At 61.8% G+C, this 51,878-nt stretch carries 47 protein-coding genes and 2 pseudogenes (1 of these 49 cut by a window edge); 36 read left to right on the forward strand and 13 right to left on the reverse strand.

The genetic code is table 11. The features are described from left to right. From ACZ9H4_RS31850 to ACZ9H4_RS31865, 4 genes and pseudogenes are all read left to right on the forward strand, one after another. Positions 1-678, forward strand: partial view of an oxidoreductase gene (locus ACZ9H4_RS31850; protein WP_408156408.1) — the 3' portion only. It extends 291 nt beyond the left edge of the window; 678 of the gene's 969 nt are visible here — the last part of the coding sequence; its start codon lies off the left edge, out of view; the stop codon is at positions 676-678. Between the two features lie 362 nt (positions 679-1,040). Next, a complete protein-coding gene (locus ACZ9H4_RS31855) occupies positions 1,041-2,972 on the forward strand; it encodes an SMP-30/gluconolactonase/LRE family protein (protein WP_408328605.1) in 1,932 nt (643 codons plus the stop codon). A 231-nt stretch (positions 2,973-3,203) separates the two neighbouring features. Beyond that, positions 3,204-3,365 (forward strand): annotated as a pseudogene (locus ACZ9H4_RS31860) (aldehyde reductase); the annotation flags it as partial. Positions 3,366-3,492: 127 nt separating this feature from the next. After that, positions 3,493-4,563: an AraC family transcriptional regulator gene (locus ACZ9H4_RS31865; RefSeq protein ID WP_408148891.1), complete on the forward strand. Its 1,071-nt coding sequence runs from the start codon at positions 3,493-3,495 to the stop codon at positions 4,561-4,563. Positions 4,564-4,567: 4 nt separating this feature from the next. Here the strand turns inward: ACZ9H4_RS31865 and ACZ9H4_RS31870 are convergent, their stop codons facing one another. Beyond that, the gene (locus ACZ9H4_RS31870) at positions 4,568-5,902 is read right to left on the reverse strand and encodes a type II toxin-antitoxin system HipA family toxin (RefSeq protein WP_408148893.1); all 1,335 of its coding nucleotides are present in this window, start codon (positions 5,900-5,902) and stop codon (positions 4,568-4,570) included. A 2-nt stretch (positions 5,903-5,904) separates the two neighbouring features. Then, on the reverse strand, positions 5,905-6,429 hold the full coding sequence (locus tag ACZ9H4_RS31875; protein WP_408148895.1) for a helix-turn-helix transcriptional regulator: 525 nt from the start codon (positions 6,427-6,429) through the stop codon (positions 5,905-5,907). A gap of 483 nt (positions 6,430-6,912) precedes the next feature. Here ACZ9H4_RS31875 and ACZ9H4_RS31880 point away from each other — a divergent pair, with 483 nt between their 5' ends. Together ACZ9H4_RS31880 and ACZ9H4_RS31885 are read left to right on the forward strand one after the other, a co-directional pair. Further along, positions 6,913-7,125, forward strand: coding sequence for a hypothetical protein (locus tag ACZ9H4_RS31880; protein ID WP_408148897.1), 213 nt, complete (start codon positions 6,913-6,915; stop codon positions 7,123-7,125). Between the two features lie 283 nt (positions 7,126-7,408). Next, positions 7,409-7,711, forward strand: a complete 303-nt coding sequence (locus ACZ9H4_RS31885) for a hypothetical protein (RefSeq protein WP_408148899.1) — start codon at positions 7,409-7,411, stop codon at positions 7,709-7,711. A 2-nt stretch (positions 7,712-7,713) separates the two neighbouring features. On the opposite strand, the gene ACZ9H4_RS31890 is transcribed toward ACZ9H4_RS31885, so the two are convergent. Next, positions 7,714-8,136, reverse strand: coding sequence for a hypothetical protein (locus tag ACZ9H4_RS31890; protein ID WP_476122455.1), 423 nt, complete (start codon positions 8,134-8,136; stop codon positions 7,714-7,716). Positions 8,137-8,146: 10 nt separating this feature from the next. Here ACZ9H4_RS31890 and ACZ9H4_RS31895 point away from each other — a divergent pair, with 10 nt between their 5' ends. From ACZ9H4_RS31895 to ACZ9H4_RS31905, 3 genes are all read left to right on the forward strand, one after another. Further along, entirely contained in the window at positions 8,147-8,527 is a 381-nt protein-coding gene (locus ACZ9H4_RS31895; RefSeq protein ID WP_408148967.1) for a hypothetical protein, read from the forward strand. A gap of 11 nt (positions 8,528-8,538) precedes the next feature. Next, positions 8,539-8,760 (forward strand): hypothetical protein, encoded by a 222-nt coding sequence (locus ACZ9H4_RS31900; RefSeq protein ID WP_408148901.1) that lies wholly within the window; start codon positions 8,539-8,541, stop codon positions 8,758-8,760. A 714-nt stretch (positions 8,761-9,474) separates the two neighbouring features. After that, entirely contained in the window at positions 9,475-11,040 is a 1,566-nt protein-coding gene (locus ACZ9H4_RS31905; protein ID WP_408148903.1) for an alpha/beta hydrolase, read from the forward strand. Between the two features lie 76 nt (positions 11,041-11,116). On the opposite strand, the gene ACZ9H4_RS31910 is transcribed toward ACZ9H4_RS31905, so the two are convergent. Continuing rightward, entirely contained in the window at positions 11,117-12,301 is a 1,185-nt protein-coding gene (locus tag ACZ9H4_RS31910; RefSeq protein ID WP_408148905.1) for an endo-1,4-beta-xylanase, read from the reverse strand. A gap of 272 nt (positions 12,302-12,573) precedes the next feature. Here ACZ9H4_RS31910 and ACZ9H4_RS31915 point away from each other — a divergent pair, with 272 nt between their 5' ends. Beyond that, positions 12,574-13,203, forward strand: a complete 630-nt coding sequence (locus ACZ9H4_RS31915; RefSeq protein WP_408148907.1) for a LacI family DNA-binding transcriptional regulator — start codon at positions 12,574-12,576, stop codon at positions 13,201-13,203. A gap of 6 nt (positions 13,204-13,209) precedes the next feature. After that, complete coding sequence (locus tag ACZ9H4_RS31920) at positions 13,210-13,581, forward strand: substrate-binding domain-containing protein (RefSeq protein ID WP_408148909.1); 372 nt, start codon at positions 13,210-13,212, stop codon at positions 13,579-13,581. A 298-nt stretch (positions 13,582-13,879) separates the two neighbouring features. On the opposite strand, the gene ACZ9H4_RS31925 is transcribed toward ACZ9H4_RS31920, so the two are convergent. The 3 genes from ACZ9H4_RS31925 to ACZ9H4_RS31935 all read right to left on the reverse strand — a co-directional run bounded on the left by ACZ9H4_RS31925 (position 13,880) and on the right by ACZ9H4_RS31935 (position 17,214). Beyond that, a complete protein-coding gene (locus ACZ9H4_RS31925; RefSeq protein WP_408148911.1) occupies positions 13,880-14,590 on the reverse strand; it encodes a lysophospholipid acyltransferase family protein in 711 nt (236 codons plus the stop codon). A gap of 408 nt (positions 14,591-14,998) precedes the next feature. Further along, positions 14,999-16,462, reverse strand: coding sequence for a mechanosensitive ion channel domain-containing protein (locus tag ACZ9H4_RS31930; RefSeq protein WP_408148913.1), 1,464 nt, complete (start codon positions 16,460-16,462; stop codon positions 14,999-15,001). Between the two features lie 119 nt (positions 16,463-16,581). Further along, complete coding sequence (locus ACZ9H4_RS31935) at positions 16,582-17,214, reverse strand: NUDIX hydrolase (RefSeq protein WP_408148915.1); 633 nt, start codon at positions 17,212-17,214, stop codon at positions 16,582-16,584. A gap of 89 nt (positions 17,215-17,303) precedes the next feature. Here ACZ9H4_RS31935 and ACZ9H4_RS31940 point away from each other — a divergent pair. Both ACZ9H4_RS31940 and ACZ9H4_RS31945 read left to right on the forward strand, forming a co-directional pair. Beyond that, positions 17,304-17,603: pseudogene (locus ACZ9H4_RS31940) on the forward strand (TIM-barrel domain-containing protein); the annotation flags it as partial. Positions 17,604-17,637: 34 nt separating this feature from the next. After that, positions 17,638-18,252: a hypothetical protein gene (locus ACZ9H4_RS31945; protein WP_476122456.1), complete on the forward strand. Its 615-nt coding sequence runs from the start codon at positions 17,638-17,640 to the stop codon at positions 18,250-18,252. 256 nt (positions 18,253-18,508) lie between these two features. Here ACZ9H4_RS31945 and ACZ9H4_RS31950 read toward each other — a convergent pair whose 3' ends face one another. Next, entirely contained in the window at positions 18,509-18,814 is a 306-nt protein-coding gene (locus ACZ9H4_RS31950) for a BON domain-containing protein (RefSeq protein ID WP_408148917.1), read from the reverse strand. 907 nt (positions 18,815-19,721) lie between these two features. Between ACZ9H4_RS31950 and ACZ9H4_RS31955 the strand changes: the two genes are divergently transcribed. The 10 genes from ACZ9H4_RS31955 to ACZ9H4_RS32000 all read left to right on the forward strand — a co-directional run bounded on the left by ACZ9H4_RS31955 (position 19,722) and on the right by ACZ9H4_RS32000 (position 29,564). Continuing rightward, the gene (locus ACZ9H4_RS31955; protein WP_408148919.1) at positions 19,722-20,873 is read left to right on the forward strand and encodes a porin; all 1,152 of its coding nucleotides are present in this window, start codon (positions 19,722-19,724) and stop codon (positions 20,871-20,873) included. Positions 20,874-21,095: 222 nt separating this feature from the next. Next, on the forward strand, positions 21,096-22,148 hold the full coding sequence (locus ACZ9H4_RS31960; protein ID WP_408148921.1) for a LacI family DNA-binding transcriptional regulator: 1,053 nt from the start codon (positions 21,096-21,098) through the stop codon (positions 22,146-22,148). A 208-nt stretch (positions 22,149-22,356) separates the two neighbouring features. Beyond that, positions 22,357-23,604, forward strand: a complete 1,248-nt coding sequence (locus ACZ9H4_RS31965; protein WP_408148923.1) for an ABC transporter substrate-binding protein — start codon at positions 22,357-22,359, stop codon at positions 23,602-23,604. A gap of 97 nt (positions 23,605-23,701) precedes the next feature. Then, positions 23,702-24,727: a carbohydrate ABC transporter permease gene (locus ACZ9H4_RS31970; protein WP_408148925.1), complete on the forward strand. Its 1,026-nt coding sequence runs from the start codon at positions 23,702-23,704 to the stop codon at positions 24,725-24,727. Next, entirely contained in the window at positions 24,724-25,563 is an 840-nt protein-coding gene (locus tag ACZ9H4_RS31975) for a carbohydrate ABC transporter permease (protein WP_408148927.1), read from the forward strand. The genes ACZ9H4_RS31970 and ACZ9H4_RS31975 overlap by 4 nt, the downstream gene beginning before the upstream one ends. Before the next feature lie 63 nt (positions 25,564-25,626). Further along, a complete protein-coding gene (locus ACZ9H4_RS31980) occupies positions 25,627-26,964 on the forward strand; it encodes a GH1 family beta-glucosidase (protein WP_408148928.1) in 1,338 nt (445 codons plus the stop codon). 92 nt (positions 26,965-27,056) lie between these two features. Further along, positions 27,057-28,187, forward strand: coding sequence for an ABC transporter ATP-binding protein (locus ACZ9H4_RS31985; RefSeq protein ID WP_408148930.1), 1,131 nt, complete (start codon positions 27,057-27,059; stop codon positions 28,185-28,187). 39 nt (positions 28,188-28,226) lie between these two features. Beyond that, positions 28,227-28,457: a type II toxin-antitoxin system Phd/YefM family antitoxin gene (locus ACZ9H4_RS31990; RefSeq protein ID WP_408148932.1), complete on the forward strand. Its 231-nt coding sequence runs from the start codon at positions 28,227-28,229 to the stop codon at positions 28,455-28,457. A 487-nt stretch (positions 28,458-28,944) separates the two neighbouring features. Next, complete coding sequence (locus ACZ9H4_RS31995; RefSeq protein ID WP_408148933.1) at positions 28,945-29,178, forward strand: type II toxin-antitoxin system Phd/YefM family antitoxin; 234 nt, start codon at positions 28,945-28,947, stop codon at positions 29,176-29,178. Next, complete coding sequence (locus ACZ9H4_RS32000; RefSeq protein ID WP_408148935.1) at positions 29,175-29,564, forward strand: type II toxin-antitoxin system VapC family toxin; 390 nt, start codon at positions 29,175-29,177, stop codon at positions 29,562-29,564. The genes ACZ9H4_RS31995 and ACZ9H4_RS32000 overlap by 4 nt, the downstream gene beginning before the upstream one ends. Here the strand turns inward: ACZ9H4_RS32000 and ACZ9H4_RS32005 are convergent. After that, positions 29,543-30,595 carry a LacI family DNA-binding transcriptional regulator gene (locus tag ACZ9H4_RS32005; protein WP_121324568.1) on the reverse strand — a complete coding sequence of 351 codons (1,053 nt, stop codon included), beginning with the start codon at positions 30,593-30,595 and terminating at the stop codon, positions 29,543-29,545. The two genes, ACZ9H4_RS32000 and ACZ9H4_RS32005, sit on opposite strands and share 22 nt — an antisense overlap. A 268-nt stretch (positions 30,596-30,863) precedes the next feature. Here ACZ9H4_RS32005 and ACZ9H4_RS32010 point away from each other — a divergent pair, with 268 nt between their 5' ends. From ACZ9H4_RS32010 to ACZ9H4_RS32065, 12 genes are all read left to right on the forward strand, one after another. Continuing rightward, positions 30,864-32,162: an extracellular solute-binding protein gene (locus ACZ9H4_RS32010; protein WP_408148938.1), complete on the forward strand. Its 1,299-nt coding sequence runs from the start codon at positions 30,864-30,866 to the stop codon at positions 32,160-32,162. A 59-nt stretch (positions 32,163-32,221) separates the two neighbouring features. Then, complete coding sequence (locus ACZ9H4_RS32015; RefSeq protein WP_408148940.1) at positions 32,222-33,139, forward strand: carbohydrate ABC transporter permease; 918 nt, start codon at positions 32,222-32,224, stop codon at positions 33,137-33,139. A 3-nt stretch (positions 33,140-33,142) separates the two neighbouring features. Beyond that, positions 33,143-33,988, forward strand: a complete 846-nt coding sequence (locus tag ACZ9H4_RS32020) for a carbohydrate ABC transporter permease (RefSeq protein ID WP_408148942.1) — start codon at positions 33,143-33,145, stop codon at positions 33,986-33,988. Between the two features lie 100 nt (positions 33,989-34,088). Further along, positions 34,089-35,219 (forward strand): ABC transporter ATP-binding protein, encoded by a 1,131-nt coding sequence (locus ACZ9H4_RS32025; protein ID WP_408148944.1) that lies wholly within the window; start codon positions 34,089-34,091, stop codon positions 35,217-35,219. Between the two features lie 264 nt (positions 35,220-35,483). Then, the gene (locus tag ACZ9H4_RS32030; protein ID WP_408148946.1) at positions 35,484-37,889 is read left to right on the forward strand and encodes a glycoside hydrolase family 3 N-terminal domain-containing protein; all 2,406 of its coding nucleotides are present in this window, start codon (positions 35,484-35,486) and stop codon (positions 37,887-37,889) included. An 85-nt stretch (positions 37,890-37,974) separates the two neighbouring features. Continuing rightward, on the forward strand, positions 37,975-38,742 hold the full coding sequence (gene xylB / locus ACZ9H4_RS32035; protein WP_408148948.1) for a D-xylose 1-dehydrogenase: 768 nt from the start codon (positions 37,975-37,977) through the stop codon (positions 38,740-38,742). Further along, on the forward strand, positions 38,739-39,623 hold the full coding sequence (locus tag ACZ9H4_RS32040) for an SMP-30/gluconolactonase/LRE family protein (RefSeq protein WP_408148950.1): 885 nt from the start codon (positions 38,739-38,741) through the stop codon (positions 39,621-39,623). The genes xylB and ACZ9H4_RS32040 overlap by 4 nt, the downstream gene beginning before the upstream one ends. 164 nt (positions 39,624-39,787) lie before the next feature. Beyond that, positions 39,788-40,783 (forward strand): LacI family DNA-binding transcriptional regulator, encoded by a 996-nt coding sequence (locus tag ACZ9H4_RS32045; RefSeq protein WP_408148952.1) that lies wholly within the window; start codon positions 39,788-39,790, stop codon positions 40,781-40,783. 217 nt (positions 40,784-41,000) lie between these two features. Beyond that, positions 41,001-42,404, forward strand: coding sequence for an MFS transporter (locus ACZ9H4_RS32050; RefSeq protein WP_408148954.1), 1,404 nt, complete (start codon positions 41,001-41,003; stop codon positions 42,402-42,404). 27 nt (positions 42,405-42,431) lie between these two features. Beyond that, the gene (locus ACZ9H4_RS32055; RefSeq protein WP_408148956.1) at positions 42,432-44,216 is read left to right on the forward strand and encodes an IlvD/Edd family dehydratase; all 1,785 of its coding nucleotides are present in this window, start codon (positions 42,432-42,434) and stop codon (positions 44,214-44,216) included. A 78-nt stretch (positions 44,217-44,294) separates the two neighbouring features. Continuing rightward, the gene (locus ACZ9H4_RS32060) at positions 44,295-45,482 is read left to right on the forward strand and encodes a fumarylacetoacetate hydrolase family protein (protein WP_408148957.1); all 1,188 of its coding nucleotides are present in this window, start codon (positions 44,295-44,297) and stop codon (positions 45,480-45,482) included. 133 nt (positions 45,483-45,615) lie between these two features. Beyond that, positions 45,616-47,058 carry an aldehyde dehydrogenase family protein gene (locus ACZ9H4_RS32065; protein ID WP_408148959.1) on the forward strand — a complete coding sequence of 481 codons (1,443 nt, stop codon included), beginning with the start codon at positions 45,616-45,618 and terminating at the stop codon, positions 47,056-47,058. 308 nt (positions 47,059-47,366) lie between these two features. Here the strand turns inward: ACZ9H4_RS32065 and ACZ9H4_RS32070 are convergent, their stop codons facing one another. Then, a complete protein-coding gene (locus ACZ9H4_RS32070; protein WP_121324558.1) occupies positions 47,367-47,636 on the reverse strand; it encodes a DUF4148 domain-containing protein in 270 nt (89 codons plus the stop codon). Between the two features lie 219 nt (positions 47,637-47,855). After that, positions 47,856-48,767, reverse strand: coding sequence for a LysR family transcriptional regulator (locus ACZ9H4_RS32075; RefSeq protein ID WP_408148961.1), 912 nt, complete (start codon positions 48,765-48,767; stop codon positions 47,856-47,858). Between the two features lie 173 nt (positions 48,768-48,940). Between ACZ9H4_RS32075 and ACZ9H4_RS32080 the strand changes: the two genes are divergently transcribed. Further along, entirely contained in the window at positions 48,941-50,041 is a 1,101-nt protein-coding gene (locus ACZ9H4_RS32080; RefSeq protein WP_408148970.1) for an NAD(P)H-dependent flavin oxidoreductase, read from the forward strand. Between the two features lie 143 nt (positions 50,042-50,184). Here the strand turns inward: ACZ9H4_RS32080 and ACZ9H4_RS32085 are convergent, their stop codons facing one another. Continuing rightward, positions 50,185-50,421 carry a tautomerase family protein gene (locus ACZ9H4_RS32085; RefSeq protein WP_408148963.1) on the reverse strand — a complete coding sequence of 79 codons (237 nt, stop codon included), beginning with the start codon at positions 50,419-50,421 and terminating at the stop codon, positions 50,185-50,187. Between the two features lie 61 nt (positions 50,422-50,482). Then, positions 50,483-51,193 carry an SDR family NAD(P)-dependent oxidoreductase gene (locus ACZ9H4_RS32090; RefSeq protein WP_408148965.1) on the reverse strand — a complete coding sequence of 237 codons (711 nt, stop codon included), beginning with the start codon at positions 51,191-51,193 and terminating at the stop codon, positions 50,483-50,485. Positions 51,194-51,878 lie beyond the last annotated feature (685 nt).

Genomic DNA, 51,878 nt, shown 5'->3' on the forward strand with positions numbered 1-51,878 from the left:
GCCAGCGGACGTTCGCTCGATCTGCTCGTCAATAACGCCGGCATCATGGCCGTGCCGCTCGCACGCGACGCCCGCGGTTACGAGTCCCAGTTCTCCGCCAATCATCTGGGGCATTTTCAGCTTACGGCAAGGCTCTGGCCTGCGCTCACGCGCACCTGCCATGCGCGTGTCGTGACGTTGTCGTCCGGCGCACACCGGCGTGCCGCGTTCGACTTCGACGATCCGAACTTCGAACGCCGCGACTACGACAAGTGGCGTGCGTACGCGCAGTCCAAAACCGCCAGCGTGCTGTTTACCATCGCACTCGACCGCCGCGGTGAGCCGCACGGTGTACGGGCGTTCGCGGTACACCCGGGCCGGATCGAGACAAACTTGCAGCGATTCATCACGATGAAAGAACTCCAGGCGCTCGGTTACCGGAACAAGGATGGCGAGATACCCGAAGCGCAGCGCGGGTTGTACAAGACCGTGCAGCAGGGCGCGGCGACGACCGTATGGTGTGCGACGAATTCTGCGCTTGATGGAATCGGCGGAGTCTATTGCGAGAACGCGGATATTGCGGCTAGTGTGCCTGCGGATCATGCGACGCCTGACGGCGTGCTGCCCTGGGCAATCGATCTAACCATGGCAGAGCAGTTGTGGGCTCTGAGCGAAGCGATGACAGGTGTCCGATTGTGACCGATCGACATGCGTCCTTGCGCCACCTGATCATTGTTGCCGAGCGCCGAAACGTCTGCAATTCACCGGAACTCAGCTGATCCCCTCTGTCGCAGGACTGCTGCCATGAGGTCGCTTGCTGCCGATCGCCGCATTACGCGCAATAAGAAAGAATGCCCTGTGCATGAGACAGCAGGCGGCCGACAGAAAGGAGGTCGAGATTCGTTCGAGATAGCAATTCGTGTCCGTATGCAAAGTCGCGGTGCGGCTTGCAAAGGCGCAAAGAGTTGCATATGTTCATACGTAAGCCACCGATCACGAATCTGGAATCTCGCTGGCCGATCATTCACGTGAATGATCACTACCCTTGGAGAGCATCGGTCATGGTCGAGCAAAAGCGCATTCATGCTGCGATTCTCGCTGCAGTGATCGCCTCGATTGCGCCAGCCAGTCAGTCGGAAAACACCACGGACTGGCTGGCGAACACCTATGGCACCCTCGCCGCCCACGTCGGTAACACCGCGCGTTCCATGTGGGTCGCGCCCGAAGGCGTTATCTACACGGCCTCGATGTGGGACGAGTACGAGGGTGGCGTCGCTGTCTACCAGGCCGGCAAGAGCCTCGGCTCGATCGGGGCGCACGGAGAGTTTCAGGGCGGCGCGATCACGGGCAGCGCGACGTCGATCTTCGTGGCACTGCAGCCTGGCGGGACATACGGAAGTGGTGCGGTGGGCCGATACAACCGCACCACCAGGACTCGCGATCTTTTGATACAGGTCAGTGCATTTAACAACCTGCCCCGGGTCGACGTCGTCACTGGACTGGCCACGGCGGCCTCGCTCCTCTATGCGAGCGACTTCTATGGCAACCGCGTCCGGATATTCACCGCCGACGGTGTCTGGAAGCGCGACATCGACGTCACGGGCCCGGGTGCCCTCGCAGTGGATGGCGCGGGCGACGTCTGGGTCGCCCAGAAGGGTGAGGGCTCGGTCGTCGAGTTCAGTCCAAGCGGCGCGTTGTTGAACACCATCCAGATGCCGAGTGGGGCGCGGCCATCGGCGCTTTATTTCGATGCGTCATCGGGGCAGCTCATGGTCGGGGACGAAGGCCCCGACATGAACATCAAGCGCTACAAGCTCTCGGGCACGCCGGCGCTGGTCGGTACGTTCGGTATTCAGGGCGGTTATCTCGATACCACGACGGGCATCAAAGGGCAGGTTGGCGACAAGCGCTTTACCCGCGTCACTGGCATCGGCAAGGACACCGCAGGCAACCTCTATGTGCTCAACAATCCATGGGGCGGAAGCTGGGATCTCGGCCGCGACGGCGGCACCGACATTCACGCTTACAACAATTCTGGTCGCCTGCAATGGAAGCTTCAGTCTCTCAACTTTGAGGGGATCGCCGCTGCGGACCCTGGCACTGACGGTGTCGACTTCTATGGAGGCACCAACATCTATAGCGGCACAGCAGGGGGAGCCTTCGTAGCGAACACTGTCGATCCGTTCGACTATCCATCCGATCCACGCATCAACATCAACGATCGCTCACGGGACGAGCATTTCGGTCAGCTTGCCACCGTCGGCGCAAACCGCATCCTCGTGGCATCGGGCCAGAATCCCGATATCTACTACTTCTTTCACTTCAATGCGGCGAATGGCTACATCGCAATACCGGACGCCACGCTTCCCGGTCCGGCGTTCAAAACGACCGCCGCGGTCAGGGATGGATTCTGCATCGACAGCAAGGGGGGCGTATGGGCCGGCCTGGACAAGACCGGGTACATCTACCACTATCCGCTGATCGGCTTCGATGCCAGCGGCAAGCCGACATGGGGGCCCGGTGTCCCCATTCGCATTCCCGAGAGCATCAAGCCGTTGACGCGCATCGTCTACCTCGCGGACAGCGACACCATGATTCTCGCGCAGGGGATCGTTGGGAGTACGGACTGGACGTCGATAGGTACGCGGATTGAGGTGTATCACGGCTGGAGCGCGGGCAACACCACGACACCCAATCCGGTGATCAACCTCACCCACGCTGGCGCCAAGTCGATTGACGCGGCGGGCAGCTATCTATTTGTCGGCTACTGGTTCGGCAGCGGGCAAGCTTTGCCGAACATCGACGCCATCAATCTCGCTACAGGCAATCTCGACACCACACTCGTCAACACCAGTACCGGTACCGTTGACGCCAGCAGCGCCATCGATTCGATGTACGGCGTCAGGGCATTTCGTCGGTCGACGGGCGAGTACGTGGTCACGAAGAACAACGTCAAAGGTTCCAGCATTACCGTTTATCGCTGGACGCCCTGATCCTGCGTTTCGTCAGGGAGAGACCGGTTTGTCATGACCGTTTCTGCTCCGCAGAGCATCCTCACGGGTGAACGGCTACGTTGGGGAAAATCAAACGGCCGCTGGGGGGCGACCTGCGGCGCTCATCATCTGGCTGAGTGTGGCGAGGATCGGCCAGTCGATGCCTCAGCAGGAATGATCGGAATTGGCAGCCATGCAATCGGTCGAGCGGGGTATCGCTGCTATTCAGCAGCGATGAAGGCATCTGCTCCATTGCTGGACATCAACATGAACGCTTCGAGCGCAAAGGCCATCCGGCTGCTTGGCTGGAGGCCGCGATCAAGCGATGAGGCAATCGTCGCCAGTGCTGAAAGCCTCGTGCGACTCGGGCTGCCTGGCGATCACCAATCGTAAGAATCCCGCAACGGCTGCCGGCACGCGAGAACGATGATTGAACTTCCTGCCGGGAGCGGCCTGGCGAAGGTGCGGCGTCAGTGCATGACGCCGTCGGCGGATGAGTGCTGCTATCCTGCAATCTGATATGGTTCTTGTCTCAATACGTTTGCAGATTTCATCTTTATTGCGAAGGATCACGAAGTTGCCATTGCAGAACGAGCGCATCTACGCGCCCTATAAGATCGCCGCGCTGGTCGAGGTGCTCAGCGAGCAGGGCATTGCGCCGGAAGACAGCCTCAAGGGCAGCGGTGTCGACGTCGACAGGATCTACGACGCGGCGGCATTGACCTCGGTCCGGCAATACGCCGCCGTCTGCAGAAACGCGATCCTGCTGTCGTGCTCTCCCGCCACGCCGTTCATTGTCGGCTCGCGCTTGCATCTGTCCGCGTACGGGATGTATGGCTATGCGCTGATGTCGTGTCTCTCGCTGCGGGACTATTTCCGGCTCGGCGTGAAGTATCACCAGCTCGCGACGCCCACGCTGACGATCGAGTGGACCGAGTATCCCAACGAGGGCATCTGGACGTTTCCGGATGCGTTCATCTCCAGTCCTTCGAGCGAGCTGCGCGAGTTTTTGATCGAGCAGCAGTTCACCCAGCACGTGACCCATCTTCAGGACGTCGCTGGGCGAACCTGCCCGCCAACCAAGGCGTGCTTTTCGTATCCGGCGCCCGCGCATGCCGCGATTTATTCCGAGTACCTGGGGTGTCCGTGTTACTTCGATCAGCCGCAATGCGAGCTTCACTACGACAGCGCGATTCTCGAGCAGAAGCCGCAACTCGCGCACCGCTTGACGGCCACGTTATTGCAGGAAACGTGTGACAGGCTCATCGGCGAGGCGAAGACGTCGGTAGGCGTATCCGGCGAGGTGTATCAGATTTTGATGCGTCAACCCGGCGAGTTTCCGGGCATGGAAGTGGTCGCGAAAGCGTTGCGGATGACGAGCCGAACGCTGCGGCGTCGGCTGGAAAGCGAGGGCACGTCGTTCGTGGCGATTGTCGACGACGTACGTTGTTCGCTCGCGACCGAGTACCTGAAGACCACCAGGATGAGCACCGACGACATCGCGATGCTGCTGGGATTCAGCGACCCGGCGAACTTCCGGCGCGCGCTGAAGCGTTGGACGGGTAAGGGGCCGAGGGAGTTGCGTCGCTAGACGGCTACCTCGATTGCGCAAGCTTCCTGTTCAACCGGCGCATACCGTCGAAGACCGCATCGGCCACGTCCATCGGGAAGTCCGCAGGCAAGCGCGACGACACTTCGTCGATCACCGCGTCGGTGCGTGCCGTCAGCTCGCCGATCATCGCCTCTACGGTCGCCGCGGAAAATCCGACGCGTTGCCCCTCGGCAATCCAATGCCGCCGCTGGATCTGATTGAGCAGATAGTGAACGTTCTTGCCATGTACGGCCATCGCCAGCTTGACCTTCTGCGCGGGCAATCTGCCGGCGCCCGCACCGATGATCGGATGAGCGGACAGCACGTCGTAGAGCGGCGTGGATTCGTACCGGTTGCCGGGCAGGTGCGCGATGCTGAAGTTCTTTGCGTGGCCGTCGGTCGCGGCGAGTAGCCAGAAGACCATCTGCGTGATGAAGAAGTTGCGCCGGTCGAGCGCCGCGCGCGCGGAGCCGGAGAGCACTTCCATGATGGCCTCGATCCCTGGGCCGCCATCGGACTCGTACTTGTGGAGCGCCGAGGTGGCCGTCGCCTGGCACATGTCTTCTTGCGGGAGCCGCACGATCCATGTCGCGTCGCTGGACGGACGGCGGTCGAATCGCTCGACGATCAACACCTTCTGATCCTCGAATCCGGCGATGTCGCAACGGGCGACGGGCAATCCATAAGCCGCGACTATTTGCGAGCAGAGCCACTCGTTCTCGACGGAGGTGCGCATGTCCGCTCGCATATTGCCGACCAGTCCGAGCGGCAACTTGAAGATATGCGTGGTCGGCGTGCTGCCTTCAGGCAGCAGCCAGCGGTCGCGATGCCGGAGCAGGGCGGTCTTTTCCTGCGCGCCCGCGATCGACAGACGCAGATCTTCCAGGGGATCGTGTTGTCCCAGCGGTGACGTCGAGGTCGTGCCGCGCAGCAGCTGGGCGATCTCGCTGTCGCTGAGTTCGCGTCCGTGGATGCTTGTGAGGTCGGTGGGGGATTCGTCCGGCGGCAGCATCTGCAGCGCGCCAACGCAGTCGCGGCCGAGCGTGGCGAGCAGCGCGAAAGGCGCGGTGCTGCCGGTCCGGTAGCGTGTGGCGATCCGGCGGCGGATCGGTTCGCTGTCGGGAAGCAGGTTGTCGAAGTAGTCCGCGACGACCTGGCCGCGATACGGCTGGTTGCCCGGCGTGAATGGCAGCGACAGCGACAGCGGGCGTCCTTGCGGATCGTCGAGCCAGTCGTCCCGGTATGCAAGACGTTCGCCGTGACGCGTCGTTTCCCAATAGCCGACCTGCAGGCCGTTCATCCAGAGGTTTAGCCGGCTGGGTTGCGTGCTTCGCGCCATGCTTACCAGTTCTCCCGTTTCTTGCTGACGCGCCTCGCCTTCGCGGCGGCGCGTTGGGCTTCAGACGCGGCATGGCCGACGACTTCCCGCGTGCTTGTCCGCGCGCGGGGTTTCGCCGGGCTTTTGATGCGCGCCGGCGTTTCGGCGGACGTTGTCTGCTTGCGCGTCGATTGGGCTTTGCGTTTTACGTCGCCCGTTGCTACGGCCGATGCTTTCTGTACGAGGCGTGCGGACGTGGTGCGAGTTGCTACAGGCGCGGCGGCGGGAGCGGATGCTGGATTTTCCGCAGCGGCGTTTTCGGCTGAGTCGCCAGCGGATTGAGTGAGTTTCAGATCGACCTGGAGCACCCGCAGGACCTTGAAGAGCCGCTCCACGCTGACCGCCGCCGGATTGGCTTCGAGTTGTGCGTAAGTCTGCTGCGTCACGCCGAGATGACTCGCCATCGCGGCTTGGGTGAGACCGGCGGTCTTTCTGTAGCCCTGCAGGATTGGCCGCAACTGGCTCAGTGTTTTGATGGGATAGTCCACGGCGATTCTCCGGCAGGTGCGTTGGCACCATGACAGGCTAAAGCCTGTAAATTGTTTATACAGTCTATACGCTGTATTTCAAAAATACAAGCTAAAGACTGTTAATAGTAGATGCGCGGCAAGACAGGCACGGCGCCGATGCCGTGTGTGGCTGCCGATCCGAATTTATAACGCAACTAACGGCCAAGCCGGTTTGCCGACCGCCAAGCTGCTCCACTGCTCCATCCCGCCATCACGAGGAACCGGCGCGATCAATGATGGCGCCTGACCGGAACGATACATCTTCTGATTCCGCATCTTATTTCGGGATTTTCCCAATGCTTATTGGATAGGCTGGGAATTGTTCTGACGCTGGCAGATATGGGTACGAGAGTCGATGAATAAAAGGCTGAATCCGTTGCACCAGATGGTTAATGAGAAATAGTTGTTTGCGAGACGCAGAATGTCGGTGTCCTGAAGAATCTCATAGGTCTCACAAATGCTATGTCCTATTTCCTGACTTGCCAAACCTTCGAGGCCGCCCAGAACTTCACGCAACGTGCTGTTGAGACCTATCCCGCGAGCCAATATAAAGAATTTCTCGAAGTAGGAATTGCTAAATGGCGCTTCAAATTGCAAGGCGAGGTACATGACGCACGACTAGATCATGTTCGTCATGTTTATTCGGGAGGAACAGCTATGCCTGCCATCCAGTGAATGTCGCGCTTGTTGCTGTACGGAGATGGGTCGGTCGGGCAGGGGCGCAACGCGCTATTTGCCGAACAGCAGGCAACGGCGTCGGCCGGCTGGACGCTCTCGCAGAATCAGACACACGACGGCACATGGCGCGTGAGTGCGCTGCTGGGCGCAAGCTACACGCTGCTGTCCCGATGGACCCAGACGCTGGAACTGCTCTATAACGGCGACGGCTACACGAGCCGCGAGCGGCGAGAGGCGTGCGTATCAGAACGCGATCCGCTCCGGCAACACCGCACTTGCTATGGGCGATGCGGCGGCCGCCGGTTTGTTGGGGCAGGCGCAGCAGAGTTTGCTCGGACAACGTTACGTATTGGTACAGCGGGGCCGCACGGAGCTGTTCAATAGACTCGATGTGACACTGAGCTATATCCAGGCATTCGATACGCCATATGGAGGAAATCTGGCATTGTCACTGACCTACAAATTGAGTCCATCCGCCGAGTTGTTTGCATTCGGCCAATGGAATGTCGGCAACCCGCAATCGGAGTTCTTGCAGCTTTACAGATTTTCTGTCATCAGCGGCTTGCACTACTACTGGAACTGAATTCAACGCGCTATGGCCGAATGACAGTTTCTTTTCCCCCGGTGACCGGCGCCGCTTTCTTTCGGGTCCATTGTATTGCATTGCGACGCGCGGCAATCATCGTTCCCTGTGGTTTCGACCGCGTGGAAATGAGCTTGGAAATTATAGAAAACGGCCCTAGACTCTATATCGAGCCGGTTGTTCAGGTTGGCTGACTGTGCCGGCCGACCGGTCGTATCCGCAATCAATTCCAGTGATCCGGGTAGACATCTGTCATTCTGCGCATCGTTGGAATAGCTCTCCGGTAACGCCGGAGCGGATGCCTTCACTGCGTAAGTCGAGTCTGAAAAGGAGACCCAAACAGCCCCCAGACCATTTCTCGACACAATTCGATCGACGCCGCCGGAGACGGTCGGCAGCAAGCTGCTGGAGAACATAACTTCCATGGAGTACGTGATGGCAACTAAACCACAATGGCGAACGCTGTTATCTCTGGGTTGTCTGTCGTTCGTCCTGATGGGCAATGCCGCCCGCGCAGAAAGCATTCCGATTGTGACGGGCGAGCAATGGGTCGCGTCGTCGCCGGAGGCCAAGAAGGCGTATCTCGTCGGCGTCGCCAATGTGCTTGAAATCGAGCGCGCCTACGCCGGCAATACGGCCGCCCATAGCAACGATATCGCGCCGCGCTTCGCCAAAGGCATGCAAGGTCAAACTCTCGATAGCGTGCGCCAGGGGCTCGACAACTGGTACGCCGCGAATCCGACGAGAATCCAGCACCCGGTGATTGAGACCCTGTGGTTTGAAATGGTCATGCCCGGCCTGAAGAAAAACCAATGAGGAAGACGATCATGAAACGACTTGGATGGATCATGAGCATTGGCGTTTTCGCGGCCGTGGTCGGATGTACGGACATGAGCGCGCAACAACAGGGAACGATGAGCGGCGCGGCGATCGGCGCGGCCGGCGGCGCGGGCATTGCGGCGATCTCGGGCGGCGACGCATGGACCGGCGCGCTCATTGGCGGTGCGGCGGGTGGGGTGGCTGGCAATATCAGGGGCGGGCGACAGTAAGACGCCAGGACGGACGGGACGCGGAGTGGTCAGTGCGCCCCGCCCCGTCAGCGTTCGTAGTGCGCGTCGACGCGCTTTGCATCACGCCGGGCGGTTCGGCTGTCGAGTCGTCCGGCCATCTAACGGCATGGGCCTGAGTGCCTACTGCCGCATTACAAACAGCAATCCGATTCTGCGCGTCGCCGGCGAGTTGCCGCAAGCCGAAGCAATGTGAAAGCCTTCCATTGTGTTCACGTCGCGTTTCGCATTCAAGGTGCGGCGCCACCGATCACCCCATTCATCTTTCGAGCACCGCCCATTGCGGCGCCTGCGCCCTTCGTAGCCCAGTCCATCGCACTTCATGGCCTCCTGGGCAAATGTCAAATGGTCATGGCGAGCGCCGAAGCGATTCACCGATCGACACAAGAGTTTGAACGGATGGATAAAAAACCTTAGGATATCCAGGCGGGAACAGGCAACGAACGCGCGCCGTGATCGCAGCCAAACTGGGAAAACCATGACGGCGCTCTTTAATAGCCTCGCTCCGTCGGCTCGATGAACGGCCTTCGCCTTGCAGGCCGTTGCAAGGCCCGGCCAGCGCGTATGATCGGACGATGGACAACCGCGAGCCGAGGCCCCGCGCCCGAGCCCCTGAACGCCGTCGAGGTGGCGGCATGAGCACACGGCGCAGACGCCTGTCTGCGAGAGTGTGCAATCCTCACTAAGAGAGCACGAATGCTACGCACGTCGCTGAAGGTAATAAAGATAAGTGCATTGATTCTGGTTCTGCTGATCATCGCCGCGCTAGGGATGCGCGCATGGTACGCACAGCGTGCTCCGGACCTGTCGGTCTGGCATACCTATGTGCCGCGCGAAATGACGATCGAGGAAATGGACGCCGGCGACTGGAATGCCTACATGAAGGCGGAGGCGCGGATTTTTAACGACGTGCGCGTCAATGTCGTCGAGAAACTGAAGCCAGCCGAGCGCGTGCCGTCGAACCGCTATTACAAAGGCTCGCCGATCTATCCAGAGCAGTTCGCGGAGAACTGGAACCGCTCGTACATCCTCGAACCGTCTGGGCCGCCCGTGGGGGCCGTGGTGATGCTGCATGGCCTGACGGATTCGCCTTTCAGCTTGCGCCATATCGCGCGCCGCTACCGGGACCGGGGCTTTGTCGCAATCGGCATCCGTCTGCCGGGACATGGTACGGTGCCGGCCGGGCTGACGCGCGTCGAATGGCGTGAATGGGCCGCCGCGACGCGGCTCGCGGTGCGTGAAGCGCGCCGGCGTATCGGTCCGGACAAGCCGCTGGAATTGGTCGGCTTCTCGAACGGCGGCGCGCTGGCGCTGCAATATGCGCTCGACTCCATCGAGAATCCTGCGCTCTCGCGTCCGACGCGTGTCGTGCTGATCTCGCCGATGATCGGTGTGACCCGCTATGCCCGCTTTGCCGGCCTGGCCGGCTTGCCTGCGGTATTCCCGGCATTCGCGCGGGCCGCCTGGCTCGGCATCGTGCCGGAATTCAATCCATTCAAATACAATTCATTCCCGGTCAACGGCGCGCGCCAATCCTATCTGCTCACGAGTACGATTCAGGATCAGATCAACCGGCTGCATCGTGAGAACAGGCTGGTTGCCTTGCCGCCGGTGTTGACCTTCCAGTCCGTGACCGATTTCACCGTCAGCACGCCTGCGGTCATGTCGTCGCTTTACGATCAGCTTCCCGAGAACGGCAGTGAAGTCGTGCTGTTCGACGTGAACCGCAGCGTGAGATTCAGAACCTTTCTGCGCGTGGCGTCCTATACCGCGCTCTCACGATTGCTGCGCACCGGCCCGCAAAACTATCGCACCACGGTCATCGCGAACGCATCGCCGGACTCGAGCCACACCGTCGCGCGCAGTGTCGATGCGGGCCAGGTGGAGACCCATGTCACGCCTTTGGACATCGAGTATCCGCAGGATATTTTTTCGTTGTCGCACGTCGCGATTCCGTTCCCGGTGACGGACGCGCTCTATGGCATCGCGCCGAACGACGAGGAAAATTTCAACGAAAATCTGGGCACGCTCGCCCCACGCGGCGAACGCGGTACGTTGATTCTGACGCTCGACTCCATGTTCCGGATCGCATCGAATCCGTTCTTCCCGTATCTGCTGGAGCGCATCGACGAGGGCATCGGCAAGCTGCCGAATCCCGTGGTCAAGTCGCCCGAGCGCTCTCACGAAACCGCCGCGGGGCAGCCGGACGCAACGGCTGACGAGCTGCCGGAACTCAACGAGGTCGGGTCTTATGAGCCGTGACAAGCCGATGCCGCTGTAGTCGACGATCGACGAGAGACTGCGCCCGCTCATCGCAGTCTCTTGAATCACGCGAAAGTTACGGCTGATAGGACGGATCGACGATCGTCCAGAACGCCGCTTTCGGCTGCAGGTTGGCCGCGAACAGCAGCGGCAGATTGTTGCGCGGCACTGGCGTCGACGTCAGCCACGTGTGCTTGTCGGTATAACCCCACAGCGTCACCGCCTTGATGCTCGACTCCTGTTCGAACAGGTCGAACACGGCACGATAGCGCTGAGCCTGGGCGCGCATCACGTCGTTCGGCACCGGACGGCCGAGGTCGGGCAGGCACGCATGCGGGTTGCTCCAGCATTCGCCAGAGTCGGTATAGAGGCTCACGTCGAGCTCCGTCACCTGGTTCTCGAGTCCGAGCGCGGCGACGTCGTCGATAGCCTGCTTGATGTTCGGCAGTGGCGGCCAGTTGACGCTGATGTGCATCTGATGCCCGACGCCGTCGATCGGCACGCCCTCGGCGCGTAACTCGCGAATCACGGAGAGCAGTTTCGCGCGCTTGCCTGCATCGTCGGTGTTGTAGTCGTTGATATAGAGCTTGACGTTCGGATCGGCCGCCCGCGCCGCACGGAACGCGATCGCAATGTAATCCTTGCCGAGCGCGCGATACCACGGACTGTCTTCGCGATAGACCTGATGCGGGTCGTCGCTGATGACTTCATTGACCACGTCCCACGCATAGACCTTGCCGCGGAAATGTGTGACCACGTCGGTTACATAGCGGCGCAGCCGTGCCGCGACGATGTCGTGATAGTGCGGGTCGTTGGGGTCGCCGGCAAAGAACCAGTCCGGCGCTTCTTTCCAGTCGCCGCTCCTGAAGTGCCAAACGAGCGTGTGCCCGCGCACCGCGATGCCGTGGGCTTGGGCGAATGCGATGATCTCGTCGGCCGGCGCGAAGTTGTACTTGCCCTCGCCGACACCGATCGTGCCCGGCTTCATCTTGTTCTCGGCGGTCAAGCTCGAAAACTGCGTGGCGAGGAGCGCGGCGTCAGCCGGGTTGTCGATCGAGTCCGGTTCGATCGCGGCGCCTACCTTGAAATGCGCAGCCATTACGTTTCGCAGTTGCGGCGGTGCTTCTGCCGGCGCCGCGGCGAGGGGCGGGCCGTCGTGAGCGGCGCTCGCCTGGCTGTTCGCGCAGCCGGCGCTCCAGACAACGGAGCACAGGGCGGCGGCCATGCAGAGCAGGCGTAGCGGGGGACGTCGAGTGCGCATTCTTTTTGTCTCCTTGTGGTGTGTTTTCGATTTGAGCGGTCTTTAACTACTTGTAACGTTAACGGTAACATAGGGATGTTAGGTAGCGGCACGGACCTTCGCTATGCGGGGTTAACCTGACTGATCCGGCGCAGCCGATACGGCGTGCAGCAACCGCGCGACGCTTCATCGTCATCGGCACGCCGAACCTTCGCGGTGCCCACAAACTCGTAGGGCAGCGCGGCGTCAGTTTAATAAGCTTCGCCGGATTACAACCTTGGCCAGACCAGCGCATGGGCATTCGACAGCTCGCCAGCGAGCTCAATCTTTCTGTTTCCACGATCTCGCGCGCATTGAACGACAGCGACGAAGTCAGCGCCGAGACCCGCGAGCGCGTGCGCGCCGCGGCGCTTGCCCACGGTTATGCGCCGAGCAAGTCGGCGGAGAGTTTGTGCAAGGGCCGCCTGGACATCATCGGACTGATGCTGCCGATGCGGCGCGAAGAAGAGAAATACACGCTCGGCGTCTTCATGACGCTGGCCGATGGACTGCAATCGGTGCTGGCCCAGCATGGCATGGACCTCGTCATGTATGCGAGCGAGTCATGGGACGACGAGTTCGCCCGCTTGCGGCGCATTGTCGAGCGGCGCCACGTCGACGGCGTGATCCTCGCCGGCACGCGGCAGCACGACGAGCGGCTCGATTACGTGATGAGCCGCAATTTCCCGTTCGTTGCGTTGGGCCGCAGCGAATCGGGCGGCGAGCACGCGTGGGTCGACCTCGATTTCGAAGCGGCGGCTGACGCGGGTGTCGCGCGGCTCGAGGCGCTCGGGCATCGGCGCATCGGTGCATCGCGCTGGGTGTCCCCGATAACGACGCAATGCAGGCGCATGTCTATCGCCGCGCACGGCAGAAAGCGATGAAGCGGCATGGTGAAGGTGCCCGCCGACTACATACAGCGCAACGAGTTGTCCGAGCGTGGCGGCTATCTGATCACGGAGCAGTTGCTGCAACTCGCGCAACCGCCAGGCGCCCTCATGTTCCAGAGCGACTGCATGGCGATCGGCGCCTATCGCAAGCTTTACGAACTGGACAAGACACCGGGACGCGATCTCGCGATCTCGGGCGGCGTGCTGGCGGGCGATCTGCCGGAATACCTGGCACCGCGTCTGACCGGCTTCATGCTCGACGCCTATGCGTTGGGGCAGCGCCTCGCGCAGGCGCTGCTCGCGCAATTTCCCGACCTCGTCGCGGCCTACGGTGCAGCGCGAGCCATGCGTGTGGCCGCTGACGCTGCGTGAGCGCGACAGTGACGCCATCCGGTTCCCGTCCCAGGCCCGCTGACCAGACGCTTACGCTGAATCTATGATTTTTAGTGGCATAGCCCCACGCTAGCGAAAAACAAAGTCTGTACCTAACTACATCTCGTCACTTACAGGATCGGGAGATGGTCGCGGGATAGAGGCTGAACGATTCGGCGACTTCTTTGTGCGGCGGGCGAACGCCTCCCGCACGCAGGTGTCGACGCCATTCAAGTTGACAGAAGTCGTGTGCTATCGGCCGTGCGCACCGTCCAAGTCCATTCCGGTTTATGACGTATCAAAGCCGCTGCAGTTCTTCTCTCATCCACTCGTGAACGGCTCGCCCCAGTTCCTGCTGTGACAGGTCTCGAGGGGAGAAGGCCGGCCCGACAACTACACGAATTCGCCCGCGGCCGCTGGGCCAGCCTTTCGCCGGCCAGACCTTGCCCGCGTTGAGGACCACCGGGACAGCAGGTACGCCTGTCGCGCAAGCCAATCGCACGCCTCCCGATGTCATCCTTAACGGCGCATCATGGGGCACTCGGGTGCCCTCCGGGAAAATGACCACGACGTCTCCCTTCGCCAGTCGCTCAGCGCTTTCTTGCGTGACAGCCTGGTGAGCTTGTCGAGCGGAGCCGCGGTTCAGACTGACCATATCGAGGCCGCGCAGCACCCATCCAAAAAAGGGAATACGAAGAAGCTCTTCCTTGAAAACGAAACTGATCCGCCGTGGGAAAAGTGCAAGAAATGCGAGAGTTTCCCAGGTCGATTCGTGACGGCACAGTAGTATCGCTGGCCCTTCAGGAATATGTTCGAGCCCATCAACCGTACATGAGACTCCCGGCAGCACGCGCATCACAATCACCAGTGCCCGGCACCATTGTTTTGCCAGCCAGTATCGTCCAGCCCTGCCGACGAAAGGAAACAGGAGCAGTATGACCATCGAATACAGCGTCCCGCTACCGAGAAGGTAGACGATGAACAACCATTTGGTGAAAGTCGAGCGCATCGGGGCCTGATTCAGATTGATTTCGGGTGAAACACTTCACCGTTGGCAAGTAAGACTACGCCATGAAGGATGGGTTCGCTGCCCAAACCGAAAGTGACGACCCCGCGCCTGAAACATGACGCACTCAGCAAGCCATGGGTTCGAGGACGGCCAAAACCGTAGCACTGATGCCCACCAACACCGGGCAGGCGACCTGGCGGTAAGGCCCTCCCGGAGAGCGCTGTACTGCTCCCGCTGAATTCAAGCCCTTCTGCGGCTTTGCCTCCTGGGTATCGAAGCATTAAAGATTCATGAAGTTGGACCGCAATAATACAGACGTGGTGGCAAGCGTCGCACCACCACGACCTGGTCATCGTGCGAGTTGCTGCATTGGGAGAAGCACGACAAGCGTCTGCATCCGCAAGAAATTCACGAATCGTCGCGCAGGGAGTGCAGTTGCCGAACTTTGTCGAAGAGCCACTGGAAGACCGAATGGTCGGTGTCCTTCGCTGCAGGAATAGCTGTCATTAGTTTGCCAATCGCATCCTGACGATAGGCCAGCAATCGGCACATCTGCTTCGCCACCTGGGGATGCTCTTTCAGGAACGAAGTCATATCGTCCTTGCTTACCTGATAAAGCACGCAAGGGGTAAGAGTCGCAATGGAAACATGCATGGGAAGTCCAGCGAGTAGCCCGGTTTCGCCAAATGTTTCGTCCGGCCCAATACGAGCAATTTCACGGCTGCCGGACGATTCAGCAAAGGTAACGGCAAGGACGCCGGAGTGGACAATTGAAAGACTGTCCGGGACTGCTTCAGACGTCAGGATTTGTTGATTGGCTTGGTATTCGTGTCTCGAAAGCCGCGCTGCAAGCCATGTGACTTCATCGCCTGTCAGGCTTTCGAACAGGCTTACCCGTTTTAGAAGTGCTTCCTTGGCGTCATGCGCGGTAGGGGTTGGCGCGGGCATCCCCAAGGCACGCAGTGCCACGCCCGATGCGGCGAGATGTCGATAACAGAGGTCGAAAAGCTCGTTGGATGCGCTGAGCTTTTTGTTCATATCGTCGACGAATCCAACCACCTCGTATTGCACCGAGTTCAGCGTAGTACGCTTCATGCGGGCCGAGGGAGCAGGGGCGGCAAGGATAGCGTTGCAACCGGTCAGCGCCTGGCCTAATGCATCGAGCACCGTCTTAGGCCGTGCCTCTGGCTCAATCTCCAGGACCAGCGACAGGCCATGAACATTCGCTGGCCTGCTGTTGTTGGAAATCTTTGCCTTTGCGGCGACAGCATTGGGAACAATAAGCGTGTTTCCCTGACCGGTAAGCAAATGCGTGGCGCGCCAGTTCATCTCGACCACCTTGCCTTCAACGTCATCAATCATCACCCAGTCGCCAACCGAGTAAGGTTCAGTGGTGTTAAGCACGATGCCTGCGAAGACGTCGCTGAGTGTGCTCTGGATTGCCAGGCCAAGTACGATGGCGAGGGCGCCCGATGTGGCGACGAGCCCACGCACCGGCAACTCAAGCACGAAACCGAGAGCTGCCACGATCGCGGCAAGAAATACGACAGCACCGAAAACATCCGAGAATAACCGCTGCCGTCGCCACGCACTTGGAAGTAACAGCGTATCAAGGGAGAGGGTGAGCAGTCGCGCCGCCATCAACCACCAGATTATTTCCAGCACCTGGCCTAACCAGTGCTGTTCGACCGCGCCCAGGTCGGGTGCTTGTGTGAATGGACTCAGGCCGGACCCAAAGAGTACCCAACTCAGCACGGAAAAAAGCGCAAGGCGTATCAGGAGCCGCGAGAACTCGTGAGCAGGAAGTCGGAAACGCCACACGATGACGTCGATAGCGACGATACCGAATCCCAGAATCAGTGGATATTTCACAGGCGCTTCCCCAGGAGGCAACCTTGGGAGGATACACACATCGCATCCACATTCGGAGAGATTATGCGATGTCGCCGTTGTGGGCGCGAGCGGCCGCCAACTATCGTGGCAAAGTTGAATCAGTCAAACTCCACACCCCCATTACATTGGAGTTGGTAAAGTTTCCGGACCTGTTGAGGCAAAATGCGACCCAGCGACAACGGAGGCAGTGCGTCAATGTGAAAGAAACCGGCGGCGTTCGTTTCAACGCCGGAAATCTCGCTCAAAGCGCCAATCTCTCCGAGGAACACAAGTTTCCAGATGTGAAAGACAGATGGGGGGTGCCCGTGTTTTGGCATGTCCCAAAGTGCGAGGAGTCGCTTGATGGTTACGGCGTACCCGCTTTCCTCGCGAACTTCACGTACAGCGTTCTCAGCCGGCGAGGCACCGACGTCAGCCCATCCCCCAGGGAGGGACCAGCGACCATCGGCCGCTTCGCGCACGAGCAGAACTTCACCAGTGCCGGTGAATACCGCGCATCGGACGTCGAGCTTCGGATTGGCGTAGCCTTCTTCGCGAGCAAAAAGTTGCGCAACCTCCTCTGTTTGCATGTTAGCGAGTTCGGCTAGCTGGGCGTGGGCAATGCGTAGTATCTCTTCGTAGCGTTCGCGGTCGAATGCCTCCGTCGCGTAATGCAGTCCGGTTTGCGCGATTGCCAACAGCCGACGCGCCTGCGTCAATCTGCGTTCCGTCAATTCTCCAAATCTATTCATGAGACGCTCCGCATCACGAGGATTGAGTGCAAACATACCACTCTAAATTGCTGGCTTCCGTTGCGGGTAACGTCACAACTCGCGCGGCCATGCCACTGCGCGAAGAGCGGCGTGACAACCCATCGATAACGCATAAATTTCAAAGTTACTCGAAGGTCGGCCACAGTTTGTTGTCACCGGTACAGGCTTTATTGCCACTCGTTACCGCCGCGCCGTCGCCGCTCTTTGCCGAAGGCATGGCGAGGGGCTACCTGCTGCGCAAGCCGAACGGCGACGTCTGGCAGTGGAACCGCTGGCAGCCCGGTCAGGGCATCGTCGACTTTACCAATCCGGCCGCCGCCGGCTGGTATGCGGGACATTTGCGCCGCCTGCTGGAGATGGGGGTGGATTGCTTCAAGACAGGCGGTCGATCATGGCACGCCGATGCTGCGCGCGATGCTGCTGGAATTCCTCGACGATCCCGCTTGCGATTACCTCGACCGCCAGTACCTGCTCGGCGATGCGTTGCTGGTGGCGCCGGTGTTCAACGCCGAGGGCGACGTGGACTTCTATCTGCCCGCGGGACGCCGGACGCACCTATTCAGCGGCAAGCAACTCGATGGCGGCCGCTGGATGCGTGAGTCGCACGGTTTCACGAGCCTGCCGCTCTACATGCGGCCCAATACGCTGCTCGCGCTTGGCACCGAGGATCAGCGTGCCGACTACGACTACGCGAGACGCAGCGAGCTGCACCTGTTCGAGCTGGGCGATGGTGCAACGGCCACCGTGACCCTGCGCGATCTGGACGGCACGGCGGTGACGCATGTGAGGGTGACCCGTCAGGGCGACATGCTGCGGGTCCGGCACGAAGGCGTGCAAGCCCCGTTGCGTCTGGTGCTACGTCGGCGGCATAGCGTGCGGGATGCGGGCAGCTTGCCGATGCAGGCGGGGGAATCTGGCGTAAGCATCACACTGCCGATGGGCGAGGGCGAGGGCGAGGGCGAGGGCGAGGGCGAGGGCGAGGGCGAGGGCGAGGGCGAGGTGACGGTGCGCGTTTGATGGCTCCGTCCTGTCGAGCCGGGCGTTGCGCGCGAGGAACTGACGTTCCGCGCAACGCTTGCGGGCGCCGTGCTCACCGCGGGCGCTGCCGCTTAAGTTGGGCGATTGGTGTAGTCACTGACATGATCTCGCTGTCGTTCAGGTGTTCCAGCGCAGTTCCATTTCCCGGGCGATCAAAGCTGCCGAAGCAGACCACTATTTAGCGCGCGGACGGTTTGGCTTGTCGTCCGCGCAGCGATATCGTTTGATTTCAACGTCAATTCAACCGTCCCCCCGATCGCGAGAGCAGATTGTTCACCGAGGTGACGCCGTCAACGGTGCGGGCGCTCTGCTCGGCCAGCGCGACCTGCGTGCCCTCGGGCACCCATCCGACCAGTGTGACCTGTCCCGATCGCGCAAAGACGAATACGTGAGACAGGCTGACGCCGCTATGCGCAAAGCTGACGCGAACGTTATGGGCGAGTTGCCGGTCGGCGGCCGACGAATCGCCTTCGGCATGGACCGCCGGTGCGATAGCGCTGGAAATCAACAATGCGAGAGTGGAAGCAATGGCTATTTTCACGATAGCTCCTTAACGAGAGGCAACTGTGCCGGCGAACGCCGGCAGCAGGTCTTCCGGTCCACTACGGGAGGGGCCGCGGAAGGCGATGACAAAAATCCCCGTGCGCACCATGCCTGCCTCTATGGATGGCGCGATCAGGGGTTTTGTCTGTCGGGTCGTTTGGGGTTTTGTTCTCGCCCGGCGAATAGCTTGCGCGTTCATCGTGGGGAACGCGGCGTTGGATTGACGGCGTGACGCCAAGCCGCCGGAGCACACTCGTGAAGACCCATTGAGCGATTTCCGCATGGCGCGGCGAGCCCTCGTGGATGCGTCGACGAGATCGCACTTCGCGATCTGCCAACACGGAGCACGAGTCGTGGCTCAGCGTCGTATCTGTTGATCATAGTCCCGAAAGCCGGGGCCTGCTGACGGCGGCCAGAGCGGCGGTTCGAAGGTTCGTCAGCCAGGTGACTCGCGTGTCACTGCCGGGAGTGTGAAGGAGGGTGACGGCGACATTTTTTGTTACCGGTACCTCGAAATCTGCAAGCGGCGCGCAGTTCGTCGTTGCATTTGCACAACATCAAGATCGGCGCACGTGCGTGTTCGAACGTTTCCTGGCGTCCCGCGAACAGCCCGGCAGGCAGCGCACGTCCTTCTGGCGGCTTTTCGTTGCATGGATTCAAACGGATTTGCCAGGCACATGACCACGGCGTCATGGTCACGAAGCGCGTGCTACTTCGTCATTGAATTGCGCGCAACCGCTATGTGCAACAGCGTTTTCCCTGACACGGAAGATCGATACGCAGCGCATTGGCGCTACCTATAATCGCCTCGAAATGTGTATCGGACATTTCAGCAAAGCGGGGAGTGCGGTGAATCAGCACATCCCGAGCGGCTTGGAGACGCCAAAATGTATATAGGATATCTAATGAAAAAAGAAGTTCTTGCTTTGTCCATGATGGCAGCTGCGACGGTGGCCCACGCGCAGAGCAGCGTCACGCTGTATGGCCGTATCGACAACGGTATTCAATACGAGACCGGCCTGCCGGGTGGTCACGCATGGGCCGCTCAGAGCGGTAACTGGGGCTGCTCGTGGTTCGGCCTGGAAGGCGCCGAAGATCTGGGCGGCGGCACCAAGGCGGTCTTCCAGTTGGAAGGCCAGCTGAACACGATGACCGGCGCGTCCGCAGGCAATCTGTTCGGCCGCCACGCCACGGTCGGCTTCACCAACGACCGTTTCGGTCTGTTCAAGATGGGTAACCTCGGCGCCGGCGAACTGTCGCAGGACAGCTGGGGCACGGACCCACAGCTGATGCAGCGCTACGCCATCTCGACGCTGGTGCGCGGCCGTAACTGGGCAAGCGCCAACAACGGCGCGGAATACAACTCGCCGGTGCTGCTTGGCGGCCTCGTCCTCAAAGGACAGTATTCGCTGACCAACAACACGAGCTGGAACTCGGCGCCGAATAACGCGCAAGGTGTTCCGACCGGTCAGGGCCGCACCAACGCCGTCGAAGGTGTCTACACGTTCGGCAGCGGCGACTTCCGCGTGATTTACGACGAAGTCCGCGGCGCGAACGGTTCGTTCAACAACGTCTACTCGGCTTCGCGCTCCATCCTCGCGGGGGGTACGTATGTCTTCGGCCCGGTGAAGCTGTACGCTGGCTACCAGCATCTGAGCGCACCCGACGCAACCAATTCGAGCATGGGCGTGAGCGACGCGTCGCAGCCGATCGGCGTGAGCGCACCGACCAGCGTCAATCACGAATGGGTCGGCGCAGCGTGGCAGGTGACCAATGCCACGGCGATTACGGGCGCGGTGTTCCACGCGAACGCGAACAACGGCAACGGCAACGCGACGCTGTTCACGCTCGCCGCGACGTACGCCCTGTCCAAGCGCACCTTCCTCTACACGGAAGCCGGCTACGTCCACAACAGCTCGACGTCGAACCTGAACCTGGGCAACGGGCCGTACGGCAACAACAACTTCGATGCGGCGACCAACACGTCGTCCAACAGCAACCCGAACTACGGCCAGAGCCAGACCGGCGTGTTCGCGGGCATCATGACGACGTTCTAAGCTGGACCTGCCTTAACGGGCAAGTAGTGAGTAGTGCGTAGTGTAGTGATCTCCGGGTTTTAAAGTACTGCTTATATCTCTTCACTAGAGAGGCCGGTGCGACGCAATCCTCCACCCTCGTCGCACTGGCTGTTTTTTGGGTCGCCCGCCCAGCGCTTATGCACAACCGGGTAGGGTTTACTCACGTTTGAAAGCGCTTTCAAAAAATCGTATGCTGTGGACATGATCGACGACAGCCCTAATCCACCCAATGTGACACTCGAGGAAATTGCGCGGGCAGCCGGCGTTTCCCCCAGCACGGTGTCGCGCATCCTGAACGGCACGGCGCGCGTATTGCCGGCCAAGCAGAAGGCGGTGGAGCAGGCTATCGCGAGATTCAACTACCGGCCGAACGTGCTGGCGCGCAGCCTCGCGAGCGGCAGGACCGACACGATCGGTGTGCTCACACAAACCGTGTCCAGTCCGTTTTACGCGGAGTGGCTGCGCGGTATCGAAGACGGTCTGTCGGAGACGGGCTTCACCGCGCTCTTCGTCAGCAGTCGCTGGAACGTCAAGGACGAGATGGCGCGCCTCGAGCAATTCATCGCGCGCCGCGTCGACGGAATGATTCTGTTGCATGCCCAACTCGACGAGCCCTCGCTCAACGAATACTCCAGGCATGCGCCCTTGCTCGTGCTGGGACGTTCGCTGCAAAACAGCGCGACGCTCGCGAGCTTGCCGCTCGACAACGTGCAGGGCGCGCGCGACGCAACCCGTCATCTGATCGAGCAGGGCCATCGCAGGATCGCGTTCATCGCTGGGCCGTCCAATCACGAGGATGCGATCGAGCGCCTCGACGGTTACCGGATGGCGCTCGAAGAAGCGGGCATCGGCTTCGACGCCGAACTCGTCGAACAGGGCGACTATCTGGAGACGGGCGGCGTGGCGGCGATGGCGCGATTGTTCGCACGCGGCCCCGTGTTCAGTGCGGTCTTCTGCGCGAACGACCAGACCGCCTATGGCGCGCGGCTCACGATTTTTCATCGTGGTCTGCGCGTGCCGGAAGACGTCTCGCTGGTCGGCTTCGACGATTTGCCTACCTCGTCGTATATGACGCCGCCATTGACGACGGTCCGCCAGCCCACCTATGAAATCGGGCGCCTCGCGGCTCAGGGGATCGTGCAGATGATCCGCAAGCAGCCCATTGCGCTGAACCCGATTCCGCTCACGCTCGTGACGCGGGAAACCACTTGCCGGCTCGCGCCTCCATCGAAGCGAAAAGCGGCGCGAAGTTAGCACATCTCGCAGCCATCAGGCTGCAGCACCCCGAGGGGCATTTTTTTTGCAACGTCATGAAAGCGCTTTCAAAACTGTCGGGTTTTTAAGTTACCGCTAACAATTCTCAGGTAAAACGCAAGCAAGCACAAAGAAGCAAACGAAGCAAAAAGAAGAAGCAATAAGCAACCGAACGCAATCAACAAAACGGTTCAAAAGGAGACGAGTAATGAAATTTCGCCTTTCAGGTCCTGCCGCCGCCGTGCTGCTCAGCCTCGCGGCAGTCGGCGCGCAAGCCAACACCACGTTGACGGTCGCGGTCTTCCCGAAGCTGGATCAGGAGATCAAGGACGCGCTGCCCGCATGGAAGAAGCTCCATCCGGACGTCGATATCAAGGTGTCGTCGCTGGCGATCGCCGACCACCACAACGCGATGACCACCGCGCTCGCGACCAGCTCCGATCTGCCCGACGTGATGGCGGTCGAAGTCGGCTTCATCGGCCGGTTCGCGGCGGGCGGCGGCCTCGAAGACCTGTCGAAGGCACCCTACAACGCGGGCCAGTACAAGAACCAGTTCATCCGCTACACGTTCGCGCAGGCCACCACGCAGGACGGCGCGATCGTCGGGATGCCGGCCGATATCGGCCCGGGCACGCTGTTCTATCGCAAGGACATCCTCGAGAAGGCCGGCGTCACCGAAGCTGATCTGAACAAGTCATGGGACTCGTATCTCGCCGCCGGGCAGAAGATCAAGAAGGCCACCGGCGCGTACCTGATGGCATCGTCGCGTGATATCGAGGACATCTACATTCGCGCCGACCTGAAGGAAGGCGACGGCGTGTACTTCGACAAGGCCGGCAATCCGGTCGTCACGTCGGAGCGCTTCGTCAACGCATTCAAACTCGCGAAGAAGGCGCGCGATCTGGGCCTCGACGCGAAGATCACGCCGTGGTCGAACGAATGGGCCGAAAGCTTCAAGCGCGGCACCGTCGCCACGCAGATGATGGGCGCGTGGCTCGGCGGCCACCTGTCGTCGTGGATCGCGCCGGATACGAAGGGCCTGTGGCGCGCGGCCAATCTTCCGAACAACGCGTACGCGTCGTTCGGCGGCACGTTCTACGCGATTCCGGTGAAGGCGACCCAGAAGCCGATGTCGTGGGAATTCATCAAGTTCCTGACGACGCGCCAGGACACGCAGCTCGCATCGTTCCGTTCGATCGACGCTTTCCCGGCACTGCTCGCCGCGCAGAACGACGGCTTCTTCGCCGAGCCGGTCGCGTTCCTCGGCAACGAAAAGGCGCGTCTGATCTGGCGCGATGCGGCCGGGCATATTCCGTCGATCCAGCGCAGCAAGTATGACCAGGTGGCCGAAGAAGCGGTGCACTCGGCGCTCGACAAGGTCGTCGACGGCAACGAAGACATTGGCACGGCACTGAAGGAAGCGCAGGACCAGATCGCACACCGCGTCCGGCGTTGAGGAAGCGGCGCGGCGCCGCGCGCGCCGTGCTGAAGTTTGCAATAGCGTGGCCGGCGTCGTTCGCCGGCCTCGCCAGACTGGATGGACGGAACTACCGATGAGCCTTTCGCTGCCCACCCCCGAACCGGCCGCCCCTGACGGGCGCATCGCCGACGTGCGCCTGCCGCTGAGCGCGCCGCGCAAGAAGTCGCTGATTGATCCGGTGAAGATCGCGCCTTACCTGTTTCTCACTCCTTTTTTCGCGCTGTTCGCGTTGTTCATCGCTTTTCCGCTGCTGTTCTCGCTGTATCTGTCGTTCCAGAGTTGGGACGCGACGGCGGGACTCGCCAGCATGAAGTGGGTGGGCCTGTCGAACTTCACCTTCACGCTGACCGACCCGTGGTACTGGAAGTCGCTCTACAACACGGCGTCGATGGCCATCATGTCCGGCTTGCCGCAACATCTGATTGCGCTGCCGCTCGCGTTTTTCCTGCAGACCGCGTTTCGCCGCTGGCGCAATTTCGTCGTCGGTCTGTATTTCCTGCCGTTCATCACGTCGAGCGTGGCGATCGCACTGATCTTCTCGTCGCTGTACTCGACGGACTTCGGCATGATCAATCTCGCGATTGCCGAGATCGGCAAATTGCCGGGCCTGCACTGGATCGTGCCCGCTCATCCGATCGAATGGCTGTACAAGCCAGCTAGCGTCAAGCCGGCGGTGTCGGTGGTGATTTTCTGGCGTTATGTCGGCTGGAATACGGTGCTTTATCTGTCGGCGCTGCAAACCATTCCAAAGGATCTGTACGAAGCCGCGAAGATCGACGGCGCGAACGGCTGGCAGCAATTCACCCGCATCACGATCCCTCTCATCAAGCCGATGATTTTCTTCGCGGTGACGCTGTCCATCATCGGCGGTCTGCAGCTGTTCGAAGAGCCGTTCATCCTGCTGCCGAACGAAGGCATGGGCACCAGCCAATCGGGCTTGACCACGGCCGTCTACATGTACCGCACGGCTTTCCACGACGGCGATTTCGGCACCGCGAGCTCGATTGCGTGGCTGCTGTTCATCACCATCGCCGCGCTGATGTGGCTCAACACGCGCATCTTTCACCGCAGCGGCATGAACGAGGAGAACCAGCGATGAAACTGTCGCCACTGTCCAATAACAAGGCTCGCTATACCGGCTATGCAATCGTGCTGACGGGCGCGCTGCTGATGTTCTCGCCGTTCTATTTCATGTTCGTATTCGCGACGCACACCAGTTCAGAAATCTTTTCGATGCCGCCGCCGTTGTGGTTCGGCAGTGCGTTTCTGGACAACATGGCGTCGCTGATGCGGCACATCCCGTTCTGGCGCAATCTCGGCTGGAGCTTCTACACAGCCACGATGCAGACGCTGCTGACGCTGCTCGTCACGTCGATGGCGGGCTACGCGTTCGCGATGTACGAGTTCCGCTTCAAGAAGACGCTGTTCGCGGTCGCGCTGACGGCGATGCTGGTGCCGCCGTTCCTCGGCATGATTCCGACCTTCATGACGATGAACCTGCTCGGCTGGATCAACGAGCCTCGCGCGCTGTACGTGCCCGGCGCGGCTGCCGCGCTCGGCGTGTTCCTGATGCGCCAGTACGTTGCGTCGGCGATTCCGTCCGAGCTGATCGAGGCGGCGCGCATCGACGGTTGCGGCGAATTCCGCATTTACTGGAGCGTGGTGCTGCCGCTCCTGGGACCGGCATTGGGCACGCTTGGGCTCATCAGCTTCATCCAGGCATGGAATAACTTCCTGTCGGCGCTCGTCGTGCTGCGCTCGCCGTCGATGTACACGCTGCCCCTCGCGCTGCGCATTCTGCAAAGCCCGACCAATTCGGATTGGGGCGCGGTGATGGCGGGCTCGGCGGTTGCGGTACTCCCGCTGCTCATGCTGTTCGCGTTCACTTCACGCCGGTTGATCGACGGTCTGACGACCGGCGCGGTCAAGGCCTGATCCGGTTTCATCCGGCTTACTTCGAGCCCTCACCGGGCATGACTATTCAGGACAACATTATTTATGTCGACATATCGGTTCAAGGAAGACTTCGTTTGGGGCGTCGCCACCAGTTCCTATCAGATCGAAGGCGCAGCGCATGAAGACGGCCGCGGCCCGTCGATCTGGGACGCGTTCTGCAACGTGCCGGGCAAGGTCGTGAACGGCGAGAACGGCGATGTCGCGTGCGATCACTATCATCGTCTCGAGCAGGATCTCGACCTGATGGCCGAACTGGGCATGCAGGCCTATCGTTTCTCGATCGCATGGCCGCGCGTGCAACCCGACGGCCGCGGCACGTTCAACGAGAAAGGCCTCGGCTTTTACGAGCGTCTCGTCGACGGGTTGCTCGAGCGCGGCATTCAGCCGTTCGCGACGCTGTATCACTGGGACCTGCCGCTCGCGTTGCAGGAAGCGCAAAACGGCTGGGAAAACCGTGACACCGCCTATCGCTTCGCCGACTACGCGCGCAAGATCGGCAGCGTACTCGGCGACCGGGTGGCGTCGATTGCGACTCACAACGAACCGTGGTGCACCGCGTGGCTCGGCAACGCGACCGGCTATTTCGCGCCGGGCAACGCAGACCTGAAAAAAGCGGCCAACGTATCGCACCATCTGCTGCTCTCGCACGGCCTCGCGCTGCAGGCGCTGCGTGCCGACGGCGTGAAGGCGCCGCTGGGCATCGTGCTCAACCAGTCGCCGGCGCACGGCGCGACCGATTCGCCCAAGGACCAGGCTGCCGCATCGCTCGAATATTCGAAGTTCGTCAGCTGGTACATGGACCCGCTGTTCAAGGGCGAGTATCCGGCCGAAGCGTTGCAATGGTACGGCGAGAACGGCCCACAAGAAGTGATTCGCGACGGCGACTTCGACATCATCGGCACGCCGATGGACTTTCTGGGTATCAACTACTACACCCGCATTTTCGCGAGCGCATCCGGTGAAAAGCGGCCGCCGGGTGCACTCGGCTTCACGGACATGGACTGGGAAGTCTATCCGCAAGGCTTGACCGAACTGCTGACCGGCCTGAACGCGAACTACAAGCTGCCGCCCATCTACATCACCGAGAACGGCTGCGCGGCGAGAGACGTGCTGGACAACGGGCGCGTGCGCGACACCGACCGCATCAAGTTCTACGACCTGCATCTGGCCGCATTGTCGGATGCTGCACAAAAAGGTGTCGACGTGGCCGGCTATTTCGCGTGGAGCCTGCTGGACAACTTCGAATGGGCGTCCGGCTACGACAAGCGCTTCGGCATGGTGTACGTCGACTACGCAAGCCAACAGCGCACGCCGAAGGACAGCGCGCACTGGTATCGGGACGTGATCGCGCAGCACGCCGGCGCGGCGTTGCCGCGCTAAAGCGGGGACACCGGCATCACAACCCGCGTGACGGCGCCGCAAAGGCGGCCTCGCGTGGGAGAGCAAGGTCAAGGATTCAGGAGAAGCTAGACATGGGCGAACTCGTATTGCGCAACGTAGCGAAGACGTATGGTGAAGGGCCACAGGTCATTCAAGGCATCGATCTTCACATTCCGGATGGCCAGTTCACGGTTTTCGTCGGGCCGTCCGGGTGCGGCAAGTCGACCATGCTGCGCATGATCGCCGGGCTCGAATCGGTGAGCGGCGGTGACATTCTGATCGACGGCGTACGGGTCAACGATCTGCAGCCCGCGGATCGGGGCATCTCGATGGTGTTCCAGAGCTACGCGCTCTACCCGCACATGACGGTCGCGGAAAACATGGGCTTTTCGCTGAAGCTGTCGGGCAAGTCGAAGCAGGAAGTCCGTGAAGCGGTCGGGCGGGCAGCGGAGATTTTGCAGATCAGCCATCTGCTCGAACGCAAACCGAAGGCGCTCTCGGGTGGTCAGCGGCAACGCGTCGCGATAGGACGGGCGATCGTGCGCAAGCCGCGCGTGTTCCTGTTCGACGAACCGCTATCGAATCTCGACGCGGCGCTGCGCGTGCAGATGCGCATCGAGCTCGCGAAGCTGCATCGTGAACTCGGCACGACGATGATCTACGTCACGCACGATCAGGTCGAGGCCATGACGCTGGGCGAGAAAATCGTCGTCTTCAACAAAGGACATATCGAGCAGATCGGCGCGCCGCTCGATCTGTATGACCGGCCGGCTAACCGTTTCGTCGGCGGCTTTCTCGGCTCGCCGCAGATGAACATGCTGCCCGCCACGCTCGTGTCGCAAGGAGATACGCAAACCGTCATCACGCTTGCCGGCGCGACTGAACAGATCGTGTTGCCTGGCCGTCCGGGCCGGGCGCTTGACGGCAAGCTGACACTCGGGGTGCGGGCCGAGCATCTCGACATCGGCGCGACGGGCGAAGGACTCGGCGCGCGCGTCGAACTGGTCGAGCATCTGGGCGACGTATCGTTGCTGCATGCGCACCTCGACGGCGCGGGGCAGGCGATTTCACTGAAGCTCGACAAGAAGGACGCGCAGCATGCGGTCGGCGCACGCGTCGGCATCAAGGTCGCGGCGTCGGTGGTCACGCTGTTCGATGCGGACGGTGTTGCGGTGCCGTTTGAGCGTAGCGAAATCGAAGGGCATGTCCACGCGCTGATTTGATCGCGTCGACAACAAACAACCGGCCGGGTGGAGAGCGCAATGGAAAAGAGAGTATCGAAAGCCATATTCAAGTCCAGGGCATGCGAACTGTTCCGGCAGGTCGAGTCGCTGGGGGAAACCGTGGTGGTCACGGATCGTGGGCAACCGACCATCGAGATTCGCCCCTATCGCAGCAAGTTCGGCAATCCGCTCGAACTGTTGCGCGCTTCGATCGTTCATTTCGATGCGACGCAGGCGTCGCAGCCGGACCCGATAGAGGAAGCGCAATGAATACCCTCGATCCTGTCGCGACAACCGAGGCTCATTTGAGCGAGTGCCAGGCGTTTCTAACGTTATCGCTAACGGTCAGCATTCGCCGAGTATGATCTGCAACCTTGCAGCTGCCTTTCACCCGACAACAAGCGCTGGGCGGTGCCGTAGGCGAGTCTCCGGAGCGGTCCCCACGAGACCAGGTAAACTCCGCATGGCGGTCGCGGAATCGTGCTATTAACATAATCTAACGTTAGGGATAACGTTAAATCTGTTCCTGGTTTCACTATCACGACAAAGGCAGCTATCGGCCAGATCGGAGCGCCGCTCCACCTGTGCGACGCTTCATGTTGCCGGACCGTCGCACGAGCGTTGTTGGAAGTAGGGGAGCCGGAGAGAGCTTCCTCGTAGCAGGTTGAAAATCGATAACGAATATCCGGCCGTCAACCACTATCGTTGCGGCCCGATCCAAAAAATAGCTGGTCGAATTATCTGGGTGGAGAGCGCAATGGAAAAGAGAGTATCGAAGGCTATTTTCAAGTCCCGGGCATGTGAACTGTTCAGGCAGGTGGAAATGCTCGGGGAGACCGTTGTCGTCACGGATCGTGGGCAGCCCACCATCGAAATCAGGCCCTACCGGAACAAGCAGGAGAACCCGCTCGAACTATTGCGTGCTTCGATCGTGCATTTCAACATGCAGCACTCCCCCCTTCCGGTCGCGGCGGAGCAGGAAGATCGATGATCACGCTCGATACGCTTGCACTGGTGTGCTGGCTGAGCAGACAGAAGGCGTTGAGTCAGGCAGCACACGATGCGATCGATCGCGAACTGGACGGCGGTGAAATCCTGATTTCGGCGATCAGTGCGCTCGAAATCGCGGAATTCGTCAACGAAGGCCGGCTCGGGTTGTCGATGGACGCGCGCAGCTGGCTGTCGACGTTCGTCTCGATGGAAGGCGTGCGGATGGTTCCAGTGGACACCGAAATCGCCTTGCGCGCGGCGCGGCTGTCGTCCGCGCTCACGTCCCATCAGCGCCTGATCGTCGCCACTGCCCGCACGTTCGGCGGCGCGCTCGTCACGTCGGACGCGAAGGTGCGCGCCTCGACTTACGTGGAAACCATCTGGTGACGTGCGCGGCGGCGCGGCTTCGTGCGGACTGGTCCGGTGGAGTCGCGCACGACCAGTTCCGCCGGCAGCGTGATGCGCTGCGAGGCCGCGTCGATACCGGCGATCCGCGCGAGCAGCGTATTGACCGCCGAGCGCGCCATCTGCTGGAAAGGTTGCCGGATCGTCGTGAGCGCCGGATGAAATTGCTCCGACATTGGGATGTCGTCGAAGCCGATCACCGAAATATCGTCCGGCACGCGCAAGCCCGCTTCCCTGATCGCGGCGATCACGCCAAACGCGCTTTGATCGTTCGCGGTGAAGATGGCGGTGGGCGGATCGGCGAGGTTGAGCAGATCGAACGTGACGTCGAACGCCATCATTTGCGACAGATCACCGGCGGCGACCAGCGCGTCTTCACGCGGCAGCCCGAGCCGGGCCAGCGTGTCGTGATAGCCGCGCTGACGGTCGCGCACCCCTTCGATCGTTTCGTCGCCTGCGAGGAACGCGATCCGCTTGTGACCGAGTTCCGCGAGATGCTCGACCGCGAGACAGGCGCCGCCATAGTTATCGACCGACACCGACGGAAAACCGGTCAGCGTGCCGCGCTGATCGACGACGACGACCGGCACCTTGGCGGTAGCGAGCGCTTCGAGACAGAGCGATTCGCGCGGCAGAATGGCGAGAATCCCATCCGAGAATTGCTGGATCAGGCCGAGCAGGTCGTGATGCGTATCGCGGTCTTCGTCGAATACCGTGTAGACGAGCATCTCGCAACCCGCGCCGCGTGCCGCACGGCCAGCGCCGAGAATCAGCTCGCTGGAGAACTGGGTGTCCAGTGTCGGCGTGATGATGCCGATGATGCCGTTGCGGCCACCCGAGAGTTTCTGCGCAGTGCGATTGACGACGTAACCGATATCCGACGCGATTCGCAGCACTTCGTCGCGAGTTTCCCGCGACACGCCCGGGCGGCCGTTGAGCGCGCGCGAAGCGGTCATCTGCGAGACACCGGCGAGCTTGGCGACATGCTCGAGCGTGGGGGTCTGTCTTGCCATGCGTGATGAAGGCGTACGAGAGGTCATGTCGAATTGGACTCGCTTTTAACGTTAGCGATACCGTTTATATTCTAACTATTCTACCAGAATAGGTTGCGCGCGCCGACCCTTCGGCAGGCAATCTTCTTGTAGCATGCAAGCCGTGCGGGCGGCGACCAGGTAAAATCCCGCATAGCGGTCGTTCGCACGGCGGCCTAACATTCGCTAACGTTAAGGCTAACGTTACGTGGTGTGGTTGATATTCCAATATTCATGAGGGGACACAAACATGGCGTACCCGGCTTTTTTTAAAGCGCGGTCAATTGTCGGCGCCACGGCGCTCGTATGCTCGCTGTCAGCAGTCGTATCGACAGCCGCATTCGCACAATCGGGCAAGACGATTACGGAGTGGGATCAGCAAACCAACGTCACGTCGAGCAAGGTGCTCCGGGATGCGGCAGACCGCTTCGAGCATCAGAATCCCGGCTACAAGGTCGAGGACTCGCACGTCCTGAACGAAGCCTACAAGACCAAGCTGAAGGTGGCTTTCGGCGCCGGCGAGCCGCCGTGCGTGTTCGAATCGTGGGGCGGCGGTCCGCTGCATGAATATGTGAAGGCCGGCCAGGTGGTCGACCTGACGCCGTATCTGCAGAAAGACCCGGCTTATCGCAACCGCTTCATGCCGACCTCCTGGCATGCGGTGACGTTCGGCGACAAGACGTATGGCGTGGCGGCGGAAAATGCGTCCGCGGCCGTGATCTTCTACAACAAGGATCTGTTCAAGCAATACAACCTGACGCCGCCGCAAACGTGGGATCAGTTGATGCACGTCGTGCAGGTGCTGACCTCGCACGGTATCGCGCCGTTCGCGCTGAGCAACAAGAACAAGTGGACCGGCTCGATGTACTACATGTACCTCGTCGACCGGATCGGCGGCCCCGAAGTCTTCCGCAAGGCAGTGGATCGCGCGCCGGGCGGCAGCTTCGCGGACCCGGCTTTCGTCGAAGCGGGCAAGTACATCCAGCAACTCGTGAAGGCGGGCGCTTTCGCGCAGGGCTACAACGGCCTCGACTATGACGTCGGCGCATCGCGTCGTCTGCTGTATTCGGGCCGCGCCGCGATGGAACTGATGGGCGGCTGGGAAGCATCGACGATCCAGAACGAAAATCCGGCGTTTGCGAGCAAGCTCGATTTCTTCCCGTTCCCGAGCGTGCCGGGCGGCAAGGGCGATCCGCGCGACGTGATCGGCACGGTCGGCGACGGCTTCATGAGCATCTCGACCGAGTGCAAGGACCCGGCAGCGGCGTTCAAGCTGATCCAGACGATGACCGACGACACCTCGATGCACGGCCGCGTGCTCGACAAGAAGATTCCGCCGGTCAACAACATCAGCATCAGCGATCCGTTCCTGAAGCGTCTGCAAACCTTGATCGCCGACGCGCCGAACGTACAGCTCTGGTACGACCAGGAGTTGCCGCCGAAGCTGGGCGAGCTGCACAAGGATACGTCGCAGGCGCTGTTCGGCCTGTCGCTGACGCCTGAAGCGGCTGCGCAACAAATGGAAGCCGCCGCGAAGGCGGGAAGCTAACCCGTAGTCTGAAGAGGAGCCCGGCTCGCGTCGTTCGACGCGGGCCGGACACACGATCTGTGAATATTGCAATTTCCACTGCGCCCGCCGAGCGGGCGCGTATTTCGTCGCAGTGGCTGGTCATCACAGTGTTTCTCGCCCCCGCTGTGCTGCTGCTGGCGATCTTCCTGCTGTACCCGTTGCTCTCCAGTCTGCGGCTTTCGCTGGTCGACTGGACCGGGCTCGGTACGCATTCACGCTTCGTCGGGCTCGCCAACTGGATTCAGCTCGCTCAGGACACGGTTTTCTGGCGCTCGCTCTGGAACAACGTGATTCTCGCGCTCGCGTCGATCGTGATCGAGCTGCCCATTTCACTCGCGCTGGCCGTGCTGCTGGACAAGGCGGGACGTGGCTCGCGCATGCTCAAGATTCTTTATTTCCTGCCGCTGCTGATGTCGAGCGTCGCGATCGGCGTGCTGTTCAAGAACGTCTACGACCCGAACTTCGGGCCGCTGAACGCCGCGCTGCACGCGATCGGTCTCGATTCGCTCGCGCAGGACTGGCTCGGCGACACGCGCTTCTCGCTCGCCTCGACGATCGCGGTGATCTGCTGGCAGAACGTGCCGTTCTACATGATCCTGTTCCTCGCCGGGCTGTCGTCGATGCCGGCCGAGTTGAACGAGGCGGCGCGTCTCGATGGCGCCTCCGAATGGACCATCTTCTGGCGCATCAAGCTGCCCCATCTGCAAGGCGCGATCCGCACGGCGGTGCTGCTGTCGGTGCTCGGTTCGCTGCGCTATTTCGATCTGATCTACGTGATGACGGGCGGTGGTCCGGAAGGCTCGTCGGAACTGATGGCCACATACATGTACCGGACCGTGTTCAGTTCTTTCCAGCTGGGCTACGGCAGCACGATCGGGTCTGCGATGTTCATCATCGTCTCACTGGTTGCGGCCATTGCATTACGCATGACGCGTCGTTACGAAACGGAAGTTTGAAGCATGGCCACTGAAACGAATCGCCTTCATTTTCCAAAGATCCGCATCGGCGTGCCGTTGCTGGCGCTGATCTGGCTCGCGGTGACGACGCTGCCGTTCATCTTCGTCGTGGTGACGAGTCTGAAGACGCAGGAAGAAACCTTCTCGGAGCCGGTCTGGGCGCTGCCGATCCACTGGTACTTCGGCAACTACCTGGCCGTGTTGCGCGGCCCGTACCTCACGTATTTCGCCAATAGCGTTTTTGTGGTCGGTGTCTCCGTTCTGCTGATCGTGCTGCTGAGCGCAATGGCGGCCTACGTGTTCGCACGCTTGCGCTTCCGTTTGAACAAGCTGCTGTTCGGGCTGGTGATTGCGGGAATGATCGTGCCGCTGCACGCCACGCTCGTGCCGATCTACCTGTTGACCCGCAACCTCGGTCTGTACGACACCCAGTTCGCGTTGATCGGGCCGTACGTGGCGCTCAGTTTGCCGATCTCGATCTTCATCCTGACGGAGTTCATGCGCCAGATTCCGCACGAGCTCGAAGAAGCCGCGCAACTCGACGGCTGTGGTCCGTTCAAGATCTTCTGGCGCATCTTCTTTCCGCTCTCGACGCCGGGACTCGCGACGGTCGCCATCTACAACGGCATCGCGCTGTGGAACGAGTTCATCTTCGCGTACATGCTGACCTCGACTCCGCCGCATCGCACGCTGCCGCTCGCCGTGTGGGATTTCCAGGGGCATTACTCGTCGAACATTCCGGCGATGCTGGCGGTCGTCACGATGACGTCGTTACCGCTCATCGTGGCCTACGCATTCGGCCAGGAACGTTTGATCAAGGGCATGATGGCCGGCTCCCTGAAGGGCTGACGGGCCGATGACGAACCGGGTCACGCCGGCCTGCATGGACGGCGGGACCAGTCGGGCTGAAGAACGCCCGGCAATTTAACTGCGAAGAACACAACGAGCTATGGCAAGCATTACCCTGACAAAAGTACAGAAGGCGTACGAAGGCAATTCGCCGATCATTCGCAACGTCCATCTCGAAGTCGGTGAGAACGAATTCTGCGTGTTTCTCGGGCCGTCGGGATGCGGGAAGTCGACGCTGTTGCGCATGGTCGCCGGACTCGAATCGATCACCGAGGGCGAGTTGCGCATCGACGGACAGTTGATGAACAACGTGCACCCGTCGGAGCGCCGTGTCGCGATGGTGTTCCAGAACTACGCGTTGTATCCGCACATGAGCGTCTACGAGAACATGGCGTTCGGGCTGCGTCAGGCGAAGATGGACAAGGCGACGATCGACAGCAAGGTGCGCCGCACGGCCGCCGCGCTGCAACTCGACGGCTTGCTGGAGCGCCGTCCTGCCGCGTTGTCGGGCGGGCAGCGCCAGCGTGTGGCGATCGGCCGGGCGATCGTGCGCGAGCCGGGCGTGTTCCTATTCGACGAACCGCTGTCGAATCTGGACGCGGCGTTGCGCGTGCAGACCCGCATCGAAATTGCGCGCCTGCACCGCGAATTCCGCCGCGCGAGCGCGATTTACGTCACGCACGACCAGATCGAAGCGATGGCGCTCGCCGACAAGATCGTGCTGCTGCACGCAGGCGCGGAAATGGAGAAGCACGGCAGCATCGCGCAGATCGGCGCGCCGCTGGATCTGTATCACCGGCCGAAGAGCCGCTTCGTGGCCGGCTTCATCGGCTCGCCGAAGATGAATTTCCTGCCGGGCGTAGTCACGGCGATCGACGACAAAGGTCTCGAAGTGGAACTGACGACCGGCGAGCGGGTGCGCACGCACGTGGACGGCCGTAAAGTGCGCGTCGGCACGCACGTCACGCTGGGCATCCGGCCCGAACACCTCGGTCTGCCGTCAGGCCAGCCCGGTGCTCAAACGATCCGTTGCGCGGTACGCCTCGTGGAGCGCATGGGCGAGCACAGCTACGTTCATATCGACGGCGGCAGCCGGGATGGCAACGCAATGATCGCCAAGTTGCCGGGCGACGGCGGCGTGACGCACGATGAACGCATCGAGCTCACGCTCGCACCGGACGCATGCCACGTGTTCGACGACCAGGATTTCGCGCTGCCGCGTCTGCACTGAGCATCGCCTTCCAGGCGACGAGGCCGCGTCGGCGACGCAGCCTCCGGCGGTGCAGTCAAGCTGCTTCGTCACGAGATCGAGGTAACGGATTTCGAGTCTCTTGATACTGAATTTATTCAGAGGACTACGAATTTCTGCAAGGAATGTGAAATTGCGAGGCGAGGATTCATCTGAAGCAACACCGCCTCTGCATTTGCGATGAAAAACGGATTTGTCGGCGCCTCGCGCGTTCTGTACACCAGAATCATTAAAAGGAGTTTCTTGATGTTGCTTCGCCAAAGTGAAGTTCCGCTCTACCGCAATCCCGGGGCTGCCATCGAGGAGCGCGTTTCCGATTTGCTCGCGCGCATGACTCTGGACGAAAAAATTGCCCAGCTTCACGCCGCGTGGCTGAAGCTGTCGTCCGACGGCAATCACGAAGCGCGTACGGTGGATTTCGCGCACGGCGACGGCGCCATCACGGTGGAAGCGATCCTTCAGCACGGCCTGGGTCAGATCACGCGCCCGCTCGGCACGCACACGGTCGATCCGAAAGAAGGCGTGCGCGCGCTCAATGCGTTGCAGCGGCAGATGGTGGAGGACACCCGCCTCGGTATCCCGGTGATGTCCCACGAGGAATGTCTGGTCGGCCTGATGATCAAGGACGCGACGCTGTTTCCGTCGCCGCTGAACTATGCGGCGACGTGGAACCCGCGTCTGGTCGGGCAGGTGGGCGAGATCATCGGCGAGCAGGCGCGCTCGATCGGTTGCCATCAAGGACTCGCGCCGGTGCTCGACGTGTCGCGCGATCCGCGCTGGGGCCGCACCGAGGAAACGCTCGGCGAAGACCCGTATCTGGTCGGCGTGCTCGCGTGTCATTACGTGAAGGGGCTGCAAGGCGAACGCCGCGATCTGCTCGCGACGCTCAAGCATTTCGTCGGCCATTCGGCGAGCGAGGGCGGCCGTAATCATGCGCCCGTGCATGTCGGTCCGCGCGAACTCAACGACGTGTTCATGCTGCCGTTCGAAATGGCGGTCAAGCTCGCGGACGCCGGCTCGATCATGCCCGCGTATCACGACATCGACGGCGTGCCGTGTCATGCGGACCGCACGTTGCTGCAGGACACGTTGCGCGACAAGTGGGGCTTCGACGGCCTCGTCGTCGCGGACTATGCGGCGGTCGATCTGCTCTACAGTCACCATGCGGTCGCACGCGACAGCGCGGCGGCCGCCGCGCTCGCGTTCAACGCGGGACTCGACGTCGAGTTGCCCGGCCACGAGTGCGCGCTGCATCTGAAGGAAGCGCTCGCGCGCGGCGAGATCAGCGAAGCGACGATCGATACTGCCGTTTCGCGCGTGCTGCGCGCGAAGTTCCGTCTCGGCCTGTTCGAAAATCCGTATGCCGATCCGGAGAGCGTGGATGTGAAAAGCGAATCGGCCGGCGACACGGCATACCAGGTGGCGCTCGAATCGGCGGTGCTCCTGCGCAACGAAGGCGGCGTGTTGCCGCTGGACGCGAAAGGCGCGGCGAAGGTCGCGGTGATCGGCCCGACCGCCGACGACCCGTTGGCACTGCTGGCCGGCTACAGTTTCCCGGTCCACCTGATCAACTCCGGCGAGCAGTCGGTCGCATCGATCAGCACGCCGCTGAAGGCGCTGCGCGCCCTGCTCGGCGACGAGCGGGTGATTCACGCACGCGGCTGCGACATCATCGCGGAGCGCCGTGCGGGTGCGCCGGTGTTCCCCGGCGACGTATCGCTGGACACGATGGCCGACGCGAACCGGGACGAGCTGATCAGCCAGGACACCGGACGCATCGCCGCAGCGGTCGAAGCCGCGCGGCAGGCGGGGGTCGCGATCGTGTTCGTCGGCGATCTGGCCGGGCTGTTCCAGTCCGGTACGGTGGGCGAAGGCTCCGACACGGACAGCCTCGATCTGCCGGGCGTGCAGCAGGCGTTGCTGGCGGCGGTGGTCGATAGCGGCACGCCGACGATCGTCGTGATGACGGGCGGGCGGCCGTACAATCTCGGCGGTCTGGAAGACCGGATCGCCGCGCAGATCATGGCCTTCGCGCCGGGCGAGCGCGGCGCCGAAGCGCTCGCCGATCTGCTGGTGGGCCGCGCGAATTTCACGGGCCGCCTGCCGTTGTCGGTGCCGAAGAGCGCCGGAGCCGTGCCGTACACGTACAACCATCGGCTCAAGAGCGCCGGTACGCCGGTCGCCTATCATTTCGGCTGCCGCTACCCGTTCGGCTTCGGACTCAGCTACACGCAGTTCCGTTATGGCAATCTTGTGGTTGCGCAACGCGAAGTGCCGATCGGCGACGGCACGGTCGAACTCGGCTTCACGGTCGAGAACACCGGTTCGAGCGAAGGCACCGAAGTCGTGCAGATTTATGTGCGCGACCGGCTGGCGTCGTCGGCGCGGCCGGTGCGCGAATTGAAGGCCTTCGCCCGTGTGCCGCTGGCCGCAGGCGCCTCGGCCCAGGTTCGCGTGCGCATTCCTGTCGACATGCTGAACTTCACCGATGGGCGCGGAGAGCGTATCGTCGAGCCGGGCGACTTCGATCTGATGGTCGGAAGCTCGAGCCGCGATATTCTGCTGAGCGACACGGTGACGGTCGCGGGCAACGCGGTGCGAACGCTCGAACGCGACTGGCGCATGGTGAGCGAGGTCGAGGTCCTGGCTTAACCGGCGGCATGTCGAAGATGCGTCCGGCCGGGGGCGGCTGGACGCCATGTATTCGTTGTCATACTCGGAACAAGTGGAATATCAGATGTCGTACGCAATCTATCCCAGTCTCTCAGGCAAGACGGTTGTCATCACCGGTGGCGGCAGCGGCATCGGCGCCGCGATGGTCGAAGCATTCGCACAGCAGGGCGCGCGCGTGTTCTTCCTCGACGTCGCGGAGGGCGACTCGCTCGCGTTGCAGGAAGCGCTGCGCGACGCGCCCCATCCGCCGCTGTTCCGCCGCTGCGATCTGCGCAGCGTCGACGCGATCCAGAGCACGTTCGCCGAGATTATGGAACTCGCCGGGCCGATCGAGGTGCTCGTCAACAACGCGGGCAATGACGACCGGCACGAAATCGAGGCCGTCACGTCGACCTATTGGGACGAGCGCATGGCCGTGAATCTGCGGCACCAGTTCTTCTGTGCGCAGGCGGCGGCAGCCGGCATGCGCAAGATCGGGCGGGGCGTGATCCTGAATCTGGGCTCGGTCTCCTGGCACCTCGCGTTGCCGAATCTCGCGATCTACATGAGCGCGAAGGCGGCAATCGAAGGGCTGACGCGCGGCCTCGCGCGCGATCTCGGCGATGCCGGCATCCGCGTGAACTGCATCATTCCCGGCGCGGTTCGCACGCCGCGTCAGATGCAGCTGTGGCAGTCGCCCGAGAGCGAGGCGAAGGTCGTCGCGAGCCAATGCCTGCGCTTGCGCATCGAGCCCGAGCACGTCGCGCGCATGGCCTTGTTCCTTGCATCCGACGATGCATCGCGCTGCTCCGGCCGCGATTATTTCGTCGATGCCGGGTGGTATGGAGAATGAAAGTCCGTCTCCCTGAGTGCGTCTGGCCGGTCAATGCCGAACTCGGCGAAGGCCCGCTGTGGCAGGCCGCGGAAAACGCGGTCTACTTCGTCGATATCAAGGGCCGCCATATCCATCGTCTGACGGTCGACACCGGAGAAACGCAGACGTGGCGGGCGCCGAACCAGCCGGGTTTCATCGTACCGCTCGCTGATCAGGCCTTTGTCTGCGGGCTGCCGGACGGCCTCTATCGTTTCGATGCGGGCAGCGGACAGTTCAGCAAGCTCAAGGACGTCGAGCCGCACCTGCCGGACAACCGCCTGAACGACGGCTTCGTCGATGCCGGCGGCCACCTGTGGTTCGGCTCGATGGACGACGGTGAAGAACAGCCGAGCGGCACGCTGTACCGCGTCAGCGACGCCGGCGAAGTGGCGGCTCAGGACAACGACTACGTGATCACCAACGGCCCGGCCATGAGCCCGGACGGCCGCACGCTCTATCACAACGACACCATGCGGCGCGTGGTGTATGCGTTCGATGTGAACGAAGACGGGACGTTGTCGGGCAAACGCATCTTCGCCGCGATTTCCGGCGACGGCCACCCCGACGGCATGGCCGTCGACGCCGACGGCTTCGTGTGGGTGGCGCTGTTCGGCGGCTGGCGTATCGAGCGTTTCTCGCCCGATGGCAAGCTGGTCGAGCAGGTGCCGTTTCCGTGCGCCAACGTGACGAAACTCGCTTTCGGCGGCGACGATCTGCAGACTGTCTATGCAACGACCGCGTGGAAGGGATTGTCGCCGGCAGAGCGCGAGCGGCAACCGTTGGCCGGTGGCCTGTTTTCGTTTCGCGCGCCGGTGCCCGGCCAGCCTCAGGCGCAGTGCACACGGGGCTTTTCGCAATAGACCAGAAAGCGGAACGCGCGTGAGCCCGGCATCCGACGCAATGTGCGGGCGAGGGTGAAACCTCGCCCCGTGCCGGGTGCCGCCAGGTATCATGTGCGTTCCGTGACTTCCGCGCACTCGCAGTGATCCCTACCATGACGTCCAGGCCGCCTGTCCCGCCCCGCATGTCCGATGTTGCCGAACGCGCCGGCGTGTCGAAGATGACCGTGTCGCGCGTGCTGGCTGGACGCAGTGTGTCGCAGGCCACGCGCGAGAAGGTGCAGAAGGTCATCGACGAACTGGGGTATGTGGCCGATGCGGCCGCCGGCGCATTGTCGTCGGGGCGCTCTGAGTTCGTCGCGGTGCTGGTGCCGTCGCTGTCCAGCTCCAACTTCTCCGACACGGTGCGCGGCCTCACTGCCGCGTTTAGTCCGCATGGTCTGCAATTGCTGCTCGGCGATACCGACTACCGGCTCGAGCAGGAAGAGCTGCTCGTGCGCTCGATGCTGCGCCACCAGCCGCGCTGCGTCGCGTTGACGGGCGGCCGGCACACCGAGGCGACCCGCACGCTGTTGCGGCGCGCGGGTATCCCGGTCGTCGAAATGTGGGACCTGCCTGCCGATCCGATCGACACCGCAGTGGGCTTTTCGAATGCCACGGCGGCGCGCGCGATGGTTCGGCATCTGCATGAGTGCGGCTATCGGCGGATCGGTTTTATCGCCGGGGCGAGCGAGCGCGATCGGCGCGGTCTCGACCGGATGCGCGGCTATGTCGCTGAAATCAAGGCGCTCGGGCTCGGCGAGCCGCGCGTGATCCGCCTTGGCGAATCGCCGATCACGATGAGTCACGGCGCACCTGCCATCGGGGCGCTGCTCGAGGCGTGGCCCGATACCGACGCCGTGATGTGCGTGAGCGATATGTCGGCGTTCGGCGCGATCATGGAGTGTCACCGGCGCGGGTTGTCGGTGCCTGGCGACATCGCGATTGCCGGTTTCGGCAACTTCGAGGTGTCGTGGTGTTGTCAGCCGAGCATCACCACGGTGTCGGTCGATGCCTACGGAATCGGCTTGCGGGCCGGCGAGACCTTGCTCGCGGCACTGGCGGCGCGCGAGGCAGGGCAGACGTCGCGCACGAAAGCGGTCAAGATCGACTTTGAGGTAATTGCTCGGAACAGCGCCTGAGCCACCGGCTCGGCGCCAGCCGCGGCTGACTCTCCAGGCCGTATTTCGCGCAGAAAGTCAGGGATATCCCTTGGTTGTTCAGATGATGAGCCACGCGTAATATCCGGATTCAGAAATGTTACCGGTAACTTAGATCGGGGACGATACAGCGGCCTACGTGGCACGCGGCTGTGGCGCCCGGGACATTTCCCAGAAAAATACGCTGATGGAGATTTGAATGACCACTGTGCCGTCCGCCGTCGCCGCGACTTCCGCGAGGAGCAGCGAGTTTGAAGAAAAAACCTATCGCAAGGTCGTGCGCCGTCTGTTGCCGGTGCTGTTGCTGTGTTACGTCGTGGCTTATCTGGATCGGGTGAACGTCGGCTTCGCGAAGCTGCAGATGCTCGACGACCTCGGTTTGTCCGACACCATGTACGCGATCGGCGCCAGCGTTTTCTTCTGGGGCTACTTCATCTTCGAAATTCCGAGCAACGTGTTCCTGCATCGCTACGGCGCACGCTTCTGGATCGCGCGGATCATGTTCACGTGGGGTCTCGTGTCGATGGCGCTCGCGTTCGTTGAGCCGCTCGCGCGTCTCGCGCATGTCGAAACCGCGACGATGTTCTACACGTTGCGCTTCCTGCTCGGGATCTGCGAGGCCGGTTTCTTCCCCGGCGTCATTCTTTATCTGAATTACTGGTTCCCGGCACATCGGCAGAGCCGCGTCATGTCGGGCTTCCTGATCGCGATGCCGGTCAGCCTGATGCTGGGCGGCGTGGTGTCCGGCTGGTTGATGGACCACACCGCGGGCCTGTTCGGCTACCAGGGCTGGCAGTGGATGCTGCTGATCGAAGGCGTGCCGTCGCTGTTGACCGCGTTCGTCGTGTACTTCTCGCTCGATGACGGCATCGAGCGCGCACGCTGGCTCACGCCGCAAGAAAAGAGCCTGCTCGCGGCGAATCTGCAGCGCGAGAGCACGCACAAAACGGCGCGCTTCGGATCGGCGGTGCGCGATCCGCGCGTGTGGCTGCTGGTGGCGATTCTGCTGACCTTCAACACGGGCTTCTACGGCCTCGCGTTCTGGCTGCCGTCGATCATCAAGGCGACCGGTGTGCAGGACCCCTTGCATATCGGCTTGCTGACGGCTATTCCTTATGGTGTGGCGATCATCGCGACGCTCGCCAACGCGGCGCATTCGAAGAAAACCGGTGAACGGCGCATGCACGCGGCGATTCCGGCGCTGATCGGCGGTCTCGGACTGATTCTGAGCGCGGCGTTCGCGCATCACATCGTATTGGCGATCACGTTTCTCACGATCGCCACGGCGGGGATTCTCGCGTTGATGCCGATCTACTGGACGTTCCCCGGCCAGTTGCTGTCGGGGGCGGCAGCGGCTGCGGGTATCGCGATGATCAACGCGATCGGCAACCTGTCAGGCTTCACGGGCTCGATGATCACCGCCGTCGCCAAGAACCTGACCGGCGATATCAACAACGGTACGTATGCGCTGGGCGCGTGTCTGCTGGTCAGCTGTATGCTGATCCTGCTCGTGCCGCGCAGCATGCTGACACGGGCGGCGCCCGCCGGGGACGGCAAAGCCGCCGCTCAGGCGGACGCGCCGGGCAGCACGCAAGCGGTTTAACTTCCTCAAGACAGAGAGACAAGCAACATGTCAGCATCCACACCGCGCCGGCTGAGAAGCCAGGAATGGTTCGACGACCCATCGCACGCGGATATGACGGCGCTCTACGTCGAGCGCTTCATGAACTACGGCCTGACGCGCGAAGAACTCCAGTCTGGCCGGCCGATCATCGGCATCGCGCAGACGGGCAGCGACCTCGCGCCGTGCAACCGGCATCACATCGAACTTGCGGCGCGCACGAAAGCAGGCATCCGTGACGCGGGCGGCATTCCGATGGAGTTCCCGGTTCATCCGCTCGCCGAACAGAGCCGCCGGCCGACCGCCGCGCTCGACCGAAATCTTGCCTATCTCGGCCTGGTCGAAATCCTGCACGGCTTTCCGCTCGACGGCGTCGTGCTGACCACCGGCTGCGACAAGACCACGCCCGCCTGTCTGATGGCGGCGGCCACCGTCGACATGCCCGCGATCGTGCTGTCGGGCGGCCCGATGCTCGACGGCTGGCACGAAGGCAAGCGCGTCGGCTCGGGCACGGTGATCTGGCATGCGCGCAATCTGCTCGCCACGGGCGAAATCGACTACGAAGGTTTCATGCAGCTGACGACCGCGTCGTCGCCGTCGATCGGACACTGCAACACGATGGGCACCGCGCTGTCGATGAACAGCCTCGCCGAGGCGCTCGGCATGTCGTTGCCCGGTTGCGCGAGCATTCCGGCGGCGTATCGCGAGCGCGGCCAGATGGCATACGCGACCGGCAAGCGCATTGTCGACCTCGTGCGTGAAGACGTGCGCCCGTCGCACATCATGACGAAAGAAGCGTTCGAAAACGCGATCGTGGTGGCGTCGGCGCTGGGTGCGTCTAGCAACTGTCCGCCGCATCTGATCGCGATTGCGCGGCACATCGGCGTCGAACTGAGTCTCGACGACTGGCAGCGAGTGGGCGAGCAGGTGCCGCTGATCGTGAACTGCATGCCGGCGGGCGAGTATCTCGGTGAGAGCTTTCACCGCGCGGGCGGCGTGCCCGCCGTGTTCCACGAGCTTGCGAAGGCGAACCTCTTCCACGGCGATTGTCTGACCGTAGCGGGCCGGACCATCGGCGAAATCGCGGCGGGTGCGCAGACCGGGGACCGCGACGTTATCAAGACGACTGAAGAGCCGCTCAAGCATGGCGCAGGGTTCATCGTGCTGTCGGGCAACTTCTTCGACAGCGCGATCATGAAGATGTCGGTGGTCGGCGAGGCTTTCCAGAAGACCTATCTGAGCGAGCCCGGCAAGGAGAACATGTTCGAAGCGCGAGCAATCGTGTTCGACGGTCCTGAGGACTACCACGCGCGCATCAACGACCCGTCGCTCGAAATCGACCAGCACTGCATTCTGGTGATTCGCGGTGCCGGGACCGTGGGCTATCCGGGCAGCGCCGAAGTGGTGAACATGGCGCCGCCGGTGGAACTCGTGCGTCAGGGCATCACCTCGTTGCCGACGCTCGGCGACGGCCGGCAAAGCGGCACGTCCGCGAGCCCGTCGATTCTCAACATGTCGCCAGAAGCGGCAGTGGGCGGTGGACTCTCGCTGCTGCGCACGAACGACCGCATCCGCGTGGACCTGAATTCGCGCAGCGTCAACGTGCTGGTCGACGAGGACGAACTCGCGCGGCGCCGTGAAACGGCGACGTTCTCGATTCCGCCGGCGCAGACACCCTGGCAGGAACTGTACCGCCAGACGGTGGGCCAACTCTCGACCGGCGGCTGTCTCGAACCCGCGACGCTGTATCTGAAGGTGATTGCCGAGCGTGGCAATCCGCGACATTCGCATTGAAATGCAGGTTGCAGAGCCGGGCTCGGATTCGAGCCCGGCTCTGCCCGTCTTCCAACTTTCCTGAAGAAATCCATTCCCATGTCCGCAACTTCTCAATCCAGTTTCCTTCCGGTTGACCTCGATCAGGCGCTGCTCGTGGGTCGTGTGTGGCGCAAGACCGATCAGCATGAAGGTCCGTGCGTGGTCGTCGTGCGCGGCGGCGAAGTGTTCGATATCACCGCCACCGTGCCGACCACGGCCGATCTGTTCGACCGCGAAAACGCCGCGCGCATCGCGCGGACCGCGCCGGGCGTGTCGCTCGGCAGCGCGGCGCAACTGATCGCGGCCAACCTGCCGGGCGCGGTCGCGCCGGCCGTGCAGCTGCTCGCCCCGTGCGACGTGCAGGCCATCAAGGCGTGCGGTGTGACGTTCGCGGTCAGCCTGATCGAACGCGTGATCGAAGAGCAGGCGGGCGGCGATCCGGCAAAGGCGAAGGAGGTCCGCGAGACCATCGCGTCGACGATCGGCACGGACCTGTCGAAAATCAAGCCGGGCTCGGACGCCGCGATGAAGCTGAAGGCCGAACTCGAGCGGCGTGGCGCGTGGTCGCAATACATGGAAGTGGGCATTGGTCCGGATGCCGAAGTATTCTCGAAGTCGCAGCCGATGTCGTCGGTCGGCTTCGGCGCCGACGTGGGGCTGCTCGCGGCTTCGACCTGGAACAACCCGGAACCCGAGATCGTGCTGGCGGTGAATAGCCGTGGCGAGATCGTCGGCGCGACGCTCGGCAACGACGTCAACCTGCGCGATATCGAAGGCCGCTCGGCGCTGTTGCTCGGCAAGTGCAAGGACAACAACGGCTCGTGCGCGATCGGCCCATTCGTGCGCCTCTTCGACGAAAGCTTCTCGCTCGACTCGGTGCGCACGGCCAGCGTCGCGCTGCGCGTGGAAGGCGCCGATGACGACTTCGTGCTCGAAGGCGTGAGCCACATGAGCGAAATCAGCCGCGATCCGGCGGACCTGGTCACGCAAACGTGGGGCCGGCATCACCAGTACCCGGACGGCTTCATGCTGTTCCTCGGCACCATGTTCTCGCCGATCAAGGATCGCGACGCGGCCGGCGGCGGGTTCACGCATCACCTGGGCGACCTCGTGACGATTTCGACGCCGCAATTGGGCGCGCTGACCAACACGGTCCGCCTGAGCACCGACATCGAACCGTGGACGTTCGGCGTGCGCGCGCTTTATCAGAGTCTGGCGGCGCGCGGGCTGCTCGGCGCGGCCTGAGCCGTATCGAAGAACGTATGAGGGGCCGGCGCCTCGCGCGCGGCCCAGGTGTATTTCGAGTCGCCTCCGCCCGGACCTGACGATCAGGTCTTTCGTGCGGGGGCTTTATTCCGTATCGACGGGAGAAAGAGACATGAGCCAGTTTGCAAACTACATCGACGGACAATGGGTGGACGGCGCGAGCGTATCGCGCAACGTCAACCCGTCCAACCTCGACGACGTGATCGGCGAGTTCGCGCAGGCCGACGCCGAACAGACGCAACGCGCGATCAGCGCCGCGCGCAAGGCGTTTGTGCAATGGTCGCTATCCACGCCGCAGCAGCGTTTCGATCTGCTCGATCAGGTGGGCAGCACGATCCTCGCGCGCAAGGCCGAACTGGGTCGACTGCTCGCGCGCGAAGAGGGCAAGACGCTGCCCGAGGCGATCGGCGAAGTGGGCCGCGCGGGGCAGATCTTCAAGTTCTTTGCGGGCGAGGCGCTGCGCATTGGCGGCGAAATCGTGCCGTCCGTGCGCCCCGGTATGACGGTGGAAGTGACCCGCGAGCCGCTCGGCGTGATCGGCCTCATTACGCCGTGGAATTTCCCCATCGCAATTCCGGCCTGGAAGATCGCGCCGGCGCTGGCGTATGGCAACACCGTCGTCGTCAAGCCGGCGGACCTCGTTCCTGGCAGCACGTGGGAGCTCGTGAAGATCATCGCCGAGGCGGGCGCGCCCGCGGGCGTGATCAACCTCGTCATGGGACGGGGCTCGGTGGTGGGCGAAGCACTGGTTTCTTCACCCGATGTCGATGCCTTGAGCTTCACCGGTTCTGTCGCGACGGGCCGTGCAATCGGCGCGAAATGCTTTGCGTCGGGCAAGAAATTCCAGCTTGAAATGGGCGGCAAGAACCCGATGGTGGTGCTCGACGATGCTGACCTCAACGTCGCGGTCGAAGCATGCATTAACGGTGCGTTCTACTCGACGGGCCAACGCTGCACGGCGTCGAGCCGCTTTATCGTGACCGAAGGTATTTACGACCGGTTCATCGACGGCATGAAAGCGCGCATGCAGGCTCTGAAGGTGGGCGACGCGTTGGCCGACGGCACGCACATCGGTCCGGTCGTCGACGACAAGCAGTTGCAGCAGGACGAGCGCTATATGGCCATTGCACGCGAAGAAGGCGGCACAGTCTTCGGCGGTGAGCGGGTCGAGCGCGACACGCGCGGTTACTTCCTCGCACCGGCGCTCGTCACCGACACGACGCCGGCCATGCGCATCAACCGGGAAGAAGTGTTCGGCCCGGTGGCCTCGGTCATCAAGGTCAAGGACTACGACGAGGCGCTTAAGGTCGCCAACGACACGGAATTCGGCCTCTCCGCGGGCATCTGCACGACCTCGCTGAAGTACGCGAGCCACTTCCGCCGTCACGTGCAGGCCGGCATGGTGATGGTGAACACGGCGACTGCGGGTGTGGATTATCACGTGCCGTTCGGCGGGCGCAAGGGTTCGAGCTACGGTCCGCGCGAGCAGGGCAGTTATGCCCGCGAGTTCTATACGACGGTCAAGACCGCGTATGTGAGTCCGGGCGCCGTCTGACGTTCATCGATCGAGCCGTTTGCGGATGAATGCGAGTGGTGGTGTTGCCTGCCGTTGTCGAACGAAGAATCTGCACGACGATTCGATGGCGGATGGCGACGCATTCGGCGTGGACGGCGTGAGAGTGGGAGTGCGCGGGGCAATGTGCGTGGCCACCGAAGACCAGGAGATGCCGCCGGGAATCCGGAGGCGGAGGTTCTGAAACGAAACTGGCCCGCGAAAGCGGGCCAGTTTCGTTAAACGCGCGAGCCGTAGTGTGAGTACACGCTACGGCAAAGCGACAGCAGCTTTGCTTTCTGGCGGAAAACTTACTTGGCGACTGCCTGGCCTTGTTCCGACGAACCGCTGGCGACGCCGCCAACTGCGCTGTTCTGAGCGGCAACGCGCGCTTCAGCAGCCTGGATGTTGGCCGGATATTCGTTCGGGTTCGAGCGCGCGGGGTTGTAGCCAGCCTTTTCGATCTGAACCAGTTCTGCGCGAACTTGCGCACGGGTGAGCGGCTGGTTCGATTGGGCGAAAACGGCAACCGGGGCGGCAAGGGTAGCGGCGATAACGACGGCTTGAACGAGCGACTTCATGGTACGACCTCCAGAGATTTGTCTTGTTTGGACTGCAAACTCGTCTGTCTGCAGCGATGAAGACAGTCTAGAAGCGTGAAGTGTTAGGGTAAATACCTAATTCACGAAATCACTGTTTCACAAATCAAAACAATTGGGTGCTGAACGCCCTGCTGAAGCTCATGCTGATGCAATAAGTGCAAATATTGGGATTCTGAGGTATTGCGGCCTGCCTTACCGCTATGGGCCCAGTTTCTCTATCAGAAAGTCGACGAAGCTACGCACGCGCGACGACAGGTGCCGCGCATGCGGATAAAGCAGCACGAATGGCCGCGAACAACCGCCATAAGGAATCAGCAACTCCTTGAGCGTCCCGTCGGCAAGATCTTGCTCGACGATAAACCGATACGTCTGGAAAACGCCCGCATCATGACGCGCCAAGGTCGCTCCGGACAGGACGTCACCCGAAGATCCGTAGCCGCCTCGCGTCATCGTCTCCGTCACCTCGTTTTTATGCTTGAACAGCCAGGGGAGATTGCGGCCGCTGCTAGGCAACGCATACTGGATGCAGTCGTGGTGAGGCAGGTCGTCCGGCGTTTTCAGTTTGCCGGCTTTGCGCAGATACGCGGGCGAAGCGACGACCACCAGTTCGGCATCTTCGATCTTTCGCGCAATCAGGCCGGAATCACCCGGGGCGCGTCCACGAATGGCGAGGTCGAAGCCCTCTTCCGCAAAGTCGATGTTGCGGTTGCTCAGGTGCGTTTCGATCGTGACGCCGGGATACCGCGCGCGAAATTCCGCGAGCAGCGGCAGCACACGATAGTGACCGTAGGGCGTCGGCATGCTGATCCGCAACACGCCAGTGGGAGTCGTCTGCTGGCCGGTCGCTTCGCGCTCGGCTTCCGCAAGCTGATTCAGCGCTTGCCGGCACTGTTCGAAGTATCGCCGGCCTGCATCGGTCAACCGGATCTGTCTTGTGGTCCGCACGAACAACCGGACACCTAGGCGCGTTTCCAGACGTGCGACCGAACGGCTGACGGCAGCCGGCGTGACGCTCGCGGCCGTCGCGGCAAGCGTGAAGCTCTCCAGTTCGGCGGCGAGACAGAACAGTTCGATACTGCCCAGAAGAACATCTTCGAATTGACGCTGCATGGTTTCGATGACCTGCTTTTGTCGCGTTTTTCTGGTCGGACAGAAGGGCACGCCAGGAAAGCGCAGTGTGAACGCGAGCGACCACACCGGACGGTGTGGTCGCCTTCGGCGCGAAGCGCGGGTGCTATACGATATCAGGGCTATATTGTAGAGAGCTTCGATGGGGGATAGACATGAACGAGCGGATTGACAAGCGGATGTTGCTGTCATTGTTGGGCATCGAGAAGCCGATCATCCAGGCGCCCATGGCCGGTGTCAGCACACCCGCGCTGGCCGCAGCCGTTTCCAATGCAGGTGGTCTCGGTTCGTTGGGTGTCGGAGCGATGAACGCCGCAGGAGCCCGCAAGGTCATCAAGGAGACCCGCGCGCTAACGGGCAAGCCGTTCAATATCAACGTCTTCTGTCATCGACCGGCGCAAGCGGACGAGGCGCTCGATCGGCAATGGTTGAACTGGCTCGCGCCATATTTCGAAAAATACGACGCAACACCGCCTACGTCGCTGTCGGAGATCTATACGAGCTTCGTGGCGGACCCGGCCATGCTGGATGTTTTTCTCGAAGAGAAGCCTGCGATCGTCAGTTTCCATTTCGGTTTGCCTTCTGCCGATGTGATCGCCGAACTGAGAAAGGCCGGCATCAAACTAATCGCGACTGCAACGAGCCTGGATGAGGCAGCGCGGGTTGCCGAGGCGGGCGTCGATGCGATCGTTGCACAAGGTATCGAGGCGGGCGGTCATCGCGGCATCTTCGAACCGGACGCAACCGATGACGGGTTGGGCGTGTTTGCGCTGACGCGCCTGCTGGTCAGGGAATGCCAGTTGCCGGTGATCGCTGCCGGCGGCATCATGGACGGCGCCGGGATCGCAGCGGCGCTTGCGCTCGGCGCGCAAGCCGCGCAGTTAGGGACGGCGTTTGTTGCTTGCCCGGAGACGTCGATCGACGAGGGTTATCGCCGCGCGATTCTCGCGGACGCGGCGCGCCACACGACCTTTACCACGGCGATTTCCGGTCGCGTGGCGAGAAGCATGGTGAACCGGTTCACGACACTCGGCAGCGACGCGCGCGCTCCGAAGCCGCCCGCGTATCCGATCGCGTACGATGCCGGCAAAGCGCTGCATGCTGCGGCGAAGGCGACGGGCGAGTTCGGTTACGGGGCACAGTGGGCGGGGCAGGCAGCCGCGCTCGCCAGATCGTTGCCTGCCGCAGAGCTGGTTGCGCAGCTGGAGCGTGAATTGAAGGAAAGCATCGGGCAACTGCGGCGGTTCGCGGGCTAGCAGTTCGTGCGGGCGCGATCGATTGTGGACGTGCGTTGTGGCTGAATGGGGGGCACACGTCAAGGATAATCAGTCGTCCTTGACGTGTGCCCCGGCTGCAATGCGGACTGCTGGCGCCTGAAGCAAAGGAGGCGCGCTAACGTTCAATCCGGCCTCGAACCACGCTGCTTGCGATAAGCCTCGACCGGCAACCCGCCCCAGCCCCAGTTCTCGGTCTCCACCTCCTGAATGACGACGAAGGTCGATTCGAGCGGCTTGTTCAGTACGTCGAGCAGCAACTGACTGACGCCCCCGATGAGCGCGGCTTTTTCGTCCGCGGTGACCGCGTTGTTGCCGGGCTGGGAGCCCTCACGGGTCACCTGAATTGTGACGATAGGCATGTTGATCCTCCGTAAATCTCGGTTGACTTGAAGGGCGCCGGCCGGCGGCGCCCGCATGTGATCAGTGGCCGGCGCTCTGGCCGCCATCGACGTGCAGGATCTCGCCGGTCACGAACGGTGCAGCATCAAGATACAGGACGGCGCCTACGACATCGCTCATCTCGCCCATGTGGCCGACCGGATGCAATGCCCCGAGCGCCTCGTGGGTTTCTTTCGCGTGCATCGGCGACTTGATGACGCCCGGTGAAACGGCATTGGCGCGAATGCCTTTCTTCGCGTATTCGATCGCGAGCGACTTCGTGGCTGCGTTCAGGCCGCCCTTGGTCAGCGAGGCCAGCACCGATGGCACGCCGTCGATGGCGTGGTCCGCGAGACTGGTCGTGATGCTGACCACGTGGCCGCTGCCATGCTTTTCCATTTCGGTGATGGCGAGTTGCGTGATATGGAAGAAGCCCGATACGTTGACGGCGATGAAGGTCGCGTAGTCTTCCGCGGTATAGCGGGTGAAGGGCTTGGCGATGAAGATGCCGGCGTTGTTGACCAGCGTGTCGATGCGGCCAAAACGGGCGACGGCTTCGGAAATCACCCGCTGCGCAGTAGCCGGATCGGCGATGTCGCCAGCCACGGTCAGGATGCTGGGGTCATCCGAAGGCTTGACCGAGCGTGCTGTTGCGACCACGCGATAGTCGAGTTTGCGAAACGCGTTGACCAGTTCGCCGCCAATGCCTTGCGATGCACCGGTAACGACGACGACTTTTTGTGACGTGCTCATGATTGAGGCTCCAGATAAGTTACTTGGATCAGATGCTGATCGGACCACGTGCTCCGATGGGTACGAAATCTAGGCGCATTGGAGCCAAACTCGAATACCCGTCATGGACAAACAGTCGTGCGTGCCAGGTACAAATGGATGAGCGAGGGTCGTGCTGTGGCGGCGCGCCGCGGTGGGGGAAACGTCTGAAGAATGACGCTATGCACAGGAGTGCTCGAGCTGAGCACTCATCGTTGATGAGCGCTCTACGGGTTACGTTCACACTCGGTCGTAGCGATTGAAGCGAATGTGGCGCGTTGAACGTCACGCCGACGACGATGGATGAAACGTGTGCGCGTCACGGCCATGAGACGACGGTGTCTTTGCGACGAGAGCAATCGACAGGCATGGCATTGCTCGTTTCTTTAGCGCGCCGTCGAGAGCTTCAAAAATATTTCACAAAGTGGGTTGACCGATAGGTTTTCGGTCTGCATAATTCGCCTCCCGTTAGATGACGGACGCGAAGAAAGCAGAGCTTCTGAGCGAATGATCTTTAAAAATTAACAGCCGATAAGTGTGGGCGCTTGATGCGAGACGCGACGGTGGATTCGTTGGAGTCTGCTGTAAAAGCGAAAGTATCAAGTCTCACACAGTAATGAAAGGAAGGTTTGACCGTCGAGAGATGATCGAACACTTCGTCAGTACG

The sequence above is a fragment of the Paraburkholderia sp. TE9906 genome, assembly GCF_056279605.1.

Excerpts from the sequence above, each read along its gene's own strand:
- ACZ9H4_RS32045 (WP_408148952.1), top strand. The coding sequence starts at position 39,788 with ATGTCCGATGTTGCCGAACGCGCCGGCGTGTCGAAGATGACCGTGTCG.
- ACZ9H4_RS31995 (WP_408148933.1), top strand. The coding sequence starts at position 28,945 with ATGGAAAAGAGAGTATCGAAGGCTATTTTCAAGTCCCGGGCATGTGAA.
- ACZ9H4_RS32010 (WP_408148938.1), top strand. The coding sequence starts at position 30,864 with ATGGCGTACCCGGCTTTTTTTAAAGCGCGGTCAATTGTCGGCGCCACG.
- ACZ9H4_RS32065 (WP_408148959.1), top strand. The coding sequence starts at position 45,616 with ATGAGCCAGTTTGCAAACTACATCGACGGACAATGGGTGGACGGCGCG.
- ACZ9H4_RS31965 (WP_408148923.1), top strand. The coding sequence starts at position 22,357 with ATGAAATTTCGCCTTTCAGGTCCTGCCGCCGCCGTGCTGCTCAGCCTC.
- ACZ9H4_RS31910 (WP_408148905.1), bottom strand. The coding sequence starts at position 12,301 with ATGCGCACTCGACGTCCCCCGCTACGCCTGCTCTGCATGGCCGCCGCC.
- ACZ9H4_RS31990 (WP_408148932.1), top strand. The coding sequence starts at position 28,227 with ATGGAAAAGAGAGTATCGAAAGCCATATTCAAGTCCAGGGCATGCGAA.
- ACZ9H4_RS32060 (WP_408148957.1), top strand. The coding sequence starts at position 44,295 with ATGTCCGCAACTTCTCAATCCAGTTTCCTTCCGGTTGACCTCGATCAG.
- ACZ9H4_RS32030 (WP_408148946.1), top strand. The coding sequence starts at position 35,484 with ATGTTGCTTCGCCAAAGTGAAGTTCCGCTCTACCGCAATCCCGGGGCT.
- ACZ9H4_RS32070 (WP_121324558.1), bottom strand. The coding sequence starts at position 47,636 with ATGAAGTCGCTCGTTCAAGCCGTCGTTATCGCCGCTACCCTTGCCGCC.
- ACZ9H4_RS31865 (WP_408148891.1), top strand. The coding sequence starts at position 3,493 with ATGGTTCTTGTCTCAATACGTTTGCAGATTTCATCTTTATTGCGAAGG.
- ACZ9H4_RS31855 (WP_408328605.1), top strand. The coding sequence starts at position 1,041 with ATGGTCGAGCAAAAGCGCATTCATGCTGCGATTCTCGCTGCAGTGATC.
- ACZ9H4_RS32000 (WP_408148935.1), top strand. The coding sequence starts at position 29,175 with ATGATCACGCTCGATACGCTTGCACTGGTGTGCTGGCTGAGCAGACAG.
- ACZ9H4_RS31895 (WP_408148967.1), top strand. The coding sequence starts at position 8,147 with ATGGCAACTAAACCACAATGGCGAACGCTGTTATCTCTGGGTTGTCTG.
- ACZ9H4_RS32005 (WP_121324568.1), bottom strand. The coding sequence starts at position 30,595 with ATGGCAAGACAGACCCCCACGCTCGAGCATGTCGCCAAGCTCGCCGGT.
- ACZ9H4_RS31900 (WP_408148901.1), top strand. The coding sequence starts at position 8,539 with ATGAAACGACTTGGATGGATCATGAGCATTGGCGTTTTCGCGGCCGTG.
- ACZ9H4_RS31985 (WP_408148930.1), top strand. The coding sequence starts at position 27,057 with ATGGGCGAACTCGTATTGCGCAACGTAGCGAAGACGTATGGTGAAGGG.
- ACZ9H4_RS32085 (WP_408148963.1), bottom strand. The coding sequence starts at position 50,421 with ATGCCTATCGTCACAATTCAGGTGACCCGTGAGGGCTCCCAGCCCGGC.
- ACZ9H4_RS31975 (WP_408148927.1), top strand. The coding sequence starts at position 24,724 with ATGAAACTGTCGCCACTGTCCAATAACAAGGCTCGCTATACCGGCTAT.
- ACZ9H4_RS31925 (WP_408148911.1), bottom strand. The coding sequence starts at position 14,590 with ATGCGCTCGACTTTCACCAAATGGTTGTTCATCGTCTACCTTCTCGGT.
- ACZ9H4_RS31935 (WP_408148915.1), bottom strand. The coding sequence starts at position 17,214 with ATGAATAGATTTGGAGAATTGACGGAACGCAGATTGACGCAGGCGCGT.
- ACZ9H4_RS31885 (WP_408148899.1), top strand. The coding sequence starts at position 7,409 with ATGGGCGATGCGGCGGCCGCCGGTTTGTTGGGGCAGGCGCAGCAGAGT.
- ACZ9H4_RS32090 (WP_408148965.1), bottom strand. The coding sequence starts at position 51,193 with ATGAGCACGTCACAAAAAGTCGTCGTCGTTACCGGTGCATCGCAAGGC.
- ACZ9H4_RS31960 (WP_408148921.1), top strand. The coding sequence starts at position 21,096 with ATGATCGACGACAGCCCTAATCCACCCAATGTGACACTCGAGGAAATT.
- ACZ9H4_RS31980 (WP_408148928.1), top strand. The coding sequence starts at position 25,627 with ATGTCGACATATCGGTTCAAGGAAGACTTCGTTTGGGGCGTCGCCACC.
- ACZ9H4_RS31880 (WP_408148897.1), top strand. The coding sequence starts at position 6,913 with ATGTCCTATTTCCTGACTTGCCAAACCTTCGAGGCCGCCCAGAACTTC.
- ACZ9H4_RS31905 (WP_408148903.1), top strand. The coding sequence starts at position 9,475 with ATGCTACGCACGTCGCTGAAGGTAATAAAGATAAGTGCATTGATTCTG.
- xylB (WP_408148948.1), top strand. The coding sequence starts at position 37,975 with ATGTCGTACGCAATCTATCCCAGTCTCTCAGGCAAGACGGTTGTCATC.
- ACZ9H4_RS32075 (WP_408148961.1), bottom strand. The coding sequence starts at position 48,767 with ATGCAGCGTCAATTCGAAGATGTTCTTCTGGGCAGTATCGAACTGTTC.
- ACZ9H4_RS32080 (WP_408148970.1), top strand. The coding sequence starts at position 48,941 with ATGAACGAGCGGATTGACAAGCGGATGTTGCTGTCATTGTTGGGCATC.
- ACZ9H4_RS31945 (WP_476122456.1), top strand. The coding sequence starts at position 17,638 with ATGCTGCGCGCGATGCTGCTGGAATTCCTCGACGATCCCGCTTGCGAT.
- ACZ9H4_RS31870 (WP_408148893.1), bottom strand. The coding sequence starts at position 5,902 with ATGGCGCGAAGCACGCAACCCAGCCGGCTAAACCTCTGGATGAACGGC.
- ACZ9H4_RS31955 (WP_408148919.1), top strand. The coding sequence starts at position 19,722 with ATGAAAAAAGAAGTTCTTGCTTTGTCCATGATGGCAGCTGCGACGGTG.
- ACZ9H4_RS31970 (WP_408148925.1), top strand. The coding sequence starts at position 23,702 with ATGAGCCTTTCGCTGCCCACCCCCGAACCGGCCGCCCCTGACGGGCGC.
- ACZ9H4_RS31890 (WP_476122455.1), bottom strand. The coding sequence starts at position 8,136 with ATGGAAGTTATGTTCTCCAGCAGCTTGCTGCCGACCGTCTCCGGCGGC.
- ACZ9H4_RS32050 (WP_408148954.1), top strand. The coding sequence starts at position 41,001 with ATGACCACTGTGCCGTCCGCCGTCGCCGCGACTTCCGCGAGGAGCAGC.
- ACZ9H4_RS32025 (WP_408148944.1), top strand. The coding sequence starts at position 34,089 with ATGGCAAGCATTACCCTGACAAAAGTACAGAAGGCGTACGAAGGCAAT.
- ACZ9H4_RS32040 (WP_408148950.1), top strand. The coding sequence starts at position 38,739 with ATGAAAGTCCGTCTCCCTGAGTGCGTCTGGCCGGTCAATGCCGAACTC.
- ACZ9H4_RS32055 (WP_408148956.1), top strand. The coding sequence starts at position 42,432 with ATGTCAGCATCCACACCGCGCCGGCTGAGAAGCCAGGAATGGTTCGAC.
- ACZ9H4_RS31915 (WP_408148907.1), top strand. The coding sequence starts at position 12,574 with ATGGGCATTCGACAGCTCGCCAGCGAGCTCAATCTTTCTGTTTCCACG.
- ACZ9H4_RS32020 (WP_408148942.1), top strand. The coding sequence starts at position 33,143 with ATGGCCACTGAAACGAATCGCCTTCATTTTCCAAAGATCCGCATCGGC.
- ACZ9H4_RS31920 (WP_408148909.1), top strand. The coding sequence starts at position 13,210 with ATGGTGAAGGTGCCCGCCGACTACATACAGCGCAACGAGTTGTCCGAG.